The sequence below is a fragment of the Streptomyces sp. A1136 genome, from assembly GCF_004795055.1.
In the GTDB taxonomy this organism is placed as follows: Bacteria; Actinomycetota; Actinomycetes; order Streptomycetales; family Streptomycetaceae; genus Streptomyces.
Genome location: NZ_SSBJ01000045.1, coordinates 1 through 48,041, shown reverse-complemented (window position 1 = coordinate 48,041; position 48,041 = coordinate 1). Strand labels below are relative to the sequence as shown.

Genomic DNA, 48,041 nt, shown 5'->3' with positions numbered 1-48,041 from the left:
ACGGCTCGATGAACTTCCACTGGGCATTGGTGAGTTGCCTGCGCGTCACGACCACAGTCCTACCGGATTCCACCCCGCGCAGAGGACAGAACTCAGGAACTGATCACGACATCACACAGGCCCTAGGTCCCCCAGGTGCACACCGTCTCCGATGACCCGGTCCAGGGAATCCGTACGTCGGCTGACCTTTCGGATCTCCTCGACCCGCTGCACGCTCAGGTCGCAGGCCACGGCGACATGGACAGCGCTCCACGGGCGGCCTTCCGACTGGAGCCGGCGTTCCGCTGCGGCGACCTTGCGGATCTGCTCGTGGAAGTGCACCGGGATGCGGATGACCGCCCCCTCGTCCGCCACGGCCCGGCTCATCGACTGCCGGATCCACCACGTCGCGTACGTGGAGAACTTGTAGCCCTTGACGGGATCGAACTTGACCGCTGCACGAATCAGCCCGAGAGCCCCGTGCTGGAGCAGGTCCTCGTGGTCGAGTCCCTGTCCCGCGTGGCGGAGGGCGATACTGTGCGCGAGCCCCTGGTTGTGCACGACGAAGCAGTTGCGTGCTCTGACTCGGAGGTCGGTGGCCGCGAGTGCAGCGATCTCTGCCTCGGTCGGCCTGCTCTCGATCCGATCAGCGCCACCCCGCACCAATACAGCGAGGCCCACTTCCTCCTCGGCCGTGAGCATGCGCTTCTCGGGTCGCCGGGTGAACCGGTCCTCGTTCAACACCGCCAGCGCGGCCCGGACCGCTCGGCCGACATCCCCGAGAGGCCGCGTGGGCGCGCCCGAGTCCGGGTCCTGATCCGGCTCGAACTCCTCCTCTTCGGCGCATTCGGGTTCCGTCACGGGAGGTTGCGTCTCTGCCTCGGCCTGCACGTCTTCCTCATGCACACCGGGCTCCCTGGAGGCTCCCGTCACGCCCTGCGGCCGGGCCGCTTCCCGGAGCGAGCGCGTTTCCGCCGGGGTCAACCCCGAGAACCGGGCCACCCCCTCCACGATGGTGACACTCACCCGGCCCTGCGCATCCGCGTACCTGCCCAGCAGCGCATGCGCCGCCGGCACCCGGCCCGTCATCGCCGGATGTACAACCTTTCGCGCGTCACGATCGTCGTGGTCCGTATGCTCCGCTTTCCGTCGGACCTGAAGCCCCAGGCGGCCCAGCTCGCCCCGCAACCGCTCCTGCTCGGCCTGCGCCAGTCCGAGGCCTCCGACACGGCGCCGGAAGTCCTGCTCGGAGACCACACCGCCCACCGCAGCCTTGCCGAGTTCGGCGTACAGCTCGCGGAGCGCGTTCCGGAGTCCAGCCGCATCCCGCTCGCCCCGAGCCTCTTCACTCACGGCCACCCCTTCCTCACCCGTTCAAGAAATGACCCTAAGTTTGACCTGTTGACAATGTCAACAGGTCTGAAGCTAGAAATTACACCGGGTACGTGTGTACATTTTGAGCTGCGAGGAAGGCACGAGAGGGCCATGCCATCTCTGCGACCATGAACAGAGCACCTGCCCGCCCATAGGGGGCAGGTGCACGGGGTGGACCAGCAGGGGGCACGGCGACGTGGCAGGGAGAGGGGCGGCAGTGACCGAGCGGCTGATCGGGGGCCGGTTCCGGGTGACGGGAGTCATCGGGGCCGGGAACATGGGCGAGGTCCACCGGGCCGAGGACCTGCACCGCGCGGAGGGCGACGTGACGCGTACCGTTGCCGTGAAGACCGTGCTCCGCCGCCGCTCCGGAGCCGTGCTCGACACCGGTGCAGATGCCAAGGCCGTCCAGCGGTTCGCCCGCGAGGTCCGGATCATGCGCCGCCTGGACCACCCGAACCTCACCCGCCTCATCGACGGCGGTGTCGACGACGCCGACGGCGGGCGCCCGTACCTCGTCATGGAGTACCTCGACGGCGAGACCCTGCGTGACCTGATCGAGGAGGAACGGCAGCTCCCCATCTCCTGGGCCGTCGCGATCGGCGCTCAGATCGCCTCAGGTCTGGCCGCGGCCCACACGGCGGGCATCGTCCACCGCGATCTGAAGCCGGCCAACACCATGCTGATCACCGGCGGCACCGTCAAGGTGCTCGACTTCGGGATGGGCCGGATCGCCGACGATCCGGAGGAGACCCGGCTCACCAGCACCGGCGTCAGCGTCGGCACGGCCCGCTACATGGCACCCGAGCAGTTCGAAGCCAAGCAGGTCACACAGGCGGCCGACCTCTACGCCCTCGGCTGCGTCCTGTACGAGATGTTGGCCGGAGTACCGCCGTTCACCAGCGGATCGGCCTACGAGCTGGGGCGCAAGCACGTCGAGGAAGAGCCGACGTCGGTGCGGCTCGTACGGCCGGCCGTACCTGCCGGACTGGCCCGTCTGGTGGACCGGCTGCTGGCCAAGGACCCCGCCGAGCGGCCCGCCGACGCCGTCGCCGTCCGCGATGCCCTGCTGCCCCTGCTCCCCGATGCCTTCGCGGCGGACGGGACGGACCCCGGCGACGAAGCCTCCGCACTCCCCCACTGGAGCGCCCTCGACCCGGTGCGCGTCCTGCGGCACACCACCAGCCCGACGGCGGCCACCGCACCCGCACCGGTCGCGGAGAAGCGGCCCTCCGCGGGCCCCGGCGGCGCCGGGATGGACGTCTTCGGCGTGCACAGCACCCTGATCGAGGACTACCGCTCCTTCACCGAGGGCGGCACGATCATCCGGGACGAGCGGATCGCCGCGTTCGTCGAGGACGACCTGGACGCGAAGTCGCAATGGCCGGACCCGTGGCTGTCTCTCAACCCCTTCTTCGCGGGCGGCGGCACGGTCGTCGAGCTGGCCGGGCAGGGCGTCCTACACCGCGAATGTGCGCAAATCTTCCAGGCCCGGAAGACCCCGGGCGCCACGGTGTGCGATGGCCGCCCGCTGACCCTCCACCAGCACCAGCGCGAGGCGATCGACGCCGCCGCGTCCGGTGACTCGTACGTACTGACCACCGGTACCGGTTCCGGCAAGTCACTGTCGTACATCATCCCGATCGTCGACCGGGTGCTGCGCGAGCGGGAAGCGGAGGGACCGCGCTCCGCCAGGCGCGTACGGGCGATCGTCGTGTATCCCATGAACGCCCTCGCCAACAGCCAGCTGAAGGAGTTGGAGAAGTACCTGCGGGACGGATACGGCGAGGGCCGCGAGCCGGTCACCTTCGCCCGCTACACCGGCCAAGAGGACGACCAGCGCCGCAAGGAGATCCGCGACAACCCGCCGGACATCCTCCTCACCAACTACGTGATGCTGGAGCTGATGCTGACCCGGCCGGCCGACCGCGCCAGCCTAATCAGCATGGCCCGCGGCCTGGAGTTCCTGGTCTTCGACGAGCTGCACACCTACCGCGGCCGGCAGGGCGCCGACGTCGCCCTGCTCATCCGCCGGGTACGCGAGGCCTGCCAGGCCGAGCGGCTCCAGTGTGTCGGCACCTCCGCCACCATGTCCACCGAGGGCACGGTGGACGACCAGCGCAAGGTGGTCGCCGACACCGCGAGCACCCTCTTCGGTACGGTCGTCCGCCCCCGGAACGTCATCGTCGAGACCCTGATCCGAGCGACCGACGAGGCACCGGAGACCGTCCCGGCCGAGCGGCTCCGCGCGCCCGCCGCCCCCCGCGCTTACGCCGACCTGGTCCGTGACCCGCTGGCTCGCTGGATCGAGACCCGGTTCGGCCTGGCGGTGGACGCCGGCCGGCTGGTACGCCAGCAGCCGGCGAAGATCGAGGTCGCGGCCCAAGAGCTCGCCGACGCCTCGGGCGTGGACTCCCAGCAGTGCCGGGACGCGATCCGCGCCACCCTTGAGTCTGGCTCCGAGGCACGACACCCGGTGACAGAGCGGCCCTTGTTCGCCTTCCGGCTGCACCAGTTCCTCTCCAAGGGCGACACGGTCTACGTCACCCTGGAGGACAAGCTCACCCGCCATCGCACGCGCTCCTACCAGCTGGAACAGCCGGGCAGCGGCGGCAAGCTGCTGATGCCGCTGGCGTTCTGCCGGGAGTGCGGCCAGGAGTACCTCACGGTGTGGCGTACGGAGAAGGACGGCGAGGTCCGCTACGAGGCCCGCCGGGACACCATGGCGACCGGCGGACGGCAAGGCGACGGCTACCTCTACGTCGACCACGACCGGCCCTGGCCGTCGACCACGCAGTACGCGGTGGACGACCGCCGACTGCCCGAATCCTGGCTGGAACTGGACGACAAGGGCCAGGAAGTCGTCAAGAAGACCTACCGCGACCGGGTCCCGCGCGCGATCACCGTGGACCCGCGCGGCATCGAGGGCCAGGGCGACCTGCAGGCCGCCTTCATCCCCTCGCCTTTCCTGTTCTGCCTCCACTGCGGTGTGGCGTACGAGCAGACCCGTGGCAAGGACTTCGCGAAGCTGGCAACCCTCGACCAGGAAGGGCGCTCGTCGGCGACCTCCCTGATCTCCGCCTCCGTGGTGAAGTCGCTGAAGGCGGTCCCGGAGGAGGCCCTCGACAAGGAGGCGCGCAAGCTCCTCACCTTCGTCGACAACCGCCAGGACGCCTCGCTCCAGGCCGGCCACTTCAACGACTTCGTCCAGATCACCCAGCTGCGCGGGGCGCTCTACCGGGCCGCCCTCGAAGCCGACGAGGACGGCATCCCGCACGAGGAGCTGGCCACCCGCGTCGGGGAGGCCCTCGCCCTCGGCCTCGTCGACTACACCGGCGAGAGCGAGCTCGCGCCGTCGATCGCACGGGCCGCCGCCAAGACCCTCCGCGACGTCATCGCGTTCCGGCTCTACCTGGACCTGGAGCGCGGCTGGCGCATCACCATGCCCAACCTGGAGCAGACCGGCCTGCTGGAGATCGACTACGAGGACCTGGACTGGGTCGCGGCCAAGCAGGACCGCTGGGACGGCACCCACGAGAGGCTGCGCACCGCCGACTCCGCCCTGCGCGCCGAGATCATGAAGGCGCTGCTCAACGAGATGCGCCGGTCCCTCGCCATCGACGTGTCCTACTTCCGGGACGACTTCGACGCACTCCAGCGGGCGAGCGAGGAACGGCTCGTGGACCCGTGGGTCCTGTCCGCCTCCGACCGGCCCAAGGTGGGTACCGCCTACCCGCACCCCTCGGGCAAGGGCATGGACCGCTCGGCGCTGTTCCTGTCCGCCCGCGGCAAGTTCGGCAAGTACCTGTGCCGGGCCGACCGCAAGTTCAAGGAACTCGACACCGACGAACTCCAGCTGGTCATTGAGCAGCTGCTGCAGGTCCTGGCGAAGGCCGGGTTGGTGAAGGAGGTCTCCGAGGCCCCGCAGCGCGCCGGCCGCTTCCGCCGCCCGACGGGCCCCGCCACGACCGGCTACCGGGTCGCCGCGCAGTCCCTGCTCTGGCGGGCCGGCAAGGGCGAGACCGGTACGCACGACCCGCTGACCCGCACCTACCAGAGCGGCGACGGCCCCCGGGTGAACACCTTCTTCCGCGAGCTGTACAAGGACGCGGCGGGCGCCCTGGCTGGCCTGTTCGCCCGCGAGCACACGGCGCAGGTCTCCCCCGAGGAGCGGGAGCAGCGGGAGGAGGCCTTCCGCAAAGCCCAGCTGAAGCTGCTGTACTGCTCGCCGACCATGGAACTCGGCGTCGACATCTCCTCGCTCAACGCGGTGATGATGCGCAACGTCCCCCCGACGCCCGCCAACTACGCCCAGCGCTCGGGCCGGGCCGGCCGCAGTGGCCAGCCCGCCCTGGTCACCACGTACTGCGCCACCGGCAACAGCCACGACCAGTACTACTTCCGCCGCTCCGAGCGGATGGTGGCGGGCGCGGTCGCCCCGCCCCGCCTGGACCTCGCCAATGAGGACCTGGTCCGCTCCCACCTCCAGGGGATCTGGATCGCGGAGGCGGGCCTGAAGCTGGGCCGTGCCATCCCGGACGTCCTCGACGTGTCCTACCCGGACACCGGCGAACGCCCCGCCCCGGACCTCAACCTGCACCCGGAGATCCTCGCCGCGTCCCTCGACAAGGACGCCCAGCGCCGCACCGTCGACGCGTCCCTTCGCGTCCTCGGCCCGCTGCTGCCCGACTTCGCGGACACCACCTGGTGGTACGACGAGTGGATCCAGGACCAGGTCCGCACCGTACCTGAGCGCTTCAACCGTGCCTTCGACCGTTGGCGCAAGCTGTTCACCTCCGCGCTCGACGACCAGTTCATCCAGAACCGGCGTCGGCTCGACTACAGCCTGACGGAGGGCGACCGGATCCGGGCGAACTCGCGCCGCCGTGAGGCCGAGACGCAGCTGAACCTGCTGATGAACGAGAGCGTCGACAACAAGTCGGTCCTCTCGGACTTCAACCCGTACCGCTATCTCGCCTCCGAGGGCTTCCTGCCCGGCTACAGCTTCCCGCGCCTGCCGCTCGCCGCGTACATCCCGACCGTCGGCCACCGCCGCGGAAACGGCGACTTCCTCCAGCGGCCCCGCTTCCTCGCCATCCGCGAGTTCGGGCCCGGCGCGCTGATCTACCACGAGGGTGCCCGCTACCAGGTCACCCGGATCCAGCTGCCGCCCGACTCCTCAGGCGACCTCGCCACGAGCGAGGCCCGCCGCTGCGCGCAGTGCGGCTACCACCACGACCCCGAGGAGCGCAACGACCGCTGCCTCATGTGCGACGAGCCGCTCGGCTCAGCCACGTACGGGCTCCTCCACCTCCACACCGTGTACACCACGCGCCGTGAGCGGATTTCCTCCGACGAGGAGGAGCGGCGCCGCGCCGGCTTCCGGCTGGAGACCTCCTATCGCTTCCACGACCACGGCACGCGCAGCGGCCGGCTGAACGCGTCCGTCACCGACGCGGCGGGCGCTCCGGTCGCCGAGCTGGCGTACGGGGACTCGGCGACGGTCCGCATCACCAACACCGGCCGGGTCCGCGCCAAGAGCGACGAGCCGAACGGCTACTGGCTTGACCTGGCCGACGGCCGCTGGATGAACGACCGCGACGCCTCGCAGGCCTCCGGTGACTCCGCCGAGCTGCCGGTGATCGACGAGGACGGCAACGAGCGGCGCCGCAAGAAGCGCGTCATCCCCTTCGTGGAGGACCGCCGCAACATCCTGGTCCTCACGCTCGACGAGGCCCTGCCCGAGCCGATCGCGCTGTCACTCATGTACGCGCTGGAGCGGGGCATCGAGGCCGCCTTCGAGCTGGAGGACGCCGAGCTGACCAGTGAGCTGCTGCCCCCGGACGACGGCCCCCGCCGCCGCATCCTCTTCACCGAGGCCGCCGAGGGCGGGGCGGGCGTCCTGCGCCGCCTCCAGGCGGAGAAGGGCGCGCTGGCGAAGGCGGCCCGGCAGGCCCTCGCCATCTGCCACTTCGACGAGGACGGCACGGACCAGGACGGCCCCCACCCGGACCGCCCCTGCGCCCTGGGCTGCTACGAGTGCCTGCTGACCTACGGCAACCAGCTGAACCACTCCCTCATCAACCGACACGCGGCAAAAGAGCTCCTGGTCCGCTTCGCCTCGGCCACGGCCACGCGTGAGACGCGCAGCGAGTCCCGCTCGGAGCAGTTCCGCCGCCTCCTCGACCAGGCTCCGGACGCCCCGTCCATGACCCGGGTGGAGGCCGCGGTCGAGGAGGCCGTCGCCGTCGCCCAGGACAACCTGCTCACCTGGCTGAGGGCGCGCGGCCTCCGTCTCCCCGACGAGAGCGAAACCCTGATCACCGAGGCGAACGCACTGGCGGACTACGTGTACCGACTGCCCGGCGTCAACCTGGCGGTCTTCGTCGACCTGCCCGAGACCGAGCCGACGGCGCTCCGCGACGAAGACGCCGAAGAGCGCCTCCTGGACGCCCGCTGGGACGTCGTCCGCTTCCCGCACGACGCCGACTGGGACAAGCTCGTCGCCCCGCACGCCCGCTACTTCGGCACCCCTTCCGCTCACTGACTTCCGCCAACTGACACGAGGACGAGACGACTCATATGGCACTGACGTACACCGCGGGTTCCCTCGTGACGGCCCGCGGCCGCGAGTGGGTGGTGCTGCCCGAGAGCGAGGCCGACCTGCTCGTCCTGCGCCCCCTCGGCGGTTCGGACGACGACATCGCCGCCGTCTTCCCGGCGTTCGAGGAGGTGAAGGGCGCCGAGTTCGCGGCGCCCGAGCCGTCCGACCTCGGCGACCAGCGGGCGGCCGGCCTGCTGCGCACCGCCCTGCGCATCGGCTTCCGGTCGGGCGCCGGCCCGTTCCGCTCCCTCGCCGGTATCTCGGTGGAACCGCGCGCCTACCAGCTGGTACCCCTCCTCATGGCACTGCGCCAGCAGACCGTCCGCATGCTGATCTCCGACGACGTCGGCATCGGCAAGACCGTCGAGGCGGGCCTGATCGCGAGCGAGCTCCTCGCCCAGGGCGAGGCGACGGGCTTGGCCGTGCTCTGCTCGCCGGCGCTCGCCGAGCAGTGGCAGCAGGAACTGCGAACCAAGTTCGGCATCGACGCGGAGCTGGTCCTCTCCTCGACCGTCTCCCGCCTCGAACGCGGCCTGGACCTCGGCCAGTCCCTCTTCGACCGCTACCCCCACGTCATCGTCTCCACCGATTTCATCAAGTCCCCCCGCCACCGCGACGACTTCGTCCGCCACTGCCCCGACCTGGTGATCGTGGACGAGGCCCACACCTGCGTAGCCGCCGAGGACTCTCCCTCCGGTGCCCAGAACCAGCTCCGCTACGAGCTGCTGCGCCGCGTCGCCGAGGACACCGAGCGCCACCTGGTGCTGGTGACGGCGACCCCGCACAGCGGCAAGGAGTCCGCGTTCCGCAACCTGCTGGGGCTGGTCAAGCCGGAGCTGGCGCAGGTAAACCTGGAAACGGAGTCGGGCAGGAAGCTCCTCGCCCAGCACTTCGTGGCACGCAAGCGGGCCGACGTACGCCAGTACCTCACGAAGGAGGACGGCCTCGGCGACGACAGCCTCGCCGAGCGCACCGCCTTCCCCTCCGACCGGTACTTCAAGGACGAGACGTACAAACTGTCCCCCGCCTACCGGGCCCTGCTGGACGACGCCATCGCGTACGCGAGTGAGCGCGTCGAGGCGGCCGGCAGCCAGGGCAAGCGTGAAGCCCGTATCGCCTGGTGGTCGGCGATCGCCCTGCTGCGCTCCCTGGTGTCCTCCCCGCGGGCCGCGTCCCAGACCCTGCGCACCCGCTCGGCCGCGGCCATCGCTGCCTCCGCTGAGGAGGCCGACCGGCTCGGTGCTCCGCTCAACAGCGACGCCGCCGACAGCGACACCCTCGAAGGCATGGACGTGGCACCGGGCGCGGAGACGGACGGCACGGGCGACCGCCTTTCCGAGCTCGCGCAGCGGGCCGCCGCACTGGAGGGCGTCGGCGACGACCTCAAGCTGAAGGCCCTGATCAAGCACCTCAAGGCCCTGCTCGCGGACGGCTACCACCCCATCGTCTTCTGCCGCTACATCCCGACGGCCGAGTACCTGGAGGCCGAGCTGGCCGCGGGCGAGACCGAGGACGGCAAGAAGAAGCGCTCCCCGCTCGGCGCCAACACGGTCGTCAAGGCGGTCACCGGCACGCTCTCCCCTCAGCAGCGGGTCCAGCGCATCGAGGAACTGGCGGCAGAGGCCGGCAGCGACAAGGCCGCCCGCCGCGTCCTGATCGCCACCGACTGCCTGTCCGAGGGCGTCAATCTCCAGCACTACTTCGACGCCGTCCTCCACTACGACCTGGCCTGGAACCCGACCCGCCACGACCAGCGCGAGGGGCGCGTGGACCGGTACGGGCAGAAGCGCGACGAGGTCCGCGTCATCACCCTGTACGGCGATGACAACGGCATCGACGGCAAGGTACTCGAAGTCCTCATCAAGAAGCACCGGCAGATCAAGAAGGACCTCGGCATCTCGGTCTCGGTACCCGACGAGCTGTCCACCGGCGTGACGGACGCGATCGTGGAGTGGCTGCTGATGCGCGGCCGGGAGCAGGAGGACGCCCTGTTCAGCGCGGACGCGTTCAAGGTGAGCACGGCGAAGCTGGACAGCGACTGGAACTCGGCCGCCGAGCGGGAGAAGGCCTCCCGGTCCCGGTTCGCGCAGCGCTCCATCCATCCGCAGGAGGTGGCCCGGGAGGTCGCGGCGGTCCGCGAAGCCCTGGGCGGCACGGGCGAGGTGGACACCTTCGTCCGCGAGTCGCTGAACGCGCTGGGCGCCGTACTCCGTGGCACCGGCGAGGACTTCACCGCCCAGGTCGGCGGCACCCCGGCGGGCTTGCGCGACGCGCTCGCGCCGGTTGTGGGGGCGGAGGTGATCGAGAAGGACCGCCCGATCCCCTTCCTCAGCGATCCCGCGGTCGGCCGCGGCGAGGCGGCCCTGGTCCGCACGGACCCGGTGGTCGGCGCCCTCGCGGCCCACGTCCTGAACGCCGCCCTGGACACCCAGGCCGACGGCGCCCGCCCGGCCCGCCGCTGCGGCGTCATCACCACGGACGCGGTCACCACCCGCACCACGTTGTTGCTGGTCCGCTACCGCTTCCACCTCACGCTGCCGTCCCGCACGGGCGACAAGCAGCTGGTCGCGGAGGACGCCCGCCTGTTGGCCTTCCAGGGCTCCCCGAAGAACGCGGCGTGGCTGCCGCCGGAGGAGGCCATCGCCCTCCTCGACGCCACGGCCACGGAGAACACCGACGCGTACTTCGGCGAGCGCACGATGACCCGCATCCTGGGCCAGCTCCCGGAGGCATCGGACCACCTCGCCGCATACGGCGACGAGCTGGCCTCCGACCTCGACGCCTCGCACCGCCGCGTGCGCGCGGCGTCCGGCGAGATCGTCCGCGGCCTGACGGTCACCGCCCAGAAGCCCGCCGACATCCTCGGCGCCTACGTCTACCTGCCCGCCGCCGTCGCCGCCGGAGTGTCCGCCTGATGTCTGCCACCACCCGCAACCAGGTCTTCACCGCCGTCCAGACGGTCGGCGCGCTCCTGCCGGCCGACATGCTGGTGCGGATCTCGGAGGGCAAGGACGTCCCCGGCTCCAAGCCGGTGGACTACGGCCTGCCGACCTCTCGTTCCGTACGGGACGAGGCCGAGCGCAGCTGGGAGTACCTCAAGCCGCTCTGGCGCGACCTGCGCAAGCGCCTCCCGGAGCACGAGGAGATTGGCCTGCCCGCCGCCGACCCGACGGGCCTGGCGGGCAACGACTGGCTGACCCCGCTCTGGCGCGAACTGGGCTTCGGCCCGCTGACGCCGGTCGGCCCGGCCGGCATCACGGCCGACTCGGACGCGGAGAAGTCCTTCCCCGTCTCCCACCGCTGGCGCCACGCCCTCATCCACCAGGCGGCCTGGAACGCCAACCTGGACAAGCGCCCCGGCGGGGCCGGCACGGTCCCGCCGCAGTCGATGCTCCAGGAATGCCTGAACCGCGTCGACGCCCACCTGTGGGGCGTGCTGACGAACGGCCGCCAGGTGCGGCTGCTGCGCGACTCCAGCGCCCTGGCCACGGCCTCGTACGTCGAGTTCGACCTGGAAGCGATCTTCGACGGCGAGCTGTTCAGCGAGTTCGTCCTGCTGTACCGGACCCTGCACGTCTCCCGCTTCGAGGTCGCGGAGGACGCGGCCCCGTCGGCGTGCTGGCTGGAGAAGTGGCGTACGGAGGCCATCGCCTCGGGCACGCGGGCGCTGGACCAGCTCCGCAAGGGCGTCCAGGAGGCGATCACAGCACTGGGTACGGGCTTCCTCCGCCACCCGGCGAACGCCGCCCTACGCGAGGACGTCCAGCCGAAGGCCCTCCAGGCGGCCCTGCTGCGGCTGGTGTACCGCCTGCTGTTCATCTTCGTCGCCGAGGACCGCGAAGCGCTGCTGTCCCCGAAGGCCGACCAGCAGGCCCGCGACCGCTACGCGTCCTACTTCTCCTCGGCCCGGCTCCGCGCGCACGCCCGAAAGCGCCGGGGCACGGCCCACGGCGACCTGTACGAGGCGCTGGGCATCGTCCTGGCGGCGCTGGGCGACGAGGCCGGCCGCCCGGAACTGGCCCTGCCGGGCATCGGTGGCCTCTTCAACGACACGGACGCGGACGCCCCGCTGCGCGGCCTCAAACTGTCCAACGAGGCCTTGCTGACGGCTGTACGGCACCTCTCCCAGGTCCGCGACGGCAGCCGCTGGCGGGCCGTGGACTACCGGCACCTGGACGCGGAGGAACTGGGCTCCGTCTACGAGTCGCTGCTGGAGCTGGAACCGAAGCACAGCGCATCGGACCGCACCTTCACCCTGGTCGAGGTCGCAGGCAACACCCGCAAGACGACGGGCAGCTACTACACCCCGTCCTCGCTCATCGAGTGCCTGCTGGACTCGACGCTGGACCCGGTGATCGCGGACGCAATGAAGCGCGGCCAGGAGGCGGCCACGGCCGCCGACGCGGCCGACCCGGCGGACTCCATCGTCAACGAGCTCCTGTCCCTCACGGTCTGCGACCCGGCCTGCGGCTCCGGCCACTTCCTGGTGGCGGCGGCCCGCCGCATCGCCAAGCAGGTGGCAGCGGTCCGCGAACGCAACCCGGAGCCCACCCTGGACGCAGTCCGCCACGCCCTCCACGAGGTCGTCGCCCGCTGCATCTACGGAGTGGACCTCAACCCGATGGCAGTCGAGCTTGCCAAGGTCTCCCTGTGGCTGGAGGCCCTGGAACCGGGCAAGCCGCTGGGCTTCCTGGACGCGCACGTCAAGCACGGCAACGGGCTGATCGGGGCGACGCCGCGGCTGCTCCAGGACGGAATTCCGAACGAGGCATTCAAACCCATCGAGGGCGACGACAATGGGTTCGCCAAAGCTCTTGAACGCCAGAATCGGCTTGAGCGCAGCGGCCAGCAAGGTCTCTTCAACCTGGAAGTCGAGCCCAAGGTCACCAACGGCACGTTCGCAGCCAGCCTGCGCCGTATCACTGCCGCCTCGTCGGCGACCCTGGCCGAGGTGCACCGCCAAGAAGCTGCCTACCAGAACTGGTCTCAGTCAACCGAATACGTCCACGCCCTCCACGTGGCGGACGCCTGGTGCGCGGCGTTCATGTGGTGCAAGACACCTGACGCCCCTCCGGCGATGACTGACGAGGTCTTCCGCGCCCTCCACGACCCGTCGGCCGACGCGGCTCCGCAGTCCACGCACAACGAAGTCATCCGCCTGAGGCACCAGTATCGATTTTTCCACTGGCACCTTGAGTTCCCAGAAGTCTTCTCCGTCCCAGAATCAGGCATTGGAGTGATCGAACTAACGGGCTGGGCCGGAGGGTTCGACTGCGTGCTCGGCAATCCGCCGTGGGAACGAATCAAGCTCAAGGAGCAGGAATTCTTTGCCCAGCGAGATACCGGTATTGCTACCGCCTCAAGCACTGCCACCCGTCGCGCGCTCATTGCAGAACTCCCGAACACGCGACCAGAACTAGCCCGAGAATTCTCAGCGGTAAAACGTCAGGGTGATGGCGAAGCCCACTTCATCCGAAACTCGGGCAAGTATCCCCTCACCGGAATCGGAACCGTCAATACATACGCGGCATTCTCGGAAAGCAATAACCGACTGCTCGGCCGACTCGGCCGAATGGGCGTTATCGTCCCGACCGGAATCGCCACTGATACCACTACTCAGAATTTCTTCAAAGATCTGGCGAATAACAGATCCCTCGCCTCCCTGTACGACTTTGAGAACCGAGGCGGACTATTCCCGGAAGTGGACTCACGCATGAAATTCTGCCTGCTGTCCGTCACTGGAATCGCAGTACAGGAACCGGCTGCGCGGTTCTCGTTCTTCCTTCAGAGTCCGGCCGACCTGGACAACACCGAGAATACGTTCACCCTCACCTCGGAGGAGATCCAGCTCCTCAACCCCAATACCGGCACCTGTTCTGTCTTCAGGTCCCGCCGCGATGCAGATATCTGCCTGGCCATGCACCGCCGGTTCCCTGTTCTCGTCAGAATCGGCGACCCGAGGGGTAACCCTTGGGGAGTCTCACTGGGGCGCATGTACCACATGTCCGAGGATTCGCACCTATTTCACGAGCGCGAGTCTCTCGAATCTGAAGGCTGGACCCTGAAAGGGAATTCATTCGAGAAGCAGGGAGCCCGAATGCTCCCCCTGTACGAAGGCCGAATGGGGCACCAGCACAACCACAGATTCGCTGACTCGACGGGATCGCACGAAGCGTCGCAGCGTGAACTCGAAGATGCGGACTTTGTTGTGCAGCCGCAATACTGGATCTCAACAGATGAAACACGAAAGCGTCAAGAGCGGCGTAACTTCGGCTGCACCACCGGAATGCTCGGACATCGACGCGTGGCTCGCAACAACGACGAGCGCACCTCCATCGCTGCAATCATTCCTTGGGGTGCCGCATCCTACGGATGGACCCTATCCGCCGGCCCGTCCGCCAAGCACCTTGCCCTGCTGGTGGCGACCTACAACTCCGTCCCATACGACTACGTGCTGCGGAACAGCTTCAGCCAGCCAAGCATCCCGCAAAGCACATCAGAGCAGATTCCCGTCCCCCCACCAGCAGTTCTCGACCGGCACCAAGATTTCACTGTTCGGCGTGTCGCCGAACTCATCTATACCGCTCACGACATTGCTCCGTTCGCTCACGACATCAATTGCACAGGTGCTCCCTTCCGTTGGAATGAGGCGCGTCGCCAGGTGATCCGCGCCGAGCTGGATGCGCTCTTCTTCCACCTCTACGGAATCTCCCGTGAGGACGTCGACTACATCCTCGACACGTTCCCAATCGTCAGGCGTAAGGACGAAGCCAAATACGGCTCGTACCGCACCAAAGAGCTGATCCTGGCCGAGTACGACCGGATGGCCGCAGCCGGCGTGAGCATGGAGAACCCGTTGATCGACGGCGAGAACTACACGTCCACGCTCACCCCACCCCCGGGACACGGCCCCCGCCACCCGGCAGCCTGACACCCACCACGCCTACGCGGCCCGGAGCGGAGGGGAGCCACGGTCCGGGCCGTGACCCGAAAGGGGTCGACCATGGATGACGAGATCCAGCTGTTCAGAGACGGTGATGGCCTGGCGGTCATCGGAGACCAGGCGGCGGTCGAACGCTTCCTCGTCTCTGCAGGATTGGCGTCGAAGGAGCTCGGATCGCGACGGCTCGGGCCCGCCCTCGGCAACGCGGCCAAAATCACGCAGGCAGGTTCCGACATCGCTGCCGGCTCGGGTCGCTGGGTGAAGCTGACCAAGGAGTCCGCGCAGCGTATCGACAAGATCGGGCTCAGGAAGAGCGCCACGACGGGTCTCGAAACAGGCGTGCTGAAGGGGCCCAAGGGCCAGGCCAAGGGGTTCGTCGAGTTCGCGAAGGGGTCAGGACCGCTCCGGCGCAACCCGGCGCAGCTGGCCAACATCGCGACGGTCATGGCGCAGCTGGCGATGCAGCAGGCCATGGACGAGATCGCCGACTATCTCGCCACGATCGACGAGAAGGTGGACGACGTGCTCCGCGCCCAGGAGGACCAGGCGCTGGCGCAGATGATCGCAGTGGACTTCGTGATCAAGGAGGCCATCACCATCCGGGAGCAGGTGGGCCGGGTCTCCGAGGTCACGTGGTCGAAGGTGCAGGACAAGTCGACGACGATCGCGCAGACCCAGGCGTACGCGTTGCGTCAGCTCGATGCACTTGCGGAGAAGACGGAGCTCAAGAGCAAGATCGGTGATCTCGCCAAGGCGTCCAAGGAGATCGAGTCCAAGGCTGGGGAGTGGCTCGCCGTTCTGGCGCACTGCTTCCAGCTCCAGGACGCCTTCGCCGTGCTCGAACTCGACCGGGTGCGGGACACGGCTCCGGACGAGCTGGACCGGCATCGCCTCGGGCTTCGGGCCGCCCGGAAGAATCGGATGGATCTCATCTCGGAGAGCACCGAGCGTCTGGTGGACAGGTTGCACACAGCCGCCGGCACGGCCAACGCGAAGGTGCTGCTGCACCCGACCACCTCCCGCGATGTGGTGCACGCACGCAACCACGTCGAGGTCGCCGTCGTCGACTTCCACGGGCGGCTCGGGATCGAGCGCGATCAGGAGTCGTTGGAGGCGCGACGCTGGAAGGACGCGGCCGTGGAGGTGAGGGACAAAGCGCTGGAGAAAGGAGCGGAGAAAGTCGATGCCGCCCGGCGCTTCGGCAACGAGACCAGAGACCGGGCCAGATCGGCGAAGGGCAAGCTCTCCAGTGGGATCGTCGAGCGTGCGCTCCGTCGGCGCGGCGACGGCGAGGAAGGCTGAAAGAGCGGCAACCGTCAGCCCGTGGGCTCCCCTTGGACTGTGCCAGTGAGCGCCTCGGGATTACGCCAGGCCTCGACAGGCCTCACGTGAGCCGTTCCGGCTTTGTCAGTGGCCTTCTGGACGCTGCTCGTCGCCAGCGTGTCCTCCAATCACCGTCGCCGCTGTCGGAGGTGGCAGCGGCAACAGCGAGGGCGTCGCCGCGCCGCCCATCAGCCCGTCGATATGGCAGGACACCCGCACCTACCCCGCCGACCCCCAACTACGACTCGGACAAGATCCTCAAGACCGGTACGGGAGCGAGGTTCGCGATCGTGGAGACGACGTCGACAACGACGGCACCGAGCCCTTCGTCTTCTTCCATAAACTCCCCGCCGACGCGCGCACGGCCCAGTGGACGTTCTCCGGCTCCAGGGGCATGACCGAGGGCGACCCGGCCGTCGTGAGGCTCGCCGCCGACGCCGTCGAGCTGACGCCCCGACCCCGCAGAATCCGAGCCCGGCACCATCTGGACGACCGGTCAGCGTCGACCGGCCGCCACGAAAGGATCGTTCATGGAGACTCGCGGCTACCGCATGGTCGTGTCGACCCGGCAGGACTTCGTCACCACGTCCGCTCATGTCGAGCAACAGCTCTACGCATGGCTCGAAGGCAAGCGCTACGACACGTCGGCGCTCGACGAGGGGCGCAATGACATCGCCCCCCACGTGACCCTGGATCAGGACTCCTCGTCCGGTCAGCGCGGCGCGTACACCCGCTGGCGGATGCGCGAGACGCCGTCGCCGCAGGTGGGTACCTGGCAGTCCACGCTCGTCGTCCGCGCAGACCTCCGGGACGACCAGCGTCGTACGTGGATCCAGGTCGACATCGAGAACCGGCCTTCCCTCCCCGGACGGTTCCCCACCCCCGCGAACACTCCCGGCATCGCGCGCCTGCTTCTGGACGCGCTCGACGCCGGGGACGGCCTGGCCCAGGTGAAGGCGAAGCCGACGTTCATCGAACCGGAGGACGTGCCGGAGGTGATCGAGGAACTGTGCGACACGGAGCGTCGGCTGCCGATCGTCGTTGCCAGCGTCCCCTACGGCGTGGATGCGGACGGCTGGGCGGAGGGAACCGTGGATCAGGCGTTCAAGCACCTGCCCGGCCTAGCCACGTTGTACGTCCTGTCGCCCGAGGCCCAGCCGGTGTTCAACGAAGTGCTGGGATTCCACCCTGTGTTCGGCGGAGGCATCCGAACCTATTTTCCGGGCGTCGATCCCGAGTGGAAGCCTGATGCCCAGCGGCACCCCGTGATGTCTCGGAGGGCGATCGAGGCCGACATACGCAAGGCCGGGAAGATCCTCGCCGCGCTGCCGCAGCGTCAGGCCCAGCGCCACCCGCTCCCGGAGGCGCTCGCCTCGCTGCCCATCCTGCGCACCCGGCCGCGTCCTCAGACGCATGGCTCGGAGGTCGAGAGGCTGACGAGCGACAACACAACGCTTCGGGAGATGCTGGACGAGGCCGGGGAGTCCGAGATCGCCCAGGCGAAGAGGATCAGCGACCTCAACTCCGATCTCGACACCGCCGATCTCACCGCGGACCAGCTCCGGGGAGAGAACGAGGAGCTCTACGACCAGTTCCAGGCCGCCCAGAGGCAGGTCCGTTTCTTCCAGGAGCGGTTGACGGAGGCGGGGCAGTACGAGCTCGCGTACGCGGCGCCCGCCGCGCCGGACATCACCTACCCCGAGACGTTCTCCGACCTCCTCGACAGGTTTGGTGAACTCCCGTACCTGAGTTTCACTGGCAAGGAGAAGACCACACGGGATCTCGACAGCCAGTCCGTGGACAACTGGCTCCAGGTGGCGTGGGACGGCCTCCTTGCCCTCAACCACTTCGCAGAGGTATCAGCCAAGGGTGAGGCCAGCGGTGACTTCCTCAGCTGGTGCAAGGGGGAGGAGTCCCGGAGCCATCCGTTCCCGGCGGCGAAGGTGGCGATGCGGGAGTCGGACCGAGTCGCTCAGGACGACAAGATGCGCAAGCAGCGGATGCTGCCGGTGCCGGAGGAGGTGGAAGAGAAGAGGATGGTCTTCATGCAGGCCCACCTGAAGATCGGTCTGGGCAACACGGTCGCCCCCCGGCTGCACTTCTACGACGACACGCCTCGGACGGGAGTGGTGTATGTCGGCTACCTCGGCCCACACCTCCGGAACACCAGGACCTGAGCCGGGCCCGGCGGCGGGTGTCCTCACCCGCCGCCGGGCGGTGCACCGCTCAGGCGTTCGCCGCGAAGGGCACGAACCGGCCCCAGCCTTCGAGCCCGACAGCAAAGGCGGGGTGGGTGACGTCCTTCGAGTCGCGTACGTGGACAGCGTGTTCCGCGATGGCGACCTCTACGCAGCTATCGCCTTGGGTGCCACTGTAGCTGGACTTGAACCAGGCGAGTTCGGTCGTGCTCATAGCTCTCCTCGCAGTCTCTCCAGCAGGCCACGCGATTCCTTGGGGTTGAGGGCCTGCGAGCGCAGTGTGTCATAGCGCTGCTGGAGGAAGCTCACCTCCTTGGGGGCGGCGATCAGCCTGCCGTTCTGCTGACCTTCGGAATACGCGAGTCGCCGCCCATCCGGCGTTTCCATCAGTTGCACCGGACCATCCAGGCGCGCATGGAACTCCGCACTCAGCGGCACCACTTGCGGCGTCACATTGCGCGGCGCGCTCAGCTCCAACACCAGGTCCAGCATCCCCCGCTGCACCTCCACACCGCCCAGTCGGCGCTGGAACACCGCCTCCTCCACGATGAAGCTGAACGGAACCGTCGGCCGCTCCCGGAGCATCTTCTGCCTATCCAGTCGGGCGGTCAGCTGAGCTTCCACCTGTTCGTCCGTCAGCAGCGGGATGCTGTTGTCGAACACCGCCCGCGCGTACCCCTCCGACTGCAACAGCCCCGGCACCAGCCGGCACTCGTACGTGCACAGGCTCACCGCCACTCGCTCCAGCCGCGCCCACCGCCGGAACCACGCCGCCAGCCCCGGCTCGCCGCGCGTCAGATGCCGGGCCGCCTTCTTCAGCGCGCCCGTGTTGCCCAGTGCCTCCTCCGCCCGCTCCACGAACGCCTCGTCCGGCATCCGGCGGCCCAACTCCACCGACTCCACGGTGTGTTTGGAGAACCGGACCCGCGTCCCGAACTCCACCCGACTCAGCCCCGCATGCTCCCGCAGGGCCTGGACGACGGCCCCGAACGTCCGCAGACTGTCCGACGGGTCGGGTTCGCGCTCCCAGTCACCCGCCGCCCCCTCGCAATCCACCTCGCCACCCACGATCGTCATACGCGGCCACCTCCAAGTACGTGCATGGGTCCTCCCCGCGACTGACTGACCCAGAGACGGCAATCCGCCCGTACCGTCCACTCCGAGTGCCCGTACGCTGACTCCACGTACGGGGTGCACCCCTCGCGGACCTCGCCCCACCACCGTCACCGTGGCCCCTATGAACCCCTCCTCCCCACAACTCGACACCCTCCCGGGTGTCTTCTCCCTGCTGCTGTCGTCCACCCGGCGCGGAGCCCGGTTCGGTCGGTTGCTCGCCGTCACCGAACTCCGCAGCTGGGGCATGCCTTCGAGCATCACGGAGCGTGCCGAGCAGATCGTCGCCGAGCTGACCGCGAACGCCGTGCTCCACGGCCGGGTCCAGAGCCGGGACTTCCGGCTCGGGCTGTCGCTCTCCCCCGCTCCCCGGACCCTGCGCATCGAGGTCACCGACGCCCGCCGCGATCGGATGCCGGTACCCCCCCCCGGCATGTCGACGGCGAGACCGGCCGCGGCCTGCTGCTTGTCTCCGAGCTCGCCGACCGCTGGGGAGTTGTGCCCTACCCGCCGAGCGGCAAGACCCTATGGGCGGAGGCGGATCTTCCGTCCCTGCACCCGGCGAACGGATCCGGCCAACCGGCCGGACAACGTCTTTGATCAAGGAAAGTCGGTCGCTCTACGCTTCTCCCGGCGGGCGGCATCGCCCGCCGCACCCGGCTCGACCGTCCCAGGAGCGTGGTCCGTGCCCTTTCCGCCCAGCGACATCCTTGCCGCGCACAGCAAGTGGCTCTACTTCCAGGGCCTGGAGCACACACTGCGCGAACGCCATCCCGAGCTCGCCCACCGGATCTTCTTCAACCCGGGCGGCCCCTTCTTCTACCTGAAGGTCGACCTGTCTGGCGAGTCCGGAGTCGCCCTGGCGATCACGCGGTTCGGCAACACCGAAACCTGGGCCATCCTCGATCCCCAGCTGGACGGCGAGCCCTCCGTCTGGGCCCCGAGCACCCCCGGCGAGGTGCTGGTCGACTCCCTCGCCGCCCATGCAGCCGCCCATCTCGCCGGCGTACCCGTCGCCTCCCCCTGGCGCTGGCACCAGAGCGAGCGAAGCGACATGACCGACCTGGCCGACCTCCTCACGGACAGCGGGGTCAAGGTCCGGCGTGTGGTGGCGGGGAACGGGTGGTTCGCTTACGGCCCCCGGCACGAGCCGAAGCTCGGCCTCATCGAGAGCTCCAGGGGCCACCACCTCGACGCCGAGCTTCCCGGAGGCGTCCTCGTCCGGGTGTCGATCAAGCCGAACCTCGGCTGGACCGCTCACGTCCACACTCCGGAGTGGAACGCGTGGGGACGTATTGATCTCAGTCGCGCCCTGACGGGCCAGAAGCGTCCCGTCCCTGGGCTCCCACTCGCCTCGACCTCGGTGGAACGGATCGCTGAGGTGATCAGCGGAGGGTTCGGGGCATGGGCGGAGGTCCGCCCATGGAACCCGTTCCGGGGCTACTCCCAGCCCTCGCCCTTCGGTTTCAATCACGTTGATGCCGTTCTCGCTCAGCTTCCCCCGCTCGGCTTCAACGATCTCCGCGAGGGCGTTGACGGCGCGCTCGTCTCCGACTCGCACCACGTCGAGTGGTGCGAACGCAGGCCCAAGACGCCCAAGAACCTCTTGAAACCCGAGCTGGAGCGCATGAACGGGCTGGCCGCCGCGGCAGGGGAGGACGCCCCGAAGCGCCTCATCCTGATTACGAACTGCGGGCTCAGCCGCCCCGCGGCGTCCTTCGCCGACCAGGCCAAGGCGTTCGTCTTCCACCTCGACCCCGACACCGGCCAGCTGGATCCGCTGAACCCGCGCGCCCAGGAGGCCCTCCCGCCCTGGGAAGACCCCCGCAAGCACGACTTGGAACTCTGGTAGCCCGATTCCGGCCCCACTGTCAGCACCACCACCTACCCTGCCTGGAGTGATCCGACCCACAGGAGAGTCTGAGGCCCATGACGACGGACGGATACCCGGAGTTCCAGCTGCACCTGCCGAAGGGCGGGCCCGTCGCCCGCGGGCAACTGTCGGCTGACCGAGGTGCGCGGGGTAGCCAGAAGTTCGTCGTGTCTGCGGGATCGCCGGCCAGGGCCCAGGAGGCCCCTTCGTTCGAGCTACGCAAGCCACCCTCGTTCCATGAACGGCGGCAACTGATCGGGGACGGTTCGATCCGGGAATCGTCCCGGTGGCCGGGCTATCTGGAAGCGTCTCGGGACATCGAGTGCTCCTCACCTTCTGCCGCCGCCGAGATCCTCATGGGGTGTAGCACCAACGGCCTGGGAGCCTGGAAGACAGCTGAGGGCCAGCCCCTTGCCAAGTATCTCGGCCGGCAATCCCCCGGCCCCAACCGCGCCTGGCTCGTGCGCGGCTCCAACGTCACCGGGCTCGACCTGGTGCAGCGCATGTGGCTCCCCGAGGGACGGGTCACTCTCGCGGCCTCCCGGCTCCGCCAAGGCGTCGCCCAGGGCAGCAGCAAGGAACAGCTCCGCACCCTCGTCCAGGAGGACTACGAGTCCACGGCGACCTACAGCCAGAAGCAGGACCTCGTGGAGGAGCTGCACGCGTTCCTGTCCCGGATGAAGCCGGGCGACACCGTGTGCACCATCTCCGGCGGTCGCCTGTACGTCGGGGAGATCACCGGGGAGGTCGAGCAGACCGAGTCCGAGGACCACCGGTCCAACCTGCGCCGCCCGGTGACCTGGCAGGACGAGGGGTTCGCGTACGAGGAGCTGCCCGAGGAGCTCCAGCAGAGGCTGTCCATCCAGCACGATGTGGTGGAGCTGACCACCCTCCAGGCCGTCATTGACGGCCTCGGGCTCACGGACGAGGAGCTGGCCGACGAGGCCGAGGCGATAGAGCGGGATCCGAGCGTGGAGATCCCGGCGCTCGCCGCTCGGCGGGAACTGGAGCTGCCGGAGCCCACGGACGAGCTGGCCGCCGAGCTGCTGGTCCACAAGACGGACTGGCTGCGCGAGGTCCGGGACCTCCTGTGGGACGACCGGCAACTCGTCCTGTACGGCCCGCCCGGCACCGGCAAGACCTATCTGGCGCTGAAGCTGGCCGAGTTCCTCGGCGGCGGCCCGGAGCAGGTGAAGCTGGTCCAGTTCCACCCCTCCTACGCCTACGAGGACTTCTTCGAGGGGTTCCGGCCGCAGGAAGACCCCGAGACCCGGGAGGTCGCCTTCCGGCTCACGGCCGGGCCGCTGCGCGAGCTGGCCGACCTGGCCTCCCGCGAAGGTAACCGGCACATCCCGCATTTCCTGATCATCGACGAGATCAACCGGGCGAACCTGGCCAAGGTCTTCGGCGAGCTGTACTTCCTCTTGGAGTACCGGAACAAGTCGGTCCGTCTGACCTACTCCGGCGACGACTTCGCACTTCCCCCGAACCTGTTCGTGATCGGCACCATGAACACCGCGGACCGCTCGATCGCTCTCGTGGACGCGGCCATGCGGCGCCGGTTCGCGTTCGTGGAGTTGTCCCCGCGTACCGAGCCCACCAGCGGTCTGCTTCGGCGCTGGCTGGAATCCCAGAAGAGGAACTCCGAGCCGGCCGAACTGCTGGACGCACTCAACGCCCGGATCGACGACCCCGACTTCCGGATCGGCCCCTCGTACCTGATGAAGAAGGGCGTGTACCGGGACGGCGGACTGGAGCGCACCTGGCGGACGAAGATCCTTCCGCTGCTGGAGGAGCACCACTACGGCGAGGGCGTCGACATCGAGAAGCGGTACGGGCTCGCCGCGCTGCGGCGGTCGCTCCCCAAGCCGCCCGAGCTCGATCCGGCGTCGCCCGCGTGACCCCGGTCATCGAGCTCGTCGAGCACGCCCCGGCCACCGGCCACGTTCTGCCGGACGCGGTCGGCCGGGCACTGGCCGCCGCCCGGATCGTGGACGCCTCCCCCGATCCGTACACGCCGGGCCGCTGGCTGCTGCGGGCCGGCAGCAAGGTCGGCGCGGTGTCCGTCGACGTACCGGGCGGCGGAAACGGACCGTTCACCGTCCGCGTCACGCCCAAGGTGCCCATCGCGCGGCTGTTCTTCCTGCTCGGCTACAGCCTCGACCCGAAGGGCTCCTGGCGGGACGGACAGGTCGACGTGGGTGAGCACCGCGAGGTGCTGCCCGCGCTCGCGCACGCCGTGGAGCGGCAGATCGACCGGGCCCTGCGGCAAGGACTGCTCCAGGGATACCGCGCGACCGAGGAGAGCGCGCTCGTGGTCCGTGGGCGGATCCGCGAGGCGGACCAGATACGGCGCCGCTTCGGGGCCGTGCTGCCGGTCGAGGTGGCGTACGACGAGTTCACCACCAACATCGCCGAGAACCGCATCCTGCGGGCGGCCGTCGAGCGGCTACTGCGCCTGCCCGGTGTGCCGCGCGAGGTGCGCCGCCGCCTGCTGCACCAGCGGGCCCGGCTCGCCGACGTCACCCCGCTGGTTCCCGGACAGCCGGTGCCCTCCTGGCGGCCGTCCCGCCTCAACACCCGCTACCAGCCCGCCCTGCACCTCGCCCGGGCCGTGCTCGACGGGTCATCACCCGAGCACACGCCCGGCGGCCTGCGCATCGACGGTTTCCTGTTCGACATGAACCGGCTCTTCGAAGACTTCGTGACGGTCACCCTGCGCGAGGCCATGCGCGGATCGGAGTTCACCGGTGCTCTCCAGGATCCGCACCACCTCGACGAGGCCGACGCGATCCGCATGAAGCCGGACTTCGTGCTGTACGGGCCGGACGGCACTCCGCGCGCGGTCGCCGACGCCAAGTACAAGGCGGAGAAACAGGACGGCTACCCGGACGCCGACCTGTACCAGATGCTCGCCTACTGCACGGCGCTCGGACTGCCGGAGGGGCATCTCGTCTACGCGAAGGGCAACGCCCCGCACGCCGCCCACCGGGTCCGGCACGCGGGCATTACCCTCCATCAGCACGCCCTCGATCTCGATCGCGAACCGGCCACGCTCCTGGCCGATATTGCCGCCCTTTCCCGGCAAATGGGTGCTGACCTGCCCGTATGATCGGCGGCGGAGTGTCCGTCCAGGGTGGGGAGTTCACGTCGTGCCACAGCTTGCGTTCGCCAACAGCTTCTGGGAGAGCTACGACGTCCTGGAGAAGCCGATCAAAGCCGGCGTGCGCAAGGCGATGGAGAAGTTCCAGAAGCTGACGGTCGCCGAGCTGTATGCCGACAAGGGACTGCACCTGGAGTCCGTCGACAAGGCACGCGACCCTCGGATGCGTACGATCCGCGTCAACGACTTCTGGCGCGGTGTGGTCCTCTCCCCCGACGATGGCAGTGACGTCTTCCTGCTGGTCAATGTGGTAGCGCACGACGACGCGTACACCTGGGCGGCCAAGCGCCTGTACACGACGAACAAGGCCACGCGGGGCTTGGAGGTCCGCAACGTCGTCGCGATCGAGCACCTGACCCCCGCCCTGGAGAAGGCCGCAGCAAAGGCCCCGGCCCTGCTGTTCGGTCCGTACTCCGACACCGTGCTTCGCGATCTCGGCATCGACGACCAGGTCCTTCGGGCGGTACGCACGGTCATCGACAAGCCCCAGCTGGAGGCCTTCGGGACACTCCTGCCGGAAGACCAGTTCGAGGCGCTGCAGTACCTCGCGGAGGGATTCACCCCCGAAGAGGTCTACCGGGACGTCGTGGCGGTACGCCGCCCGGCCGACTCCGGGCCCGATCCGGACCAGAGCCTGGCCGTGGCCATCGCCAACACCACGAGCCGCATCACGCTCGTCACCAGCGCGGACGAGCTGACCGAGATCCTGGACAAGCCGTTCGCCGCGTGGCGCGTGTTCCTGCACCCCTCGCAGCGCCGGGTCGCCTACCGGGTGTCGTACGGCGGACCGGTCCAGGTCACCGGCGGACCGGGCACCGGCAAGACCGTCGTGGCCCTGCACCGCGTCAAGCACCTGCTGTCCCGTGCTCCCGACACCCGGATCCTGCTCACCACGTACACGAACGCCCTGGCTCAGGTTCTGCGGGAGAACCTCGCTCTGCTGCTGGACGGTGACGAGACCCAGCTGGCTCGGGTCGACGTGACCACGGTGAACGCCTTCGCCCACCGGACCGTCACCGGAGGCGGCGCGCGGGTGCCGTCCCCCGTAAGCGACCGGGAGGAGCGGCAGATCTGGCAGCGGGTAGTCAAGAAGCTGCAACTGCCCTGGTCCGAGCAGTTTCTGGCGCAGGAGTACCGACACGTCATCCTGGCCCAGGACATCCGCGATCTCGACACCTACCGTACGGCTCTGCGGCGGGGCCGGGGCAACGCCTTGTCCGCTGCCCGGCGGGAACAGCTGTGGCCGGCCGTCGAACTCTTCGAGGCGACGCTGGGCGGCCAGGGCTCCACCACCCACCTCCAGGTGTGCGCGCGGGCCGCCCGACTGCTCGCCCAGACCCCGCCCCCGTACGACCACGTCGTGGTCGACGAGGCACAGGACCTCCACCCGGCCCAGTGGCGGGTGCTACGCGGCGCGGTCGCGCCCGGCAGCGACGACCTGTTCATCGCCGGGGACCCGCACCAGCGGATCTACGACTCGAAGGTGTCGCTCAGCTCGCTGGGGATCTCGGTGACCGGCCGTACGACCCGGCTGCGCATCAACTACCGCAGCACGGAGGAGATCCTGACCTGGTCGACCGGCATCCTCGCCCCGGTGGCCGTAGAAGACCTCGGCGGCGCAGGCTCGGACAGCCTGGCCGGCTACCGCTCCGTCCTGCACGGGCGGCGGCCGAGGGTGGCAGGGCACGGCTCCGAGCCGGCGGAGGTCGCGGTGCTCGTGGACCGGGTGCGGGAATGGATCGCGCAGGGTGTGAGGCCGTCCGAGATCGGCGTCTGCGCGCGCTTCAACCTGCTCCTCGACAAGGTGTACGAGCGGCTGGTGGCGGACGGGATCCCGGTGGCCCGGGTGCGGGACAACCCGGGCCCGGAGGTGGAGGGGGTGCGCCTGGCCACCATGCACGCGATGAAGGGACTGGAGTTCCGCTGCGTAGCGGTGGTCGGGGTGACGACGGGGGCACTGCCGTTCGGCCGAGAAGTCACCCCGGCTTCGGTCGATGCCCTTCAGCACGAGTCGGACCTGCTGCGGGAGCGCTGTCTGCTGTTCGTCGCGTGTACCCGGGCCAGGGAGGCGCTGTACATCTCCTGGTCCGGGCTGCCGAGCGAGTTCGTTCCGCAGGCGGCCGAGCGCTGAGCCGGCGGCGGGGCGAGCGCGTTCCCGGCTAGGCTTCCTCGTCGGGAGACGGCATGAGTGCCCCGTTGCCCAGTCCGTCGCGGGCCAGCTCCACCGCCTGACGGCCGAGGTCCGCGGCCTCTCGGACCCGTTCCTCGAACTCCCGGATCGTATTGAACGCCCGCCCGTAGCGGCGCTGCGCCTCGATGTCCATCTTCGGGACCCGGCCGCTTCGGACGTCGAAGCGATAGGTGCCGCTGGCGCTGGTCGAGCGTCGGGCGTTCGCCGTGCTGTGCAGGAAACCCCGAAGGTAGTCGGTGTCCAGCTGGTCGCTGACCGACGCCGGCTCGGTATCGCCGTACTCGACGAGTCCGGCCCGCGCGAGTTCGGCGACACTCACCGTCGAGGCTTCCATGGTTCCGGGACCGGTCCCCTCGGCGAGGGTCGGAAGGAGTGCGGCGAGCTGGGCGAGCTGCTGCTCCAGCCGGGTCCGTAGGGATTCGTACTCGGTGATGTAGTCGCGGTGCGAGGCCAGGATGTGCCGGCCGGGGGTGAGGTCGACGGCATCGTTCAGCAGGTCGACCAGGGAGGCGTCCACCACTTGGTGGGGGGCCGGGTCCAGTGGTCCGTCCGGATCGTTGGCGGTCAGATCGACCAGCCGCACAGCGGTCGCCGCATCACCAGTGCCCAGGGGGCGGGTGAGCTGCCAGACATGAACGGGGAGTGCGTGCGAGGCCGCGACTCCGCCGGGCAGGGCGACGACTTGTGTCAGTACCCCGCGCCGTACGAGCTCGGCCCGAATCCGGCGGCCTGCCTTGCGGTACGCGACCGATGCGGGCATGACCATGAGGACCCGGCCGCCCGGAGCGGTATGGGCGTACGCATGTTGCAGCCAGGCCAGCTCACCCTCAGCCTTGGGCGGTGTGCCGAACTCCCATCGCGAGTCGAGCAGCAGGGCCTCCCGGCCCCAGTCGGTGACGCCGACGGGCGGGTCGCACACCACCAGATCGGCAGACACCTGCGGCCACTGGTCGGCGCAGAGCGAATCGCCTTCCGTGACGGAGACGTCCGTCTGCCCGCCCAGGTCGGCCCGGAGCTGGGCCAGGCGCGCGCTGTGCGGCTCCCGCTCCTGCCCGAAACGTTTCAGCCCGTGTTTGGGTCCGACGGTGAGCAGCAGCGTGCCGATGCCACAGGCCGGGTCCAGCACGGTGGCCTCCGCGTGCAGGGTCCCGGCGAGATGGCGCAGGGCGCGAAGGATCCGCTCGGAGGTGACGTGGTCGGAGCCGGAGCGGCCGACGGAATCGGTGATCCGGGTGGCCAGCCCTTCGACGACCGAGGCGGCAGAGCCGGAGCGGACAAGTTCCTCGGACAGCCGGACGGCGTCGGCGGGAAGATCCGGAGTGGGTTCCGCCTGCGCCAGCCGCCTGGCGACGTCCGCGACACCGGCGACCGTCTCTTCCCCGTAGGCGGCCCGCACCGCCTGCCAGAGCCTGACCTCGTCCGAGACGTCCTGTCCCTTGTGCTGCCTGTCCAGCCACGCCTGGACCTCGGTGAAGGCGAAGAGCGGACTGTTCACACCGCCACCTCTGGGAGCGGGAAAGTCTTCATGGCGCCGACGCCAATTGGAGACGGCCGCCCGCGTCACACCTGCGAGGCGGGCGATCTCGGACCCGGAAACCAGCTGCTCCGGCGAAACACCCTCCACATCAGCCATGGCGCCAGCGTACACGACCGCTCCAGCGATTGACTTCACAACATGTTGACACCGTACACACAGTGTGTCATCCGAGTTCTGTCGGTGGCGGTCCGCTACTCCTCATCGAAGTCGTCCAGAGTGAAGTCGAAGGCCAGCTGCTCGACGAACCTCTGGCTGTCAGCAGCCTGCTCGTCCTTGGCATCGGTGTCGACCGTGTCGTCCTCGTCGTGCGGGAGGGCGTATTCGTCAGTGAGCCGCGCGAGGTGCAGGACCAATGGCAGCCCGAGCACGTCGCGGTAGTCGTCGTCACAGATGCGCTGCTGGTGGACAACTGCCGCCCATGCCTCCGGATCGTCCCCCGGCTGAAGGCAGGCAACCGTCAGTTCCAGGAGCTCCGGATTCCACGCGTTGGCCTTCGGCCGGAAGGCGTTCTTGCCCGAGGCGTTGGTGTGGGCGGTGAGCTTCGCGTCCTCGTTGGTGAGTTTGGTCTGCGTACTGGCCTTACCGGCCGTGCTGTAGAAGACACGACCGGAGTCCCCGGTCACACGGGACACCCATAGGCCGCCGGCGAAACCTGCCCGCTGCATGCCCTTGTGCTTCGGGTCGAGCTCCTCCGCCTCCGCCCACCACTGCGGGGTCTCGTCGCGCCCGCTGTCGGCCACGCGCACGACCCGGAGCTGCTTGCCGTAGAGACCGATCCGCTGGACGGGCCCGCCGTCCAAACCGAGCCGGTCCCGCTGCAATCCGTCGTTACGCAACCACGGCCAACGCTTACGCACGTCCTGCGCGTGTACGAACGCCAGCGTCGGGGCGCTGCGCAGGCCGGCCACGGTCTTCTTGACGAAGGCGGCCACATGCGCGGACTGCTGTGCCGCCGAACGGAGATCCGTGTCCCTGACCCGACCGGTGAGGGACTTCAGCAGCTCCGGGTACGGCACCCACTCGTGCATGTCGGCGGTCTTGCCCAGCACACACTTCGTTCCGGGTCGGATGAGGACGGCGATGGGAGTGAACTGCGCCCTTCCGGTGGGACCGTCGCGGCGCTGCTCGACCAGGTGGAAGGCGAGCTGGTTGAGTCCGGGCGGAATCAGCTCATCACCGAGGGCATGCTGCGGGATGAAGCGCGTACCGGTCTGCCGGATGCCGTCCGCCCAGGCCGCCTCGGCACGGATGCCGGCCTCCTCGGCCGCCTTCTGCGGCTCCAGATCCTGGTCCAAGGGGCGGAGGAACTGGGTGACCAGACCGGCCTCGGCGCAGCCGAGGCGGATGGCGTACTTGGGGTCGGCCCGACGCTTGGTGTTGCGGAAGCTCTCCTCACCTTCCAGTTCCACGAAGGCGACCTGTGCACCGGTCACCGGCAGGCGACCCGGCGCCAGTGCCGCCGCGACCTTGCGGCGACGCTCGTCGATCGCCTGTTCATGTTCCTTTCCGCGGCGGGGCACCCTCTCTCCGCCCAGCGGTGCGCCCAGGTCACCGAGCGGTAGTGCGCACAGCTTGACCGAGAGCTCCGGTGTGTCCCACCGCCAGATCTCACCCGTCCCTTCCCGCCGGTGGCCGGCCAGGCCAAGGCCCGCTTCCGCTGCCGCGAGCACCCGATCCCGCTGGTCATCGGTCTGGTAGAGGACCAGAGCGACGAGCGCGGCGCCGTCGAGGGCCTCGGCGAGGCGGGCCCTGCGCTTGACCGCGTTGTCGGCGACACGCTGCTCGCGCTTTCCGAGGGCGGCGGCCAGGTCCCCGGGCTTCTTCTCCACCTTCGGGATGGACGGCAGAGGCTGGAGCTGGCGCTTCGGCGGGCCGGCGTACCGGCTGCGTGCGAGCAGCGGCACCGGTACGAGCTCGGGGGCGAGCGCCTGCTCGGCCCACTCCGTGAGCCTCCGCCGCTCGCCCGGCATCAGACCGGTGCCGACGGGATGTGCCCCCATCGCCGCCTGGTGGCCGACGGCCAGAGTGAGCCCGTCCCTCCCACCGATCCAGTGGTCGGCCTCCTTGACCAGTCGGTCCACGGACGGCAGGGCGTCGAGCGCGGTGACGTATCCGAGCATCCCCTGCACTCCGCCCTGGCTCCAGTCCGTCGTGCCGTTACGCCAGCGGATGGTCGCCACGGAGAACGCAGGAGAGGACAGCCCGTCCGGGACGAGCGAGGTGTCGGGCAGCAGGTAGACGGAGACGCCCCTCTGGTACGGCATCCACACCTTCCCCGTGACGAAGCGGCGGATGCCAGTGGCCAGGTGCACTCGGGGGACGGAGGAGAAGGGTGAGGTGCGGACCGTGATCCTGATACTGGCCGCATAGTAGGAGGACGCCTTGCCCGACTCGATCTTCCGCGGGGGCCAGGACATCAGCTCCGCACCGCCGCTGCCGAGGCCCCGGGCGCCCGGAAGCTGGGCCACCCGTCGGAAAATCAGGCGTTCGCCGTTGTGCTCGTAGGGTTCCTGCCGCTCGATCCGGCCGGCCAGGACCTCCGGCAGCAGCCGGTACACGTGGTTCGCCGGCAGGGCGGTCCCCCCGGGAGAAAGCTCCTGTTCGAACAGGTCCACCATGCCGAGCTGCCAGTGCGGGAGCGCCGGACCGAGGTCCCGGAAGGTGTCCATCAGCTGGGCTCCGGTGGCGGGGTCGTCCGGCTTCTTGCCGAGGTTCCTCAGCCACGCGGCGATGTAGGTGTTCATGACCGACATCGGGTATTCCTGCTCGCAGTACAGCCAAGGGCGCTGCGAGCCGAAGGTGGCCGTCCCGTCGACGGTGACGATGTCGGGCGCGGTCGCACGCATCAGCTGGTTGACCGCCTGCGTGGGCACGGTACGGCGCCAGGAGGCCTCGCGCTCCGTCAGGCCCGCACGGCGCAGTTCCAGAAGAGGCTGCTCCCATTCGGCGGGCAGCACGAGCGTGTGCATCGGGACCGCGAAGGAGCCGCGCGACGGGTCGGCCGTGTAGGCCGCAGTCCGGATGTGCTGGTATTCCACGGAGTGGTTCTCCCTGTACGAGGGCGGGTGGGGCACGGAGGTCGGTTCGGCGTCGGTTCGACCTGGGTCAGCCCATGTCGGCGAGCGCCCGGTAGAAGGGCTCGTACAGCTCCTGCACGAGCGACTTGTCGATGGCGGCCAGATCGGAGTCGGGGTCGTCGAGGAAGTAGGGGGCGAGCACCTCACGCATGCTCGCCAGCAGGCTGGTCTCGGGGGTGTCGGTGGCCTGGAAGCCGGCCTCACGCGGCGAGAACGCGGCGTCGACGAAGACCACCCGGGCCGGCACGCCTCCGCGTACCAGGCGGCCGATGACCTGCCAGATGACCACCAGTTGGTCCCAGGTGAACGCGGTCTTCTCGTCCTCGCGCAGACTGGACCAGGCCAAGCGCCGGGTCAGCAGACGGTTCCACTGGCGGCGTGCGCGGCTGCGGAAGGCCACCGCTGCCCGATCGGGGGTGGCGGCGGCCAGAGCGGCCTGTTTGAACGACCCGTCGGTGTCCCTGAGCTGTCGCACCGCCCAGTCGTTGATGGCCTGGATGGCGAGTGAGATGTCGTCGGGTCTGGGGTGGGGCCGGGCCAGGAAGTACACGCTCCCGATGGCGGCTTTCCCCCCGCGGAGCACGATGTTGTGCCCGCGCTCCACGGCGAGCAGGGGAGCCACGAGCAGGTCACCGCCGACCGCGGGGAAGGATCTGACGTCGCCGCGGGGCAAGGTGCGCACCCCGTTGTCCTCGGGCATCCGAGTCCAGGCGGTGTCGGAGTCGGCGTCATCGGAGACGAGCTGGGTCACCCGGCCGTTCCACTCGGGGATCTGGTTGAGGTATTCGGCTGCCCGCCGGGCCTCGTCGTAGCTGCCGACGAGCAGCAGGATCCGGCGCCGCTCCGGGTCTTCGATCTCGGCGAGCTCGGTGTCGAGCATGCTGACGGCGTCCGGCAGACTGCGGTCCGGTACGGCGAGCTGGTGCAGCATGTGGATCAGCGCCTGCGGACGCTCTTCCGGGTCGCAACCGGACAGACGGAGGGGCTTGGGGTGGGGGCTGTCGGGCCAGTAGAGGAACTCCTTGCGGAACTCGGTGTCGAGCACTGCGCGGATCTCGGAGTCGAGCGGGCGCAGGATCGCGCCGACCGGGGCATGGAGGTGGTATCGGCTCGACGTCCCCGCCCAGCTGGTCGCGGACATCAGCAGGACGTGCGGGCCCGGGCGGCCGTCGACGGCACACAGGTCACCCAGTCGCATGAGCAGCTCCCTTCCCACCCCGTTGCAGCGGAAGAAACGCAGCTCGCCACTTCGGTCGCCGTCTCGCTCGCGCTCGTCGTGCCGGAACTGGAAGCCGAGCACGTTGCCCATGGGTGATTCGGGAATCACGGCCTCGTAGTCCTTGGGTGGCCGGCGGGAGAGCACATTGGAAGTGACGTCCAGGTTCAGAGCCGCCTCGACCCGGGGCCACAGCGTGGTCATGAAGTCCAGCCGGCTGTGCAGCGCGGCCAGCAACAGGGTGAACTCGAAGCGCCTGACCTGGAGGTCCGGCTGCTCCAGGACGCCGGAGTCCTGCTCGACGACGGCTGCGAGGGTCTCCCGCAGGCGTTCCCTCGTCCGGGCACCCTGCGGGGCGTGCAGGAGTTCCAGGGCCAGGTGGACGAAGGTGTTGACCACGGACGTGATCTCGTCCTGCTCGCCGTCGGACTGGTGCTCGTGCAACGGGCCGTCCCGGAACCGGAGCAGGGCCGCGTCCAGGACACGGGCGGCCGCCGGGAGCTCCTCGCCCTTGCGTCGTGCGGGGAACCAGCTGTCGAGCAGCAGGCTGTGCAGGGTGAAGGCGCTGAAGTAGTCGACGCTGATCCACTTCCGGATTTCGGCATGCTGCACCAGCAGGGCGAAGATCCGGTCCGTCGCCGCGCTGACCGTGTTGACGGCGTTGGTCCAGTCGTCCACGTCCCGCGCGGACAGCTGAAGCCGCCCGTCGCGTGCCATCTGCTGGAACTTGTGCACGGCGACCTCGTCGAACCACGAGTTCGGCGACCGGCCCACGAGTGTGCTGGCCGGCGCGAAGGCCGTGTCGAGCTGCATCTGGACCCGGTCCGCCTCGTCGACGATGACCAGGTCGCTCAACCGGCAGGCGAGTTCGAGGTAGCGCAGCTGCTCCTGGTGCTGGTGCCGGGGCACCGCGCTGTGTACGAGCCCCGCCGGGGTGGCGACCCAGACCTGGGCGTCGACCAGGTCGCGGGCGGCCCGGTGGCGTGGGCAGCGGTTCCACAGTGGGCACAGGCGCCGCTGCGGAGTCGGCTGGCTCCGGCGCGGGCCGGGATCCCCGTCAAGTGACGGGTCTCCCTCGTCCTCGGTGTGCTCGGGAACCGTGTAGAGGCCGAGGCAGGGCGCCTCCCGGATGCCGAGCGGCCGCCGGGCCTCCAGTCCGCGCAGCACGTCCACCGGGCAGGCGCTGCTGAGGTGGGTGAACCCGGGATGGACGTGTCCGAGCATGGTGGCGGCCCCCACGGTGGTCGTCCGGCGGTGGAGCCGGCTGATGTTCCGCTCCCGGGTCGAGTGGCCGAGTACGGGAGCGGCTCTGATGCCCAGACGGTCGAACTGCTCGACCACGGCCAGGGTCTCGGCGACGTCCCCCACGACGATGGTGACCCGGAGACCGGGCGGCTGGCTCACCACATGGAAGGTGAGGATGTCGCGGATGGTCGATTTACCGGCGCCGACCATGCCGACCATGTGCAGCAGCCGGTCGATCCGCAGCCGACCCCGTCCGACGAACCGCCCGAGCTCGTCGTCGCGTACAAGCAGCCTGACGCGGCGCAGTCGCCGCGCCCAGCCGCTGCGTGGACCGTCCGGTGTGAGGGCTTCGATGGCGTCCATGGCCATGGCCGCCTTCTCCAGGTCCTCCCACGTCACCTCGACGGGGGTGCCCCTTCCCACCGTGGGGGCGTCGAGCGCGTGGGACCTGGGCAAGGTGTCCGTCAGCAGGTCCTCGGTGAACTCGACAGAGTGGACGCGGTCCTGGACCCGGAAGGTGTACTCCCCGGCCGCGGCGAACGTCACCTCCTGGGTCGCGAACGCGGGTGCGCTGGTGAGTAGTTCCTCGAAGACCTGGAATCGCTGGGCGGCCCGGGCCGGAGTACGGCGGCGCGGCCGGCTCTCCAGGCCGTCCAGGTCGTAGCCGCGAAGCTGCTGGGGCACCGACATGTATGCCGTGACCTGCTCTCTCCAGGCCCGCCCCCGCCTCAGATCCCAGAGGTAGTGCCGGGCCCGGAGAATGCGCAGGCGTTGCTCGTCGGTATGGACATCGCCGAAGACCTCGCTGTACGGGTAGCCACCGAGCAGCGGCCACGTGTCGGCGGCCGTGCGGCTGGGCATGGCGCTCTCCAGCAGGTAGAGACCCAGCTCGACATCGAGCAGATCTCCGGGCCGGAAGGCCCCCAGGGCCTGGGGCCAGGCCTCGGCGAGCTGCCGAGGTGAGCAGCGCCGGTGCCATCCACTGCGGTCACGCATGCAGGCCTCCGTCGCGTGTGTGCTTCGTTTCGGACAGTTCGTCGGCGACCAGCCGAAGAAAGGCGCGGTCGTCCAGCAGGGTTACGCGTTCGGCCAGCTCCTCGGGCAGGTTGCGCAGGAACTGGCGCCCGTACGCCTCGTTCTCCTGGAAGCGATAGCGCGGTACGACGAGGAAGGCCCGCTCGTAGGGCGGTTCGGTGCGGAACGGGGTGAGCGTGCGGGCGAGCAGGACGGGGTTGACCCAGTCCTTGACGTCCACTGCCCAGTGGCGGCCGCCGGGCAACGGCACCCGGAGGTCGTAGGCGTCGTAGTTGGGCCACATCTCGGCCCGGATACCGAACTTCGCCAGCAGCGCGGACTCCAGCTCGGTCTCCGCGAGCCCCGGACTGGTGATGAACATCCTCAAGGGGCGGCTGAGCTGGAATACCCCTCCCCGCTCCGCCCGGAGTGCCCTGCCAGGGCGGCCTGCCCGCCCGTCCCGGCGGCAGCGGTCGAGCTCGCACCGGTGGCCGCCCCGCAGCAGTGGCACCATCAGGCAGCCGCACCGCTCGCACTGGCTGTAGGCGCCGTCGTGCAGATACGAGGCAGGGACCGGCTCGTAGCAGCGCTTGATGACCTGCTGAAGCAGCATCCCGCATGCGGGATCGCCGCCGAGGAGAGCGAGCTCGACGCCCGTCAGGACGGGCTTGGTGGTGAGCAGCTTGCGGAACGCGGTGTATGCGTGAGGCGCATTCGCCGCGCGGCAGACCGCCAGTGCCTCCAGGATCCGGTCGTTCTCGAACAGTTCTGCTGCTGGGTCGGCCGCGCTGACCTCCCATTCCAGACAGAGCTGGTGGGGCAGCCGGGTCTCGGGGTCGACCAGCCGGGTGTCACTGGTGCGCAACTCCTCGGGCAGGGCGAGTGGCCACCGCCCCAGCGGGCGTTCAGCAGCCCATCGAGCCATGTCCGGCACGCTCCCCGGTGGTTCCACGCCCACCCGAAGGCAGTGCAGGACCAGGCGGTTGTAGGCGTTCTGCACGTTGGCCGGATAGACCGGGTTCGGGACCGTGCGCTGCCTCGAAAGTATGAGCAGCGCGCCGGCGACCAGGCGCAGCAGGTTCTCGTCCGGCGCGGCGGAAGTACCATCGGACCGTTCGGGCAGGCTCGCGGTTGTCATCCGCCCCCCGTCTCAGGCTCGTGTGCCAGGGTGTTGCTGGGACACCACCGGGATACCGGACACCACTGACAGTGGCGCCCGGGGCGGGCCTCATAGGTCTCGTCCTCGCGCCACGGACCGGCGTACTTGCGCAGTACGGCCATGGCCTTGGCGAGCCGATCGGGGTCAGTGGGGTCGATGACGTACGGGTGAGAGCCCGTCGGGCGCAGAACCTCGACCTCCACCCGGGAGCCTGCGGGGTCACCACCGAAGGCTCCACGGGCGAGCAACGCGACAGCGAGCGCAAGTTGCGGGTACTCGTCCAAAGGGTCGTCGTGGTACCAACGCGCCTTCCGGGTGGTCTTCAGTTCGTGCCACACCCAGGAGCCGTCTTCCCGGTACAGCAGGTCGGGCTTGGCGATGACGACCGCCTGCGCGGCGGTGTCGTGTACGACGCGCAGCGGTTCCGTCTCCACCTGGTCGATGAGGGCGGCGTCGTGGAACGGGCAGGCACTCACGTGGTGGAGCAGCATCTGCCGGCCGGTCTCGGCTTCCTCGTCGGACACCTGCCACCGGCCACGCGTCCAGTTCTCCGCCTCGGCGGGCATGTCGGCGACCGCGCAGGCCGGCCGCCCGTCCCGCTGGTGCAAATGCTCGATCCAGCCGTGCACTGCCTGGCCGAGCTTGGCCGCACTGGTGTACTCGTCTTCCTTGGGCAGATGCAGCCCGCGCAGTAACTCCTGTGCCGGGCATTCCCGGTGGTATCGCAGGTCACTGACGGACACCTTGCGCTGCGGGCGCACCTGCGAGGGAAGACCCAGCACGCCAGGGGTGCGCGGCACCGCGGCGCATCCCGTGAACTGCTTGCAGTCGATGCACGAGGAGCCGGGCACCGGGTCTCCGCCCGTCACGACACGGGTGACGTGCGGGTGGCCGTGTTCGGCGTAGAAGGCCTCCGCTTCCTGAACCGTGCCGTCGAACTCCACGGTGTGGCGCCCGTCGCCCAGCCCTACTTCGACGACTCGGACACGCGCCGGTCCGCTTCCCGGCCCGTACGGCTGGAATTTGTTCTTCCACTTGCGCGGCCAAGAGGCGGTTCGACCGCGCGCCGCCACATACGCCGCGATGGCGATCTCACCGGCGGTGGAACCCTTAGGAGCGCCGTGACGCAGCCGCCGGAACTCCCGGGTGAGTCCGTCGGCGGACTCGTATCGGCGCCACCAGGCATACATCTCCCAGAACTTGCCGTTCTCACGCTGCACCACCCAATAGGGACGTACGGGCCGCAACCGGTCGGACACGCCTCCCGCGTCGCCGCCGCTGCCGAGGTACGTGCGCACCGCGTGCTCGACGTAACGACGGTGCCCGGGGTGCAGCCCGGGTGTCCGCGAGGCGAGTGCGGCGAGCGCCGCCTCGCGAGAATCACCCCCGAACTCGACCCGGTCGATGACCTCCATGACCGGTCCGAGGGTGAAAGTCTCCAGCACGGCCTTGGGAAGCTGCGACCTGTGGGCGGGGAAGAGCGCCGGGCGCGCCTTCGCCGCCGCGTGGGACGGGCAGGTGCGCTCTTCGTCTCCGCCCGTTCCCGGTCCGATTCGCAGCAATCCCTCGTCCCCGGCCAGCCAGGCCGGCTTCTGCCACACGCCCATGAGCCCTCCCTTGTGCATCCGCCAGACGTCCGTGCACATCAGTCAGGAAAGCAATCTCTGTGGATATAGTCAACCAGATTCTATGTCCACAGTCACACGCTTGTGTGTACTTGGCTGCTCACCGCTTGCCGCGTAGAGTCCGGCTCAGGCACACGCGATGCGTGCAGTCCCCCACGCATGGGCAGGGCGCGCCCCTCACAGGGCGACGGCCAAAAAACTTCGAGGAGGGGAGGCACCATGTCCGGCAACCGCGTGGAGGTCACTTCGGCGGACATCGCCCGGATCACTGGTGTTCGCCCCACCGCCGTCAGCAACTGGCGCCGCCGCCACGAGGACTTCCCCCAACCCGTCGGCGGCACCGAACGCAGCCCCCGCTTCGACCTCGGGGAGGTCGAAGCGTGGCTGCGACGGGAAGGGAAGACGCCGGAGATCCCCCCCGCCCAGCGGCTGTGGCAGGCCCTGGGCTCGATGGGGGACGTCATGCCCCTGGACGACGCCGTGGGCATGGCAGGAACGCTCCTCCTCCATCTCCATGAACATCCGGGCACCACGGTCCCCCCGACCGCCTCCGGATGCAGCCGACTCATGCAGGCGGCCGACCAGACCCTGAGCCTCGCCCGCGGCGCCCGCGCCGGTGTCACGGCTCTCCTGGCCCACTCCCCCGGCCAAGAATTCGGCCCGCGTCAGACCCAGTTGCTCCGTGCTGCCGTCGATGCAGCCAACGCGGACGGTCCGGCCGCCGCGTTCGAAGAGCTCTGCACCCGGTACCTGTCAGGCGGCCCCAGGGCCGCCTTCAACCCGACTCCTCCGGCCCTGGCCACCCTCATGGTCGCCCTTGCCGGCCCTGCCCACGGCACATTGCTCGATCCCGCCTGCGGCAGCGGCACGATCATGCTCGCCGCGGCCGATGCCGGTTTCACCCGCCTTCACGGCCAAGAACAGAACCCCTCGCTCGCCAGGCTCGCCGCCCTACGCCTGGCCTTCCGTGCGGCGGTGTCCGGCGGCCCGACGGTCGTGTACGACGTACACGCCGAGGACTTCCTGCGGCATCCGGCCTATCCGCGCCGCGCCTCCGCCGTCGTCGGCAATCCACCCTTCGCCGACCGCGCTTGGGGCTACGAGGACCTGGCCGACTCTCCCCTGTGGGAGTACGGCGTGCCGCCCCGCGGCGAATCTGAACTGGCCTGGGTGCAGCAGGCCCTGGCGCACGCGTTGCCCGGCGCCCCGGTCGTCCTGCTGATGCCGCCGGCCGCCGCGGTACGCCCCTCCGGGCGCCGCATTCGCGCCGCCCTGCTGCGGCGTGGCGCCCTGCGCGCTGTCATCTCACTGCCGCCGGGCTTCGCCGCGCACTACGCCCTCCCGCTGCAGATCTGGGTGCTGCGCCGCCCGGAGGCCTCTGCCCCTCCCCTCGGGGAACACGCGGGCAACGACCACCTGCTGGTGGTCGATGCCAGCGAGGTCACCGAGCCCCTCCCCGTAGTGACGGAGATCTGGTCCGACTACCACGCAGCTCCGGAGTCCTTCGCCCCCCGCCCCGGCATGGCCCGTACGGTCCCACTGATCGAGCTGCTCCACGACGCCGACGTCACTCCCCGCCGCCATCTTCCGCAGGCCGAGCCTGGCAGAATGCCCCAGGAGGCGCTGGTGGCCGCCCGTTCGGCGTTCGAGGCCGCCTCATCCGCTCTTCCCACACGCATGCCCCCGCTGCCGCTCCGCCCCGAGCCGTCCACGGACGAGCGGCTGACGGCGCAAACGGTTGCCCTCGGAGACCTGATCAAGAGCGGCGCGATCGTCCACCATCGACCGGGCCCGCCGAGCGGCGCCGACGAGGTACCCTCCGAGCCGGGCGAAGCCCGTTACCTGCTGGTCCGGGACATCACCTCGGGCCGCCCTGCCTCCGGCGTCGGACCGGCCCCGGCGGAGCCATTGCTGTACCCGCTCATCCGGGCAGGCGACATCCTCCTCCCCACGCTGGCGCGGGAGGTCGTGACACGGGTCGCCACCGGGGAAGACGTCGGGACGTACGCGGGCTCCGGTGTTCATCATCTGCGGGTCACCGACCCCGAACTGGTCGACCCGTGGTATCTCGCCGGGTTCTTGGCCAGCGCCGAGGGCGGTCGGCAGGCGGCCTCTGTGACAAGCACCCTCAGCACCCGCACCCGGGTTGATCCGCGCCGGGTACGGATTCCGCTGCCGCCGATCGAGTGGCAACGCGCGTACGGCCACGCCTTCCGCTCCATCGCGGAATTCACCACAGCCGTACGTGCCGTCCACGACCTTGGAATTGATCTGGCACGTGACCTGGCAGAAACCGTCGCGGCAGACCTGCGGGCGTCCTTGACCGACAGCCGGCCCACCGCACACCGGTAGAACCCGTGGCCGCCGACGTTGTGCAACACCCCTGCTCCCTTGCCTCGCCGAGCACCCGGCGCCGGCGAGCTCGGGCCGCGGCCGCCCGGGGGCTGCCGCGGCAGTCCTTGCCTTCACGGCCAGCTCTCCCGAGGTGAACGTGCGGGTGACCGCGCTCCCGGAAGCGGGGTCGGGCCTCGCTCGTGACCTGGACCGCGAAAGGGCCGGAACCTTCCGCACAGCGCGGTGGCGAGGGCTTCCGTCCGATTGAATGAATGCCGTGACACATGCTCTGGGTTTCACCGAGGAAGACCTGCGCCGACTGGCCGGGGCGCGCTCCTTCGAGCGGGGGCTCGGCTACTTGTCCGCGATCTCTGGAGTCCCGTACCCAGGAGGAGCTGCTTGCCCTGGTACGAGAGCAGCTAGCCGACGACCGTGACCTGCGGCGCCGCCTGGAGTTGCGCGCGGCCGCCGCCGGCGAGGACACCGGCATCGTACGCGAGCGCGTTCTGAGCCTCCTCGACACCCGCCCCTTCGCCCGCTACGGCTACGTCGAGTACGCCGACGCCCACGCTTACGGCAGGCAGGCGGCAGAGGCCGTCACCGCACTGCGAGGACTGACGGCGAGCGGTTGGTCGGCGGACGCGGTGGAGGTGGCCCGCGAGGCTCTCCAGAGTCTGGGCCGCGCGTACGGCAGGATCGACGACTCGGACGGGCTGGTCGGGGACATGGCCGCCCGGCTGGCCGAAGCCCATCTGGAAGCCTGCCAGACCGCGCGGCCCGACCCGGTGGAGACCGCCGAGTGGCTGGTGCCATACCTGCTGAACGAGGCGAACGACACCACCGACATCGACCTCTTCGACTACCGGGAGGTGCTCGGTGACCCGGGCCTGACCCGGGCGCGCGCTGGTCGTGGCTGCCTGGCAGGCCAACCCGAAGGGGTGGGGGGAAAAGTACCTCATGGAGCGCGTCCTGAAGGCCGACGGCGACAACGTGGACGCACTGATCGCGGTACACGCGGCGAACCTCGCCCCGAACGGCCGAACCCACCTGGTGATCGCCAGGGAGCTGAAGGAGGCGGGCCGCACGGGCCAGGCCCTCGAGTGGGCAGAACGCGGCCTGCGGGAGACCATCGCCGAATGGGGACCCGACGGTGATCTGGTCAACTTCGTCTGTGAGCGCTACGAGCAGGCCAGCCGTCTGGCCGACGTGGTCGGGGTCCGCCAGGATCTGCTGCGCGCCCGTCCCTCGCTGGCCGCCTACCAGCACCTGCGTACGGCGGCGCGTGCGGCCGGCACCTGGGAGAGCGCCGAACGCACGGGCGCCCTGGAAGCGCTGGAGGCCGTCGCCCAGCCCGAGAAGGGCCACTGGTACAACGGCTCCGTGCTGGTCGACGCGCTCATGGACGACGACGACCTCCAGGCCGCCTGGCAGGCAGCCTCTGGCGGCTACGCCGACGAGGGCCAATGGCTCGCCTTGGCCGACCGGATCCGCGATCGGCGACCGGCAGACGCGCTGAACGTCTACCTGCGCCAGATCGAACCGCTGCGCAGGCAGACCGGTGACGGCACGTACGAGCGCCTTGCGGAGCTCCTGCTCAGCGCCCGCGCCTGTCATCGCCTGCTGGGTTCGGAAGCTGAGTTCGCCAGCTACCTGGCCGCCCTGCGCTCCGACCAGAAACGCAAGCGAAAGCTGATGGCCATCCTTGACCAGCACGGGCTCTGAGCGACCTACCCGCTGCCCGCCGCCGAGGTGCGCTCCGCGTACCAGGACATCCCGGCGCCGCTGCCATGCGGGCAGGTGACCACACAGCCCTCGTTGGTCGCGATGACTGCCGCCGCGCTGGGCCTCGCCGACTGTGAGGGGGTGCTCGAGACCGCCCTATTTCGGCTTGTGCAGACCGCGGTGAGCGTCGAGCGCCGTCCGGACCTGGTGGCGGAAGCCCGGCGGCGGCTGACCGCGGAGGCGCGTGTGCGCCGCTCTGCCCGGTCGGCAAGCCGGCGCGCTACAACTGGTGGGCGCACACCTACGGCACGGCCGGTCACGTTCGAGTCCTGTCGCCCAGCGACACTCCTGCCGACGCTAGGGCTGAGATCGAACTCTGTCCAGATGGCGATCGCCTCACCTGAACGAAGGAGACGAAGCTGCTGCCGCCTTACTATGCACCCTCGCCATCCGGTGGATGACTGCACCCGTGCCGTCGGCGAGGACGGCCGGGTGCGGCCTCGACGACGTCGGGCTCCACGTCACAGAGGCCGTCACAACGTACCGACAAGTCCCCGGCGCCAGCATCATGCGCGACCGCCAGCTGGTGTGCTTCCGTGAGCAGCCTCAGGGGCTGATGCTGACCGATTGCTGACCAAGGCCCCGACGCCACGCCCCTGACCTGCAGAAACGCCCAGATGTCAGATGTTGGACTTGAACATGGTACGAAGCATGAAGAAACTCCCGAAATGTCTGCTCCCTGCCTGCTTCACGCAGGTCAAGGGCGGTCTCGGCAGCCTATAACGATTCGCGTGTCCGGTCAGCCGCCCCGAGGCATTTCAGGACTCGTGCCGACCGCGTGGTGGCCGCCCGCCGCGCTGCCACGAGAGCGGGCACCGCGCCCGCCGTGGCCGGCGCCCGGTCAGGGCCGGCCCGGCCCGTCCGGGCGGACGACGTGGCGGCCTGCGGGGTGGGCGACGGGCTCGCGGGGACCGGTGGCGCGGCTGATGGCCGATTCGACCGAGGCGGCCCGGTCCGCGAGGAGGGCGAGGGTCGCCACCGCGCGGGTAAGGGGTCCGAATCCGGGCCTCCCAAAGCCTCGCCCCGGACGCGGGAGGCCCGGATCGCGGCCCCCAGCGAAGGGCCCCCCAGCGAAGGGCCTGTCCAGGGGGGCGTGTGGCAGGCCGGGACATACCCGAGGACTACTCGACGGCTTCGACCGCGTCCTGGCCGCTGTGTGCACGACCGGCCGCCGGCTCACGCGAGAAGAACTCGAATCGCGCCGAGCCGTCGGTGAGCGGGCCGCCGAGGCCGGATTCGGACTCCGCGTGCTGGTCCGCCTCTACTCCATGGGCCCCTGCGGCAGGCCCGGGGCGGGCCCCGTCCCATGCCGGAAACGCTGATCGCGTACTTCGACTCCGGCTGCAACGCGGCGGAGGCCGCCCGGCGGCTGAGCCTGAGCGTGCGGGCGTTCACCCCTCTGGAGCGCATCCACCGGCTCACCGGCGCGAGCCCCGCCGACCCGGGGCACCGGACGGTGGTCGAACGATCGACCAGCGTTCGGGAGTGCTGTCACTTCGTGTCTCCGCGGGCTCGTGCCCGAGCCCTGGCCGCCTTGCGCGCGGGCGCCGTGCCGTGCCGCGTCCGGATGATCAGGACGGCGGCCGAGGCCACGAACAGGACGGCGGTGATCAGCAGCCAGCGAGCCAGGAAGCCGTCGTCGGACAGGCCCGTGGCGGCGGTGAAGCCACCGACCCGGCGCAGGATGAGCGGCCACCACACCAGCAGCAGGAGACCGGACACGAAGGCCGGGACGCGAACGTAGTTCACGGAGGGCTTCGCCCTGACCCGGGTGTCCGCCGTACCGGTGCGGAACAGCAGCTGCGCCGCTCTGTCCGCCGTCGCGTACAGGGGCAGCAGGACGAGGTCGTGGAGGAGCGCAGCTCCGACGAACCACAGCGCCACGCCGAGGGCGTCCCCCTCGAACAGGCGCAGACCGGCGTAGACGGCGAGGGCGAAAGAGGCGAGGACGAGGAGGAGGTGGAGGGGGGAGGCACCATAGTGACGACGGAAGGCGGCCCTGCCGCCGGCAGCGCTCACGCGGGGTCTCCGAAGGTGAGACGGGTGACCCACTTGGTGTTGTGGACGCCGGGCGCGGCCGGGACGATCACGCGGGCCGGGTAGCCGTGGTCGAGGCAGAGATCGGCCCCGTTGACCCGCACGGCGAGGAGCGAGCGCGTGTCGCGTGCCTGATTGGCGGCCAGAACCGCCGAGCTGAAGGACCCGCCGCGCTGTACGGACTCGACCAGGACCCGAGGGGTCTGCGCGCCGAGTCCGACGAGGGCGGCGAGATCGGTGAGGCGGACCCCGCTCCACTGCTGGTCGGAGGTCGACCACCCCTCCACGCAGGCGATCGGCAGGGCCGACTCGCTCTGGGGCATGGCCAGCAGCTCCTGCCGGGTCAGGACCACCTGGCGTCCGGCCCCGCGCACGGTCAGCCGCCAGTCCGGGCCGATGTCACCGGGGCGGATACCGACCGAGCCGGCGGTCTTGTTGATCTGGAATCCGTTGGGCCCGGGACCGGGATCGCGTCCGTGCGGAGCCAGCAGTGCGGTCCCGCGCCACCAACCGCCGATGCTCTGACCGGCCGTCACGACGAGGAGGGCGAGGGAGCCGGCTCCTACCATGGCCACCGCGCCCCGCCGCGAGATCGTCGGGGCTGCGGGCCGCGGGGAGACCAGGCCGGCCGCCTCCTCGGAGCCCGCCCGGGGCTGGGCGTCGCGTCCGGCACGCACCGCGTGCACCGCCCGCGGCAGCCGGAACGCCACATGCACGACGAAGGCGCCGATGAACACCCAGGCGCCGTAGAAGTGCAGGGTGTAGAAGGATCCCGGGAAGATGTAGTGCAACTGCACGTTGAGGATGCCGGTGACGAACTCGAAGCCCGCGCCGCCCACCAGCAGAAGCAGGGACAGGCGCTCGATGCCGTGGCTGACGGACCGCACGGGCGGCCACTCGAACAGCTTCGGGATGACCGACCACAGCTTCGCCAGCAGCACCGGTACCAGTACGACGCCCAGTACGACGTGCACGCCCTGGGTCAGCCGGTACAGCCAGTACGGCGAGGTAGGCCAGGTGAACAGGTAGAAGCCCAGCCAACCCTTGTCCGGGGTCTGGTCGTTGACCGCTGCCAGGTCCGGGTTGTAGGCCGCGTACGACAGCAGCCCGGTCACGAACAACACCGTGACCCCGCCCAGCAGGGCCAGCCCGAACACGGCCGTCAGCCACGGCCCCCGCAACGGGCTGCGCCAGAACCCCGGCCGGGACGGACCCGGCGGCGGCCCCGCCGCCACGGCCGTGTCCACCGCACCCCGCAGCCGTGCCGGAAGGGAAGGCTTCGGCGGGGTGCCCGGCACCGGTGCCGGTCTGCTCTCGGGCCGATCCCGCTCGCCGTCACTCGCCGCCATCGAGCACCTCCGCGCACCAGGGTCCGGGCCTATCGGACGGAACGATCAGGGAGAACATCCCGCACCGGGCCCCGGCCCGACCCGTGACACGCCACGCCTGCGACCAGACGGACGGTGGCCGGCTACCGCCTGCCCGGCTTCCGGGGCGGATCGGCCGGCGGGTGGCCCGCGGCCGGGGCGGCGGTGCGGGGGAGGAAGGCCGCGGCGGTCAGGCCGCCGAGTCCGACGACGGCGAGGACGGCCATCGCGGTGGCGTAGGCGTTCCTCGACAGGCCGGCGACGAGGATGGTGCCGGCGATGGCGGTGCCGAAGGACGAGCCGAGGTTGGACACGCTGCGGGACAGGCCGGAGATCTCTCCCTGGCGCTCCTCGGGGAAGGCGGACTGGACGATGTTGACCGAGGGGGTCAGCATCCCGCCGAGGCCGAGGCCGATCAGCAGCAGGCCCGGGGCGAACGCCCAGGGGCCGGGAGAGCCGGCGACGAAGGCGATCAGGACGCCGATCCCGGCGATGGCCAGGGCGAACCCGGCCATGATCAGCGAACGCTGCGGCCACCGTTTCGCGAGGCGTTCGGCGGCCAGGGAGGAGGCGAGCAGGCCGAGAGTGGCCGCCGTGAAGATCACCCCGGTCTGGACGGCGTCGTAGCCGCGGACGACCTGCAAGAACGCGGCGACGGTGAAGGAGGTGCCCATGAGCAGCAGCCACTGGGCGTTCTGGGTGACCAGCCCGAGGTTTGACGTGCGGTCGCGGAACAGGCCGGTCGACAGCAACGGCTCCCGCCCGGCCCGCTCCTCGCCGCGCACCCACCGCAGGAACCAGAGCAGGACGAGTGCCCCGGCCGCCAACAGCGCCGCCATCAGCCACAGGTTGTCGTCGGCGGCGAGGATGCCCATGACGATCAACACCAGCCCGGCCGCGGAGAGCACGGCGCCGCGGACGTCGAAGTGCCGTCCCGGGTCGGGCGGCAGGGGGTCGACGAGCGAGCGGCTCATGACGACGATCAGCAGGATCACCAGGGCCTGGAAGACGAAAGCGGCGCGCCAGCTGATCGCCGAGGTGATCAGGCCGCCGATGAGCGGGCCCGCCGCCGCGCCGACGCCGCCGGCGGCCATGACGATGCCGAATGCGCGGGCACGTGAGGTGAGGTCGGTGAAGAGCAGGGTGGTGAGGATGTAGACCGGTGGGATCAGCAGCGCGGTCCCGACGCCTTCGAGGATCGAGTTGCCGAGGATCAGCACGCCGAGGCCGGGCGAGACCGCGCTGAGCACCGCCCCGGCCCCGTACACGACGAGTCCGATCAGGAAGCAGCGCTTGCGGCCGAGGATGTCGCTCAGCTTGCCGCCGGGGATCATCAGCGCGGCCATGACCAACAGGAAGATCGTGATGGCGACCTGGACGCCCTGGACGGTCGTGTCGAGGTCGTGACTGATGTCGTTGATCATCACGTTCATGTTGGAACCGGCGAAGCTGCAGATGAACTGGGCCAGGGCGAGCGGGGCCAGGAGCCGCCGGCCGGAACCGGCCCGCGGCGCGGTGGTGGGGCCGGTCGGGGGTGTCTGCTCGGTCATGATCCCTCCGCACCTCGCGTTCTGCTCGGGCCGGTCGGAGGTCAGCGGGGCCGGGCTTCCGCCCGGCCGATCTCCTCGGCGAAGAGACCGACGTGGTCGGCGTGGGTGGGCATCGCGCCGCAGGCCGGGAAGCCCGGTGCCCCTGGACGTCGGGGGAACCTGACGGAACCCGGCCGGGCGGACGGTGCCCTTCCATCCTGCGGCCCGCCCACCGACGCCGCACGCCCGGCGGGTCGGCTGCTCGGGGCCGCAGCCCGGTCCGAGGCGTCCGGGCATCCGAGGCGTCCGGGCATCCGAGGCGTCCGGGCATCCGGAGCCTCTGGGGCGGGTCAGGCCTGGTCGTGCCAGGAGAGAGCCGTGATGCGCCAGCCGGCGGGGGTACGGACGAACTGGAGGGTCTTGGTGCCGACGCCCTCGAAAGGGGCGCCGTCCAGGGTTCCGGACTTGCGGTAGTCGCCGAAACGCGACGCGACGTCACCCCGGACCTCGGTGCGTTCGGAGGTCTCCCACTCCGAGAAGTCGACCAGGCGGCCCTCGTCCAGCAGCCGCTGCCGGGGTTCGATGAACTCCTCGACGGTGTAGACCGTGAACTCGGGGCCGGTCTTGACGATCACACCGCCGGGCAGGAACAGTCGGCGGAGCCTGCCGACATCGGCGGTCCTGCCGCCCCGGTTGTCGAAGGAGCCGAAGAACTCGGCCGTCAGGGCGTCGAGTTCGGACTTGGACCGCGTACCTGACATGGCGTGTTCCCCCGCTTCGGTTTCCCGGCCGCCCTCCCCGGGCCGGCCACGCCCACAGGTGGCCGATCGACCGGGGCGCGTCTCAAAAGTAGCGGCAGAGGGCCGACAGACCCAGGAACAGGGTCGGAAGCACCGGGATCGCCGCCACCGCACCGGCAGTCAGGCGTCGGCGCAGCATCCGGTAGCGGTGTTCGTAGGCCGCCGCGAGTTCCTCCCCGCGGGCCACGACGGCCGCCAACATCTGCCGCTTCATGCGCAGGTGGTGCTCGGCGAAGAGGCCCGCGATCTCCTGTCGTTCGCCCGGGCCGAGCCAGCTCAGGCGCCCGGCGAACGCCTGCGCCTCGGTGTGGGCCTCGTGCAGGGCCGCCTGGCTGATCAGGTAGCCCTCCAGGCGCGCCAGGCCCGCGGCGGTCTCCGCCTCACCCGGTTCGTCCATCGTCGCTCGCCGCCGCCCTGCTACCCGGCGGCCGTGGGGCCGGCGGAGTCGTCGCGGGGCGGCGAGACGGCCTTGTCCTGGTCGATCACGTCGCGTTGGCCCTCGTTCTCGCGGCGTTCCAGTTCGGAGATCTCGTAGTGGTGCAGGTCGAAGGCGGGGGA

26 protein-coding genes and 2 pseudogenes are annotated in these 48,041 nt (G+C 69.8%); 13 read left to right on the top strand and 15 right to left on the bottom strand.

Features of this window, described 5'->3' with window-relative positions; all coding sequences use genetic code 11:
- Positions 1-111: 111 nt before the first annotated feature.
- Complete coding sequence (locus tag E6R62_RS31710; protein WP_136216930.1) at positions 112-1,332, bottom strand: sigma-70 family RNA polymerase sigma factor; 1,221 nt, start codon at positions 1,330-1,332, stop codon at positions 112-114.
- Positions 1,333-1,570: 238 nt separating this feature from the next.
- On the opposite strand from E6R62_RS31710, the gene E6R62_RS31705 reads away from it, so the two are divergent.
- From E6R62_RS31705 to E6R62_RS31685, 5 genes are all read left to right on the top strand, one after another.
- Positions 1,571-7,900 (top strand): protein kinase, encoded by a 6,330-nt coding sequence (locus E6R62_RS31705; protein WP_136216929.1) that lies wholly within the window; start codon positions 1,571-1,573, stop codon positions 7,898-7,900.
- A 35-nt stretch (positions 7,901-7,935) separates the two neighbouring features.
- On the top strand, positions 7,936-10,872 hold the full coding sequence (locus tag E6R62_RS31700) for a helicase-related protein (RefSeq protein ID WP_136216928.1): 2,937 nt from the start codon (positions 7,936-7,938) through the stop codon (positions 10,870-10,872).
- Positions 10,872-14,888 (top strand): DNA methyltransferase, encoded by a 4,017-nt coding sequence (locus tag E6R62_RS31695; protein ID WP_136216927.1) that lies wholly within the window; start codon positions 10,872-10,874, stop codon positions 14,886-14,888. Before E6R62_RS31700 ends, E6R62_RS31695 begins: the two co-directional genes overlap by 1 nt.
- A gap of 72 nt (positions 14,889-14,960) precedes the next feature.
- A complete protein-coding gene (locus E6R62_RS31690) occupies positions 14,961-16,202 on the top strand; it encodes a hypothetical protein (protein WP_136216926.1) in 1,242 nt (413 codons plus the stop codon).
- A gap of 551 nt (positions 16,203-16,753) precedes the next feature.
- Positions 16,754-18,400, top strand: a complete 1,647-nt coding sequence (locus E6R62_RS31685) for a hypothetical protein (RefSeq protein WP_240802018.1) — start codon at positions 16,754-16,756, stop codon at positions 18,398-18,400.
- Positions 18,401-18,449: 49 nt separating this feature from the next.
- Here E6R62_RS31685 and E6R62_RS31680 read toward each other — a convergent pair whose 3' ends face one another.
- Positions 18,450-18,635 (bottom strand): DUF397 domain-containing protein, encoded by a 186-nt coding sequence (locus E6R62_RS31680; RefSeq protein ID WP_136216925.1) that lies wholly within the window; start codon positions 18,633-18,635, stop codon positions 18,450-18,452.
- Positions 18,632-19,498, bottom strand: a complete 867-nt coding sequence (locus tag E6R62_RS31675) for a helix-turn-helix transcriptional regulator (protein WP_136216924.1) — start codon at positions 19,496-19,498, stop codon at positions 18,632-18,634. Before E6R62_RS31675 ends, E6R62_RS31680 begins: the two co-directional genes overlap by 4 nt.
- Positions 19,499-19,658: 160 nt before the next feature.
- On the opposite strand from E6R62_RS31675, the pseudogene E6R62_RS41385 reads away from it, so the two are divergent.
- The 5 genes and pseudogenes from E6R62_RS41385 (at position 19,659) to E6R62_RS31650 (ending at position 26,701) form a co-directional block, all read left to right on the top strand.
- Positions 19,659-20,134, top strand: a pseudogene (locus E6R62_RS41385) (ATP-binding protein).
- 85 nt (positions 20,135-20,219) lie between these two features.
- Positions 20,220-21,386: a hypothetical protein gene (locus E6R62_RS31665; protein WP_136216923.1), complete on the top strand. Its 1,167-nt coding sequence runs from the start codon at positions 20,220-20,222 to the stop codon at positions 21,384-21,386.
- A gap of 77 nt (positions 21,387-21,463) precedes the next feature.
- Positions 21,464-23,308, top strand: coding sequence for a DUF4357 domain-containing protein (locus E6R62_RS31660; protein WP_136216922.1), 1,845 nt, complete (start codon positions 21,464-21,466; stop codon positions 23,306-23,308).
- A complete protein-coding gene (locus E6R62_RS31655) occupies positions 23,305-24,519 on the top strand; it encodes an McrC family protein (RefSeq protein WP_136216921.1) in 1,215 nt (404 codons plus the stop codon). The genes E6R62_RS31660 and E6R62_RS31655 overlap by 4 nt, the downstream gene beginning before the upstream one ends.
- Before the next feature lie 40 nt (positions 24,520-24,559).
- Entirely contained in the window at positions 24,560-26,701 is a 2,142-nt protein-coding gene (locus E6R62_RS31650) for a DEAD/DEAH box helicase (protein WP_136216920.1), read from the top strand.
- A gap of 28 nt (positions 26,702-26,729) precedes the next feature.
- Here E6R62_RS31650 and E6R62_RS31645 read toward each other — a convergent pair whose 3' ends face one another.
- From E6R62_RS31645 to E6R62_RS31625, 5 genes are all read right to left on the bottom strand, one after another.
- Positions 26,730-28,394, bottom strand: a complete 1,665-nt coding sequence (locus E6R62_RS31645) for an N-6 DNA methylase (protein ID WP_136216919.1) — start codon at positions 28,392-28,394, stop codon at positions 26,730-26,732.
- Positions 28,395-28,489: 95 nt separating this feature from the next.
- On the bottom strand, positions 28,490-31,336 hold the full coding sequence (locus E6R62_RS31640; protein ID WP_136216918.1) for a DUF3962 domain-containing protein: 2,847 nt from the start codon (positions 31,334-31,336) through the stop codon (positions 28,490-28,492).
- Between the two features lie 67 nt (positions 31,337-31,403).
- Positions 31,404-34,832 (bottom strand): signal recognition particle, encoded by a 3,429-nt coding sequence (locus tag E6R62_RS31635; RefSeq protein WP_136216917.1) that lies wholly within the window; start codon positions 34,830-34,832, stop codon positions 31,404-31,406.
- Entirely contained in the window at positions 34,825-35,988 is a 1,164-nt protein-coding gene (locus E6R62_RS31630) for an HU-CCDC81 and SPOR domain-containing protein (RefSeq protein ID WP_136216916.1), read from the bottom strand. Before E6R62_RS31630 ends, E6R62_RS31635 begins: the two co-directional genes overlap by 8 nt.
- Entirely contained in the window at positions 35,985-37,616 is a 1,632-nt protein-coding gene (locus E6R62_RS31625) for a PD-(D/E)XK nuclease family protein (RefSeq protein WP_136216915.1), read from the bottom strand. Before E6R62_RS31625 ends, E6R62_RS31630 begins: the two co-directional genes overlap by 4 nt.
- A gap of 237 nt (positions 37,617-37,853) precedes the next feature.
- Between E6R62_RS31625 and E6R62_RS31620 the strand changes: the two genes are divergently transcribed.
- Positions 37,854-39,986, top strand: coding sequence for an N-6 DNA methylase (locus tag E6R62_RS31620; RefSeq protein ID WP_136216914.1), 2,133 nt, complete (start codon positions 37,854-37,856; stop codon positions 39,984-39,986).
- 401 nt (positions 39,987-40,387) lie between these two features.
- On the opposite strand, the gene E6R62_RS42110 is transcribed toward E6R62_RS31620, so the two are convergent.
- Positions 40,388-40,927, bottom strand: a complete 540-nt coding sequence (locus tag E6R62_RS42110) for a hypothetical protein (RefSeq protein ID WP_306432494.1) — start codon at positions 40,925-40,927, stop codon at positions 40,388-40,390.
- Here E6R62_RS42110 and E6R62_RS42105 point away from each other — a divergent pair.
- Complete coding sequence (locus E6R62_RS42105; RefSeq protein ID WP_306432493.1) at positions 40,926-41,690, top strand: hypothetical protein; 765 nt, start codon at positions 40,926-40,928, stop codon at positions 41,688-41,690. The genes E6R62_RS42110 and E6R62_RS42105 overlap by 2 nt on opposite strands.
- Before the next feature lie 901 nt (positions 41,691-42,591).
- On the opposite strand, the gene E6R62_RS39935 is transcribed toward E6R62_RS42105, so the two are convergent.
- Entirely contained in the window at positions 42,592-42,729 is a 138-nt protein-coding gene (locus tag E6R62_RS39935; protein WP_168714246.1) for a hypothetical protein, read from the bottom strand.
- Between the two features lie 291 nt (positions 42,730-43,020).
- Between E6R62_RS39935 and E6R62_RS31610 the strand changes: the two are divergent.
- A pseudogene (locus E6R62_RS31610) lies at positions 43,021-43,221 on the top strand (helix-turn-helix domain-containing protein); the annotation flags it as partial.
- Positions 43,222-43,241: 20 nt separating this feature from the next.
- Here the strand turns inward: E6R62_RS31610 and E6R62_RS40380 are convergent.
- From E6R62_RS40380 to E6R62_RS31585, 5 genes are all read right to left on the bottom strand, one after another.
- Entirely contained in the window at positions 43,242-43,769 is a 528-nt protein-coding gene (locus E6R62_RS40380; RefSeq protein WP_136216913.1) for a hypothetical protein, read from the bottom strand.
- Entirely contained in the window at positions 43,766-45,034 is a 1,269-nt protein-coding gene (locus E6R62_RS31600; RefSeq protein ID WP_240802017.1) for a molybdopterin-dependent oxidoreductase, read from the bottom strand. Before E6R62_RS31600 ends, E6R62_RS40380 begins: the two co-directional genes overlap by 4 nt.
- 224 nt (positions 45,035-45,258) lie before the next feature.
- Positions 45,259-46,704, bottom strand: a complete 1,446-nt coding sequence (locus E6R62_RS31595) for an MFS transporter (RefSeq protein WP_136216911.1) — start codon at positions 46,702-46,704, stop codon at positions 45,259-45,261.
- A gap of 329 nt (positions 46,705-47,033) precedes the next feature.
- On the bottom strand, positions 47,034-47,444 hold the full coding sequence (locus E6R62_RS31590; protein WP_136216910.1) for a nuclear transport factor 2 family protein: 411 nt from the start codon (positions 47,442-47,444) through the stop codon (positions 47,034-47,036).
- 82 nt (positions 47,445-47,526) lie between these two features.
- The gene (locus E6R62_RS31585; RefSeq protein WP_136216909.1) at positions 47,527-47,880 is read right to left on the bottom strand and encodes a hypothetical protein; all 354 of its coding nucleotides are present in this window, start codon (positions 47,878-47,880) and stop codon (positions 47,527-47,529) included.
- Between the last annotated feature and the right edge of the window lie 161 nt (positions 47,881-48,041).

Excerpts from the sequence above, each read along its gene's own strand:
- E6R62_RS31645 (WP_136216919.1), bottom strand. The coding sequence starts at position 28,394 with ATGGCTGATGTGGAGGGTGTTTCGCCGGAGCAGCTGGTTTCCGGGTCC.
- E6R62_RS31630 (WP_136216916.1), bottom strand. The coding sequence starts at position 35,988 with ATGACAACCGCGAGCCTGCCCGAACGGTCCGATGGTACTTCCGCCGCG.
- E6R62_RS31635 (WP_136216917.1), bottom strand. The coding sequence starts at position 34,832 with ATGCGTGACCGCAGTGGATGGCACCGGCGCTGCTCACCTCGGCAGCTC.
- E6R62_RS31690 (WP_136216926.1), top strand. The coding sequence starts at position 14,961 with ATGGATGACGAGATCCAGCTGTTCAGAGACGGTGATGGCCTGGCGGTC.
- E6R62_RS31685 (WP_240802018.1), top strand. The coding sequence starts at position 16,754 with ATGGAGACTCGCGGCTACCGCATGGTCGTGTCGACCCGGCAGGACTTC.
- E6R62_RS31695 (WP_136216927.1), top strand. The coding sequence starts at position 10,872 with ATGTCTGCCACCACCCGCAACCAGGTCTTCACCGCCGTCCAGACGGTC.
- E6R62_RS42105 (WP_306432493.1), top strand. The coding sequence starts at position 40,926 with ATGGAGCGCGTCCTGAAGGCCGACGGCGACAACGTGGACGCACTGATC.
- E6R62_RS31660 (WP_136216922.1), top strand. The coding sequence starts at position 21,464 with ATGACGACGGACGGATACCCGGAGTTCCAGCTGCACCTGCCGAAGGGC.
- E6R62_RS31675 (WP_136216924.1), bottom strand. The coding sequence starts at position 19,498 with ATGACGATCGTGGGTGGCGAGGTGGATTGCGAGGGGGCGGCGGGTGAC.
- E6R62_RS31680 (WP_136216925.1), bottom strand. The coding sequence starts at position 18,635 with ATGAGCACGACCGAACTCGCCTGGTTCAAGTCCAGCTACAGTGGCACC.
- E6R62_RS31595 (WP_136216911.1), bottom strand. The coding sequence starts at position 46,704 with ATGACCGAGCAGACACCCCCGACCGGCCCCACCACCGCGCCGCGGGCC.
- E6R62_RS31585 (WP_136216909.1), bottom strand. The coding sequence starts at position 47,880 with ATGGACGAACCGGGTGAGGCGGAGACCGCCGCGGGCCTGGCGCGCCTG.
- E6R62_RS31625 (WP_136216915.1), bottom strand. The coding sequence starts at position 37,616 with ATGGGCGTGTGGCAGAAGCCGGCCTGGCTGGCCGGGGACGAGGGATTG.
- E6R62_RS31700 (WP_136216928.1), top strand. The coding sequence starts at position 7,936 with ATGGCACTGACGTACACCGCGGGTTCCCTCGTGACGGCCCGCGGCCGC.
- E6R62_RS42110 (WP_306432494.1), bottom strand. The coding sequence starts at position 40,927 with ATGAGGTACTTTTCCCCCCACCCCTTCGGGTTGGCCTGCCAGGCAGCC.
- E6R62_RS31590 (WP_136216910.1), bottom strand. The coding sequence starts at position 47,444 with ATGTCAGGTACGCGGTCCAAGTCCGAACTCGACGCCCTGACGGCCGAG.
- E6R62_RS31620 (WP_136216914.1), top strand. The coding sequence starts at position 37,854 with ATGTCCGGCAACCGCGTGGAGGTCACTTCGGCGGACATCGCCCGGATC.